Origin of the sequence: Pseudomonas sp. R19M (assembly GCF_050312585.1) — a bacterium.
Taxonomy (GTDB): domain Bacteria; phylum Pseudomonadota; class Gammaproteobacteria; order Pseudomonadales; family Pseudomonadaceae; genus Aquipseudomonas; species Aquipseudomonas palleroniana.
The window spans coordinates 1-56,324 of record NZ_JBNPJV010000088.1; the positions used below are offsets into that span (position 1 = coordinate 1).

53 protein-coding genes are annotated in these 56,324 nt (G+C 61.0%); 19 read left to right on the forward strand and 34 right to left on the reverse strand.

What is annotated here, in order from left to right; genetic code table 11:
* Window positions 1–73: 73 nt before the first annotated feature.
* The 4 genes from ACQRBT_RS19540 to ACQRBT_RS19555 are packed head-to-tail and all read right to left on the reverse strand — an operon-like array spanning window position 74 to window position 4,688.
* The gene (locus tag ACQRBT_RS19540; RefSeq protein WP_411984400.1) at window positions 74–1,321 is read right to left on the reverse strand and encodes an efflux RND transporter periplasmic adaptor subunit; all 1,248 of its coding nucleotides are present in this window, start codon (window positions 1,319–1,321) and stop codon (window positions 74–76) included.
* Window positions 1,311–2,792: a TolC family protein gene (locus ACQRBT_RS19545; RefSeq protein ID WP_412047240.1), complete on the reverse strand. Its 1,482-nt coding sequence runs from the start codon at window positions 2,790–2,792 to the stop codon at window positions 1,311–1,313. The genes ACQRBT_RS19540 and ACQRBT_RS19545 overlap by 11 nt, the downstream gene beginning before the upstream one ends.
* Window positions 2,785–3,984, reverse strand: coding sequence for an ABC transporter permease (locus ACQRBT_RS19550; RefSeq protein WP_205345111.1), 1,200 nt, complete (start codon window positions 3,982–3,984; stop codon window positions 2,785–2,787). Before ACQRBT_RS19550 ends, ACQRBT_RS19545 begins: the two co-directional genes overlap by 8 nt.
* The gene (locus tag ACQRBT_RS19555) at window positions 3,981–4,688 is read right to left on the reverse strand and encodes an ABC transporter ATP-binding protein (protein WP_412047239.1); all 708 of its coding nucleotides are present in this window, start codon (window positions 4,686–4,688) and stop codon (window positions 3,981–3,983) included. The genes ACQRBT_RS19550 and ACQRBT_RS19555 overlap by 4 nt, the downstream gene beginning before the upstream one ends.
* Window positions 4,689–5,045: 357 nt before the next feature.
* Between ACQRBT_RS19555 and ACQRBT_RS19560 the strand changes: the two genes are divergently transcribed.
* Together ACQRBT_RS19560 and ACQRBT_RS19565 are read left to right on the forward strand one after the other, a co-directional pair.
* Window positions 5,046–5,798, forward strand: coding sequence for a TetR/AcrR family transcriptional regulator (locus tag ACQRBT_RS19560; protein WP_104994154.1), 753 nt, complete (start codon window positions 5,046–5,048; stop codon window positions 5,796–5,798).
* A 241-nt stretch (window positions 5,799–6,039) separates the two neighbouring features.
* Window positions 6,040–9,903, forward strand: coding sequence for a hypothetical protein (locus ACQRBT_RS19565; protein ID WP_412047238.1), 3,864 nt, complete (start codon window positions 6,040–6,042; stop codon window positions 9,901–9,903).
* Between the two features lie 85 nt (window positions 9,904–9,988).
* Here the strand turns inward: ACQRBT_RS19565 and ACQRBT_RS19570 are convergent, their stop codons facing one another.
* Together ACQRBT_RS19570 and ACQRBT_RS19575 are read right to left on the reverse strand one after the other, a co-directional pair.
* Window positions 9,989–11,050, reverse strand: coding sequence for an FUSC family protein (locus ACQRBT_RS19570; protein WP_060755696.1), 1,062 nt, complete (start codon window positions 11,048–11,050; stop codon window positions 9,989–9,991).
* 151 nt (window positions 11,051–11,201) lie between these two features.
* Window positions 11,202–12,818, reverse strand: coding sequence for an NADP-dependent glyceraldehyde-3-phosphate dehydrogenase (locus ACQRBT_RS19575; protein ID WP_412047237.1), 1,617 nt, complete (start codon window positions 12,816–12,818; stop codon window positions 11,202–11,204).
* 149 nt (window positions 12,819–12,967) lie between these two features.
* Here ACQRBT_RS19575 and ACQRBT_RS19580 point away from each other — a divergent pair, with 149 nt between their 5' ends.
* The 12 genes from ACQRBT_RS19580 (at window position 12,968) to ACQRBT_RS19635 (ending at window position 21,028) form a co-directional block, all read left to right on the forward strand.
* Window positions 12,968–13,831, forward strand: a complete 864-nt coding sequence (locus ACQRBT_RS19580) for a Dyp-type peroxidase (RefSeq protein WP_412047236.1) — start codon at window positions 12,968–12,970, stop codon at window positions 13,829–13,831.
* A 239-nt stretch (window positions 13,832–14,070) separates the two neighbouring features.
* The gene (locus tag ACQRBT_RS19585) at window positions 14,071–14,343 is read left to right on the forward strand and encodes a BufA1 family periplasmic bufferin-type metallophore (protein WP_106803409.1); all 273 of its coding nucleotides are present in this window, start codon (window positions 14,071–14,073) and stop codon (window positions 14,341–14,343) included.
* Entirely contained in the window at window positions 14,340–14,771 is a 432-nt protein-coding gene (locus tag ACQRBT_RS19590; RefSeq protein WP_412047235.1) for a DoxX family protein, read from the forward strand. Before ACQRBT_RS19585 ends, ACQRBT_RS19590 begins: the two co-directional genes overlap by 4 nt.
* Window positions 14,772–14,800: 29 nt before the next feature.
* Window positions 14,801–15,571: an alpha/beta fold hydrolase gene (locus tag ACQRBT_RS19595; protein ID WP_412047234.1), complete on the forward strand. Its 771-nt coding sequence runs from the start codon at window positions 14,801–14,803 to the stop codon at window positions 15,569–15,571.
* A gap of 25 nt (window positions 15,572–15,596) precedes the next feature.
* A complete protein-coding gene (locus ACQRBT_RS19600; protein ID WP_060755690.1) occupies window positions 15,597–15,869 on the forward strand; it encodes a hypothetical protein in 273 nt (90 codons plus the stop codon).
* Between the two features lie 52 nt (window positions 15,870–15,921).
* Window positions 15,922–16,746 carry a DUF692 domain-containing protein gene (locus tag ACQRBT_RS19605; protein ID WP_412047233.1) on the forward strand — a complete coding sequence of 275 codons (825 nt, stop codon included), beginning with the start codon at window positions 15,922–15,924 and terminating at the stop codon, window positions 16,744–16,746.
* A complete protein-coding gene (locus ACQRBT_RS19610; protein WP_060755688.1) occupies window positions 16,743–17,492 on the forward strand; it encodes a DNA-binding domain-containing protein in 750 nt (249 codons plus the stop codon). Before ACQRBT_RS19605 ends, ACQRBT_RS19610 begins: the two co-directional genes overlap by 4 nt.
* Window positions 17,485–17,937, forward strand: a complete 453-nt coding sequence (locus ACQRBT_RS19615; protein ID WP_161549668.1) for an alpha/beta fold hydrolase — start codon at window positions 17,485–17,487, stop codon at window positions 17,935–17,937. Before ACQRBT_RS19610 ends, ACQRBT_RS19615 begins: the two co-directional genes overlap by 8 nt.
* Before the next feature lie 86 nt (window positions 17,938–18,023).
* Complete coding sequence (locus tag ACQRBT_RS19620) at window positions 18,024–19,391, forward strand: MFS transporter (RefSeq protein WP_161549667.1); 1,368 nt, start codon at window positions 18,024–18,026, stop codon at window positions 19,389–19,391.
* A gap of 67 nt (window positions 19,392–19,458) precedes the next feature.
* Complete coding sequence (locus tag ACQRBT_RS19625) at window positions 19,459–20,580, forward strand: MFS transporter (RefSeq protein WP_244385561.1); 1,122 nt, start codon at window positions 19,459–19,461, stop codon at window positions 20,578–20,580.
* Window positions 20,581–20,636: 56 nt separating this feature from the next.
* Window positions 20,637–20,813: a hypothetical protein gene (locus ACQRBT_RS19630; protein ID WP_162843525.1), complete on the forward strand. Its 177-nt coding sequence runs from the start codon at window positions 20,637–20,639 to the stop codon at window positions 20,811–20,813.
* 14 nt (window positions 20,814–20,827) lie between these two features.
* Window positions 20,828–21,028 (forward strand): DUF6021 family protein, encoded by a 201-nt coding sequence (locus ACQRBT_RS19635; protein WP_060755684.1) that lies wholly within the window; start codon window positions 20,828–20,830, stop codon window positions 21,026–21,028.
* A gap of 35 nt (window positions 21,029–21,063) precedes the next feature.
* Here the strand turns inward: ACQRBT_RS19635 and ACQRBT_RS19640 are convergent, their stop codons facing one another.
* The 5 genes from ACQRBT_RS19640 to glnH are packed head-to-tail and all read right to left on the reverse strand — an operon-like array spanning window position 21,064 to window position 25,193.
* Window positions 21,064–21,969, reverse strand: a complete 906-nt coding sequence (locus ACQRBT_RS19640) for a MurR/RpiR family transcriptional regulator (protein WP_060755683.1) — start codon at window positions 21,967–21,969, stop codon at window positions 21,064–21,066.
* 24 nt (window positions 21,970–21,993) lie between these two features.
* Window positions 21,994–23,034, reverse strand: coding sequence for a C45 family autoproteolytic acyltransferase/hydolase (locus tag ACQRBT_RS19645; RefSeq protein WP_412047232.1), 1,041 nt, complete (start codon window positions 23,032–23,034; stop codon window positions 21,994–21,996).
* Window positions 23,035–23,043: 9 nt separating this feature from the next.
* Complete coding sequence (gene glnQ / locus ACQRBT_RS19650; protein ID WP_060755681.1) at window positions 23,044–23,766, reverse strand: glutamine ABC transporter ATP-binding protein GlnQ; 723 nt, start codon at window positions 23,764–23,766, stop codon at window positions 23,044–23,046.
* Window positions 23,763–24,419, reverse strand: a complete 657-nt coding sequence (gene glnP, locus ACQRBT_RS19655; protein WP_060755680.1) for a glutamine ABC transporter permease GlnP — start codon at window positions 24,417–24,419, stop codon at window positions 23,763–23,765. The genes glnQ and glnP overlap by 4 nt, the downstream gene beginning before the upstream one ends.
* A gap of 30 nt (window positions 24,420–24,449) precedes the next feature.
* Window positions 24,450–25,193, reverse strand: a complete 744-nt coding sequence (glnH, locus tag ACQRBT_RS19660; RefSeq protein ID WP_060755679.1) for a glutamine ABC transporter substrate-binding protein GlnH — start codon at window positions 25,191–25,193, stop codon at window positions 24,450–24,452.
* A gap of 356 nt (window positions 25,194–25,549) precedes the next feature.
* Between glnH and ACQRBT_RS19665 the strand changes: the two genes are divergently transcribed.
* Both ACQRBT_RS19665 and ACQRBT_RS19670 read left to right on the forward strand, forming a co-directional pair.
* The gene (locus ACQRBT_RS19665; RefSeq protein WP_412047231.1) at window positions 25,550–26,878 is read left to right on the forward strand and encodes an aspartate aminotransferase family protein; all 1,329 of its coding nucleotides are present in this window, start codon (window positions 25,550–25,552) and stop codon (window positions 26,876–26,878) included.
* A gap of 12 nt (window positions 26,879–26,890) precedes the next feature.
* Window positions 26,891–27,454 carry a carboxymuconolactone decarboxylase family protein gene (locus ACQRBT_RS19670; protein ID WP_104994148.1) on the forward strand — a complete coding sequence of 188 codons (564 nt, stop codon included), beginning with the start codon at window positions 26,891–26,893 and terminating at the stop codon, window positions 27,452–27,454.
* A gap of 60 nt (window positions 27,455–27,514) precedes the next feature.
* On the opposite strand, the gene ACQRBT_RS19675 is transcribed toward ACQRBT_RS19670, so the two are convergent.
* Complete coding sequence (locus ACQRBT_RS19675) at window positions 27,515–27,751, reverse strand: DUF6555 family protein (RefSeq protein WP_060755676.1); 237 nt, start codon at window positions 27,749–27,751, stop codon at window positions 27,515–27,517.
* A gap of 120 nt (window positions 27,752–27,871) precedes the next feature.
* On the opposite strand from ACQRBT_RS19675, the gene ACQRBT_RS19680 reads away from it, so the two are divergent.
* From ACQRBT_RS19680 to ACQRBT_RS19690, 3 genes are all read left to right on the forward strand, one after another.
* Window positions 27,872–28,723: an arylamine N-acetyltransferase family protein gene (locus ACQRBT_RS19680; protein WP_412047230.1), complete on the forward strand. Its 852-nt coding sequence runs from the start codon at window positions 27,872–27,874 to the stop codon at window positions 28,721–28,723.
* A gap of 123 nt (window positions 28,724–28,846) precedes the next feature.
* Window positions 28,847–29,599, forward strand: coding sequence for an outer membrane beta-barrel protein (locus ACQRBT_RS19685; RefSeq protein ID WP_060755674.1), 753 nt, complete (start codon window positions 28,847–28,849; stop codon window positions 29,597–29,599).
* A gap of 27 nt (window positions 29,600–29,626) precedes the next feature.
* On the forward strand, window positions 29,627–29,830 hold the full coding sequence (locus ACQRBT_RS19690) for a hypothetical protein (RefSeq protein ID WP_145977760.1): 204 nt from the start codon (window positions 29,627–29,629) through the stop codon (window positions 29,828–29,830).
* A 155-nt stretch (window positions 29,831–29,985) separates the two neighbouring features.
* On the opposite strand, the gene nuoN is transcribed toward ACQRBT_RS19690, so the two are convergent.
* The 22 genes from nuoN to ACQRBT_RS19800 form a co-directional block, all read right to left on the reverse strand.
* A complete protein-coding gene (nuoN, locus tag ACQRBT_RS19695) occupies window positions 29,986–31,449 on the reverse strand; it encodes an NADH-quinone oxidoreductase subunit NuoN (protein WP_060755672.1) in 1,464 nt (487 codons plus the stop codon).
* 7 nt (window positions 31,450–31,456) lie between these two features.
* Entirely contained in the window at window positions 31,457–32,989 is a 1,533-nt protein-coding gene (gene nuoM, locus ACQRBT_RS19700) for an NADH-quinone oxidoreductase subunit M (RefSeq protein WP_016974046.1), read from the reverse strand.
* A 39-nt stretch (window positions 32,990–33,028) separates the two neighbouring features.
* Window positions 33,029–34,882, reverse strand: coding sequence for an NADH-quinone oxidoreductase subunit L (gene nuoL, locus ACQRBT_RS19705; protein WP_090370255.1), 1,854 nt, complete (start codon window positions 34,880–34,882; stop codon window positions 33,029–33,031).
* The gene (gene nuoK, locus ACQRBT_RS19710; protein ID WP_003174727.1) at window positions 34,879–35,187 is read right to left on the reverse strand and encodes an NADH-quinone oxidoreductase subunit NuoK; all 309 of its coding nucleotides are present in this window, start codon (window positions 35,185–35,187) and stop codon (window positions 34,879–34,881) included. The genes nuoL and nuoK overlap by 4 nt, the downstream gene beginning before the upstream one ends.
* Window positions 35,188–35,189: 2 nt before the next feature.
* The gene (gene nuoJ, locus ACQRBT_RS19715) at window positions 35,190–35,693 is read right to left on the reverse strand and encodes an NADH-quinone oxidoreductase subunit J (RefSeq protein ID WP_060755670.1); all 504 of its coding nucleotides are present in this window, start codon (window positions 35,691–35,693) and stop codon (window positions 35,190–35,192) included.
* Window positions 35,694–35,702: 9 nt separating this feature from the next.
* Window positions 35,703–36,251, reverse strand: coding sequence for an NADH-quinone oxidoreductase subunit NuoI (gene nuoI, locus ACQRBT_RS19720; RefSeq protein ID WP_003174725.1), 549 nt, complete (start codon window positions 36,249–36,251; stop codon window positions 35,703–35,705).
* An 11-nt stretch (window positions 36,252–36,262) separates the two neighbouring features.
* A complete protein-coding gene (gene nuoH / locus ACQRBT_RS19725; RefSeq protein WP_060755669.1) occupies window positions 36,263–37,270 on the reverse strand; it encodes an NADH-quinone oxidoreductase subunit NuoH in 1,008 nt (335 codons plus the stop codon).
* Window positions 37,267–39,981, reverse strand: coding sequence for an NADH-quinone oxidoreductase subunit NuoG (gene nuoG, locus ACQRBT_RS19730; RefSeq protein WP_412047229.1), 2,715 nt, complete (start codon window positions 39,979–39,981; stop codon window positions 37,267–37,269). The genes nuoH and nuoG overlap by 4 nt, the downstream gene beginning before the upstream one ends.
* A gap of 135 nt (window positions 39,982–40,116) precedes the next feature.
* Complete coding sequence (gene nuoF, locus ACQRBT_RS19735; RefSeq protein ID WP_060755667.1) at window positions 40,117–41,472, reverse strand: NADH-quinone oxidoreductase subunit NuoF; 1,356 nt, start codon at window positions 41,470–41,472, stop codon at window positions 40,117–40,119.
* On the reverse strand, window positions 41,469–41,966 hold the full coding sequence (gene nuoE, locus ACQRBT_RS19740) for an NADH-quinone oxidoreductase subunit NuoE (protein WP_003174721.1): 498 nt from the start codon (window positions 41,964–41,966) through the stop codon (window positions 41,469–41,471). Before nuoE ends, nuoF begins: the two co-directional genes overlap by 4 nt.
* Before the next feature lie 2 nt (window positions 41,967–41,968).
* A complete protein-coding gene (nuoC, locus tag ACQRBT_RS19745; RefSeq protein ID WP_060755666.1) occupies window positions 41,969–43,753 on the reverse strand; it encodes an NADH-quinone oxidoreductase subunit C/D in 1,785 nt (594 codons plus the stop codon).
* Window positions 43,754–43,825: 72 nt separating this feature from the next.
* The gene (locus ACQRBT_RS19750) at window positions 43,826–44,500 is read right to left on the reverse strand and encodes a NuoB/complex I 20 kDa subunit family protein (protein ID WP_060755665.1); all 675 of its coding nucleotides are present in this window, start codon (window positions 44,498–44,500) and stop codon (window positions 43,826–43,828) included.
* Between the two features lie 10 nt (window positions 44,501–44,510).
* Window positions 44,511–44,924, reverse strand: coding sequence for an NADH-quinone oxidoreductase subunit A (locus ACQRBT_RS19755; RefSeq protein ID WP_003219575.1), 414 nt, complete (start codon window positions 44,922–44,924; stop codon window positions 44,511–44,513).
* A gap of 653 nt (window positions 44,925–45,577) precedes the next feature.
* The gene (aceA, locus tag ACQRBT_RS19760; protein ID WP_060755664.1) at window positions 45,578–46,903 is read right to left on the reverse strand and encodes an isocitrate lyase; all 1,326 of its coding nucleotides are present in this window, start codon (window positions 46,901–46,903) and stop codon (window positions 45,578–45,580) included.
* Between the two features lie 495 nt (window positions 46,904–47,398).
* Window positions 47,399–48,136: a secretin N-terminal domain-containing protein gene (locus tag ACQRBT_RS19765; RefSeq protein WP_090370261.1), complete on the reverse strand. Its 738-nt coding sequence runs from the start codon at window positions 48,134–48,136 to the stop codon at window positions 47,399–47,401.
* Between the two features lie 230 nt (window positions 48,137–48,366).
* Window positions 48,367–48,789: a GNAT family N-acetyltransferase gene (locus ACQRBT_RS19770; RefSeq protein ID WP_060755662.1), complete on the reverse strand. Its 423-nt coding sequence runs from the start codon at window positions 48,787–48,789 to the stop codon at window positions 48,367–48,369.
* Window positions 48,782–49,948, reverse strand: coding sequence for a cupin domain-containing protein (locus ACQRBT_RS19775; protein ID WP_060755661.1), 1,167 nt, complete (start codon window positions 49,946–49,948; stop codon window positions 48,782–48,784). Before ACQRBT_RS19775 ends, ACQRBT_RS19770 begins: the two co-directional genes overlap by 8 nt.
* 84 nt (window positions 49,949–50,032) lie before the next feature.
* Entirely contained in the window at window positions 50,033–51,403 is a 1,371-nt protein-coding gene (purB, locus tag ACQRBT_RS19780) for an adenylosuccinate lyase (protein WP_010209589.1), read from the reverse strand.
* Between the two features lie 123 nt (window positions 51,404–51,526).
* Window positions 51,527–52,150 (reverse strand): high frequency lysogenization protein HflD, encoded by a 624-nt coding sequence (gene hflD, locus ACQRBT_RS19785; protein ID WP_046068637.1) that lies wholly within the window; start codon window positions 52,148–52,150, stop codon window positions 51,527–51,529.
* Window positions 52,147–53,271, reverse strand: coding sequence for a tRNA 2-thiouridine(34) synthase MnmA (gene mnmA, locus ACQRBT_RS19790; RefSeq protein ID WP_412047228.1), 1,125 nt, complete (start codon window positions 53,269–53,271; stop codon window positions 52,147–52,149). Before mnmA ends, hflD begins: the two co-directional genes overlap by 4 nt.
* Before the next feature lie 59 nt (window positions 53,272–53,330).
* Window positions 53,331–53,777 carry an NUDIX hydrolase gene (locus ACQRBT_RS19795; RefSeq protein ID WP_060755659.1) on the reverse strand — a complete coding sequence of 149 codons (447 nt, stop codon included), beginning with the start codon at window positions 53,775–53,777 and terminating at the stop codon, window positions 53,331–53,333.
* A gap of 127 nt (window positions 53,778–53,904) precedes the next feature.
* Window positions 53,905–56,130 (reverse strand): NADP-dependent isocitrate dehydrogenase, encoded by a 2,226-nt coding sequence (locus ACQRBT_RS19800; RefSeq protein WP_060755658.1) that lies wholly within the window; start codon window positions 56,128–56,130, stop codon window positions 53,905–53,907.
* Between the last annotated feature and the right edge of the window lie 194 nt (window positions 56,131–56,324).

The following is a 56,324-nucleotide window of genomic DNA, read 5'->3' on the forward strand; positions in this document are numbered from 1 at the left end:
GGTGGTTCAGATTCAACTCTGTGACTGACACACCGCTATCGGGAGCAAGCCCCCTCCCACAGTAGATCCTTATTTATTTTGAGATCTTCACGAATCCAGGCTTGAGTCCGAACACCTCCACACCTTGCGGTGTCGATTGCCCCGTCTTCACCGTCACCCGCTCCACCGGCTTATCCATCGCCGCTCGATACGCCACCGTCATGTCCGGCTCGATCGCCTGGCTTGGAATTACCATCGCCTGGTCATTGTTGTAAGTCACGATGGTCAACCGCGCGCTCATCCCCAAGCGCACACGCTGCAGTTGCTGCGGCGTCAGCTTGGGAATCGACAAGGTCACCGGAAACTGCGCGCTGCCCTGGTTATCACTGGCAATCGCCAACCCGCTGACCACGCTGACGGACCCCGTCAACCGCTCGCCATCGAAGCCGTCTCCCATCACTTCCACCGCCTGGCCCTGGTGCAGTTGGTTGATGTCCAGCTCGGAGACCTTGGCGACGATTTTCAGTCGCTCGATATTGGCCAGGCCGAACAGCACCTGGCCCTGGCTGACCTTGCTGCCCGCCTGCACCGGGGTATTGTTGGTGTTGCCGCCCTGGGGTGAACTGTTGTTGCCCGGCGCCGGCACCACGATGCCGGAGAACGGTGCCTTGACCTCCTGGCCGTCGAGCAACGTGTGCAGGGCCTCGTATTTCACCGTGGCGTTGGTCAACTCCATGTCCGCGATCTGGCGGTAGGCGCCTTTGCCCTGGTCCAGCGCTTGTTGCAATTCGCTGCGCGCGGCGACCAGGTCCAACTGCTGCTGTTGAGCCTGTTGCTTGAGGTCATCGAGCTCGTTGCGCGGGATGATGCCGCGCTTGAACAGGTTCTCGCTTTCCGTGAGTTTGCGCTGGGTGTTGCCGGCCGTCATTTCGGCGGTGCGCAGGCTGCGACGGGCACGGCTGACGGTGGGGCTGCTGTCCCAGTCCTGCATTTCCTGCACGGTGCGCCGCGCCTTGAGTTGGAGGGAGAGGGCATCGCGCAGTTGCACTTCGAGGGTGGCCGGGTCCATGCGCAGCAGCACCTGGCCGGCTTCGACGCGCTGGCCTTGCTCAACCAGGTTGGCCAGGACATTGCCGTCGAAGGGCGCCGTCAGGGTGACGGTAGTGTCAGGCTCGATCTTGCCCACCAGGCCGATCTGGTGCACCAGCGGGTCCGGCTTTACCGCCAGCCACTGCTCGGTGGGCGCGGGCGCGTCGGCGCCCGGGCTGCGCAGCGCCACCCCGGCACCGGCCAGGAGCAGCACCAGTACGGCGCCGATCAGGTACTTCTTGTTAGTAGTCATTGAGGGCGATTTCCCAACTTTCCAGCGTCATGCCCAGGGTCAAGTCGAGCTGGGTCTGGGCGTTCAAATAAGCGATCAGGGCGTTGAGCTGCGCATTTTCGGCGTTGCGCAGGTCGGTCTCGAAACTCAGCACCTGGAAGTTGGTGGAGCGCCCGGCGCTGAGTTTTTCCCGTTCGATCTCGATTTTGCGTCGTGACAGTTCCACGGCGCGCTGGGAGATTTCATATTGGCGCCAGCGGGTACCGAGGTCGCGCACCACATCGTTGACGCTGCGCTCCAGTTCCTGGCGGGCGTCGGCGATACGAATCTCCTGGTCTTCCACGTTCACCCGCGCCCGCACTTCGGCCTGGCGCGTGCTGATATCGCCGATGGGGATCTGCACCTGCACTCCGGCGTAGCTGTCCCAGGTACGCTGGTTGGTATTGCCGTTGTCACTATTATTGTAGGCGTCGCGTATCTGGTTGGCCCCGGCGACCAGGTCGACCTGCCAGCGCCCGGAGTCCTTGGCGATGACCAGGTTCAAGTCCGCCTGCTGGCTGCCCAGCAACGCGGCGAGGTATTCCGGTTGCTGGGTTTGCGCCAGGTTGAATGCCTGGCGCCGGTCGATGCTCATCGGTTTGGCTTCCAGGGCTTCACTGGCACGGATCTGTGTGGACAGGTCCAGGGCCAGTAGGCGCAGCAAGGCGAGGCGGCTGGTGTCCAGCTGGTTTTGCGCCTCTTCCACGCCCAGTTGTTGGGTGGCGATATCGGCTTCGGTCTGCACGATTTCGAATTCGGCCATGCGCCCGGCGCTGATCAACGCCTTGTTCACCTCCAGCAGCGTGCCGGAACGCTTGAGCGCGTCCTGCACGATGCTCAATTGCTCCTGGGCGCGCAGCAGGTCGCGGTAAGTGGCGATGATCTGGCTGATGGTCTGCGCCACGGTGGCCTTGAGGTTCAGGCGGTTGGCCTGTTCCGCCAGGCGCGACAGGCGCAACGGCGCGGTGGTGGCGTCCCAGCCGGCGCCGCGCATCAGCGGCTGGATGATCGACAGGTCCAGGCCGTCACGGCGGTAGCGGCCGGCGCGATCGGCGTTGTTCAGTTGTTGGGTCCAGTTCATGCTCAACCGGGTGCCGTACTCACCGAGCAAGGTTGCATTGGGGGCCAGGTTGGCGTTGCGTGCGTTGTCCGCCGAACCCCGGGTGGCGCGGTAATAGCTGTTGAGCGTGAGCTTGGGGTTGAAGGTGTCTTCGGCCACGCGCAAGTCGAACTTCTGCGCCACCCGTTGCAGGTAGGCGCTGCGGATCGCCGGGTTATTGCGCAGGCCCAGGTACACGGCGTCGCCCAAGGTGATGTCGGTGACCTGGGCCTTGAGTGACACACCGCGATCGTAACCGCTGCGGGTGGTGCTGGGCGCCGAGGGGTTGATCACCACGTCGGCGGCCATGACCGGCAGGCTCACCAGTGCCAGTAGCCATAGCCATTTACTCATCGCGCAAGGCCTCCACTGGCTGCAGCCGCGAGGCCGAGACCGCCGGGTAGATGCCAAAGAACAACCCCACCAGCAAGGTGCTGCCGACCCCCAGGGGCAGGGCGGCGACCGCCAGGGAAAATGCCCAGCCCGACAGCCAGGCGTAGAGCCAGGCGGCAGTCATGCCCAGCACTGCACCGCAGAGTGCGCCGACGGCCGTCAAGGTCACGGCCTCCAGCAGGAACAGGTTGCGGATATCCCGCTGCCGTGCGCCCAAGGCCATGCGGATGCCGATCTCGCGGCGGCGCTCCGACACATTCATCAGCATCACGTTCATCACGCCCACGCCGCCGCCCACCAGGGAGATGGCCCCCAACGCCAGCAACAGATAAGCAAAGGTGCGGCTTTGCCGGGTCATGCCATCGATCATTTGCTGGGGCACCTGGATGTCGACGTCGTGGTCGACCAGTTGGCGTTGCAAGGCGGTGGCGGCGTCGTGGGCAATGCGTTCCATATCCTGGCCGGCGGCGGCGCGGATGATCACGCTGCCGATCTGCGGGGTGGCATAGATGCGGCGCATGCCTTCGGCGGGGATGAACAGCGATTCATTGGCCTGAACCGGGATCAGCATGGCGCGAGGCTGGCTGTGCAAAATGCCGACGATCAGGAACAGGTAGTCGTTTATGCGTACGCGGTCGCCCAGTTTCAACGGGCTGCCGGGTTGGCTGAGGGCCTGGGCCAACGAGTCGCCGATCACGGCGTAGGTTTCATTGGTGTCGAAACTCGACAGGAAGCGCCCGTCGCGCACGGCCAGGCGCATGGCGTCCTGGATGTCGGGCGTAATGCCGACGAAGTTGGCGTTCACGGCGTGCCCCTGGAACACAAGCAGCCCGCTGAACAAGGTGAGCGCGCCGATATGGGCAATGCCTGGCACTGCCTGGCGCACCGCCTCAAGGTCGAGGCTGGCGCGCATGGCTGCGTTGCTGTTGCCTTTGGGCGGGAACTGGGCGACCAGGGTGTCGGTGCCCATGTCCTTGAAGATCATCGCCGCGTCGGTGGCGGCGTTATGGCCGATGTTGATCAATGCCACCACTGACGAGCTGCCGATGACGATGCCCAGCAAGGCCAGGATCGAGCGTTTGCCCAAGGTGCGCAGGCTGACGAAGGCTTCATGCAGCAGTTGGCTCACGCTCTGTTCGACCCGCAGGCTCATAGGCGCCCGGCCTCATGCACCGTACCGTTGCGCACCAGGATCTTGCGCTCCAGGCGTTCGGCGATGTGGGCGTCGTGGGTGACGATGATCAGCGTCACTTGTTGTTGGCGGTTGAGCGCCAGGAGCAGGTCCATGATCTCCTGGGCCGTGGTGCTGTCGAGGTTGCCGGTGGGTTCGTCCGCAAGAATCACTGAGGGTTTGCCGACCAGCGCCCGCGCAATCGCCACCCGTTGGCGCTGGCCGCCGGAGAGGTCGGCGGGGCGATGGTGAGCGCGTTCGGCCAGGCCGACTTGTTCGAGCATGTGCAGGGCGCGTTCCAGCGACTCATGACGTGATATGCCCCGGTAGCTCAGGGGCAGGGCGACGTTGTCGACGGCGCTGAGGCGCGGCAGCAGGTTGAAGCTCTGGAACACGAAACCGATTTGCTGGTTGCGCAGGGCGGCGAGCTCATCGGGCGTGGCGCTGAAAATATCGTGGCCGGCAAAGTGGTATTGGCCGCCGTTGGGCAAGTCGAGCAGGCCCAGGATATGGAGCAGGGTACTTTTGCCGGAACCGGACGCACCCAGGATGCCGCAGCTGTCACCGCTGGCGATGGACAGGCACACATTATTGAGAATGGACAGTTCCTGCCCGGCGAGCTGATAGCGTTTGCCGATGCCTTGCAGGGAAATCAAGCCTGGGTGCGCGGGGGTCTGTGTCATCATGACTACGCCTGCAGTCTCGACGGTGCCGCCATGCGCCCGTAAATCTTTGTAACAAGTTCGGGAGCTGTCTGGTACGCGTCACGGACTGGTTTTATTTCTTGTTTTTAAAATATTGTTTGAATAGTAACCGCCTTCCTGCGGCTCCGCCAGCCATGGATATAGAGCGGTTTAACGCTTTGAAATGACTTGTTGGTGGGCTGGTCCAGCCTTTTGAAAATACCTTGGACTCGCCCCGATAGCCCCATTTATACAGGCTTTTGATAGCATTACGCAGTGTCGCTGCTTGCATTCGATTGGCCGCCCCGGTATAAAAAATCAAATTATTTTTTAAAACAATATTTCCCCCGTGGAACTCTTATGGTCGCGAAGAAACTCAGCGCTCCAAACGTTACCAAGACTCGACTGCTGGATGCGACAGAGGCTCTCTTCATCAAATACGGTTATGACGCGGTCTTGTTGCGGCAGATTACCGAGCGTGCCCAGGTCAACCTGGCTGCCGTGAACTACCACTTCGGGGACAAGGATTCCCTGATGCAGACCCTGCTCAAGCAACGCCTGGAGCCGCTCAACGAGCAGCGCCTGGAATTGCTGGCGCGCTGTGAGGCTGAAGCCGACGGGCCACTGGACTGCGACACCTTGCTCGGCGTGCTGTTCGCGCCGGCCATGGGCCTGGAGCGCAGCGATCCGGCCAGCGGGGAAGGGCGCTCGTTCATTCGTTTCCTGGGCCGGGTCTACAGCGATACTTCGCCGTTTATCCAGGAATACCTCAAGGTACATTACCAGCCAGTGTTCCAGCGCTTCTTCGAAGCCTTCGCCCTGGCCTTGCCGGACCTGCCGCGCAACGAACTGGGGGTGCGCCTGCAATTTGCGCTCAAGGCGATTTCCGGGGTGATGGCCGGCACTGAACTGCGCCTGCTGATGAACTCCATGAGCCTGGGTCGCCCGGCCACGGATGCGGAAGTGATGGCTAAGTTGATCACGCTGGTGTCGGCGGCGATTCGGGTGCCGCAGCAGAGCCCGGAAGCGGAAACCGCGCTGGCCAAGGTGCTGGATACCCAGCGGGCCATCCGCGAACAAGCGGCAACCCCCGCCGCCAAGGCATCGGGCTAGGTCAAATCCAAGGCAAAAAAAGCCCGCTGGGGCGGCGGGCTTGATGTGCAACGTTTGTAACGGATGAGGCTTCACACTACGGCCGCAGATGTGAATAAAGCGTGAAAAATATGTAAGAAAAAGTGTGAAGTTTGTGCATGACTTACGACCACTTGTCGGGACTGTCATTTCTCACAGGTTACCGAGGGTCGTCCCAAGGTGTTTGATTTCTCCTGGCGATTCCCTGCCCAGGAGACTGACGATGGCGACCAAACCCACCCGCGTTAAAAAAACCGTTGTAACACAATCAACGGAAGAACCAGCCGGCACTAATACCATCAAGAAAGCGGCAGAAAAACCGCTTGCCCCGGCGAAAAAAAAGCGCGTCCCACCTACTCCGCCGAATCCCCCCAGCGTCGTTGAGGATCTGGAATCTCCCTATCCGATCCCTATGTCGGTCGTCCCTGTGTTGGGAGCGGCTTACGGTCTTGGCCGTCGCCATATCAAGGATGGCTTGACTTACGCCTTCGAGCGCTGGACTCAATGCCGTGCGGGGGACGAGTTTATAATTTGGATGAACGGCATTCGGATGGCCGAGGACAGAGTCTCCCCGGCCAATGAAAGCGATCCACGATTCTTTCTGGTCATTCCCAGGTCGAGCTTGTTACTGCATTTTGTCGACGACGTCTATGGAGAGGTGCGGCGGGTCGGCGCCGGTACGGTCAGTACTTCAGAGCGCCAACGAATCCTGATACTGGATACCCTGCCAGGTGGGGAAGGGAATTGTGATGGCACTTATCACACGGGCCTCACCTTTACGCTTTCCCACACGATTATTGACAGCGTCGTTGCCTCACGGGGTGTGGATGTCACTATTCGTGCGTGGGCCAATATGCGTGTCAATGATCTGGTGATGTTTTACTGGGGCCCCCACCGTTTTGAACTCCCACCCCTCCAGCCAAGCGAAGTCGGGCGTGACCTGAGCTTTCTCATCACCCCCGATTTTCTGCGCGCCGTCGGGGACGGCCGTCTTGTCGTGCAATTCTACTTGTATGACGAAGTGCTCGATGAGTCTGGACCGTGCCATCGCTGGAGCAAGCCGGTCCCGGTCGAGGTCGTCCTTAATACTACCCTTCTGGAGGAGCCGGAGATTATCGAGGCGGATCCTGATTTACTGATTGTGGACGCCGACTCATTGCATGGGGCGCCGGCTAACGGGTCTGTATTCATTCGCAGAAATCATCCGGCCTTCGCGGCCGGGGATCACCTTATCTGGACGGTGATGGGCAACACGCCAGAGGGGGAAGAGGTCAGCTACAGTTTTCGCCTGCCCGTGACGCTGGCCAGTTACAACGATATCTCAATTCCCAATGCAATTGTCCGGTCATTGATCCAGAGTACGCTGAGAATTTCCTACGTCAGGGAAAGAGAAATGTTGCCTTCACGGCCAACTGTCTATGCGGTCGCGGGCGTTCGCCACACGTTGCCCGAGCCTGACGTGCTTCAACGACATGGGCCATTTGTCGAACCGGATTTGCGTCTTATCACCGTAGCAATGCCTGACTATGACCCACCAGGCAATTCGGGCGACGATCTGCAAGTCAATATTCTGGGTGAACACCTGGATGGTAGCGTGGAGCGTGTGTTCAGTCACCGGGCGGCGGGTGTCCATCCCCGCTTCCGCGATTTTTTAAACGCGCAATATGCGCGATTTGAAGGTCTGCTCCGTACTCGCGTCTATTACCTGGTTACTGGCCCGGTCACTGTACGAGAATCCGAACGTCGATATATCCAGATCGGGCGGCCGGCGCGTACGCTGGTTGCGCCGAGTATCCAAGAGGCGGATGTCACGAACAATATTGATCCCGCCACAGTGGGCAGTGTCGCTACCTTTGAGGCTCGTGCGGAATTCAGGGCGGGAGATGAAGTCATCATCAAGTATGTGGGCTCGGTAACGGGAAGCTCCACGATTGAGTATGTGCTGGCGGTTGGTTCCAACCCTTTCCTGGCGGATGTCCCCAAAAAGCTGATTGACGATAACCTGGATGGCACACTCCGTGTCAGCTATGTGCGCCGGCGATTTGGTGTTGATGAGTTGTCCGAAGAAAAGGCCTACACCATAGGCCGGGCGTTGGGCGAGTTGTTTCCACCTGAAGTGGTGGAGGCTACAACAGGGCCGGATGAACTCGACCCCCGTTTGGTTGCGATTTCGGGGGCTACCGTTCGGTGTCGCTACGAGCACCCCAAGGACGGCGATCAGGTCGAGGTCTGCTGGCGTGGTCTGTCGGGTGCCGGGACGCACTTTGAAAGCAAGGACGCCAACCGGGGGGACACGTTTGTCGAGGTCATCGTTCCGCCCTCTGCAATTGGTTTCAATATCCACCCCCAGGGACGAGATATTGACGTGTCTTTCAAAGTTATCCGCAATGGCGTTCCCACCGACTCGCCGGTACTTACGTTGAACCTGCTCACGCTGAGTCATTTGCCTGGAGCGACAATCGACAGCATCGGTGAAAGTGCGATTCTCGAGATACCGAAGTTGGATGACCTTGACCAGACTCGAGTTGCTCCCTGGCCATATATTGAGATTAATCAGCGTATGTGGTTGCGTAATGAAGGCACCCTGGATACCGACGCTGCCTATTTGGAAGAAACTTATGTCGGCCGCGAGGTCTCGGTAGCGGATGTCAACAATGGGCCTGCTCCGTTTACACCCGTAAGCCGGCTGCGGCGTTTGAAAGAGTGGACGCCATTCACCATTGACTTCGGGGTAACCTTCAATCACACCAACAACCCTGCCGATATCGTGTGGTTTGAAACCCGCCACCATATGGTCCAGACGCAGCCTAACGTATTCCCCCATCCGGAAATCAAGTATTCGACGCCGCCCAGTGGGCCGGAAGTCGTTATCAGCCCGATCACCGTCGAGAACAAATGCCAGGTGCTGGTGACCTACCCCAATATGAACCAGGGTGGGACCGACATGATTACGCTGTACTGGATCGGTGATGATGGTGTTCCGGTTGAAGTTGGCACGCAGACAGGCCTGGACGGTGGCACGGTGACGTTCAACGTCAGTAATGAGTTGGTCGGCGTGAGTATCCACACCACGATCCAGTTGCAGTATGAAGTGATATTGGGTCGAGGCGGGGAAGGTTCGTCGGAAGTGCAGATGGTGCATGTTCAGGCAATTCCACAGGCCAGTTTGCCTACGGCTTTGATCAACAATGTGGCGAATGGGGGATCCATAAACCCGGCCAGTTTAACGGGCGATGCGATGCTGAGGATGATCAAGTGGCCTTACAGCGCCAAAGATCAAGTTGCCTGGCTGACCCTGGCGGCGCCAGGCGCGGTGACGCAGAATCTACTGGTGGAGCATCGGGTTTCCGAGAATGAAGCCATCAACGGTTTTGCCAATATCACGGTGCTGCGCAGTTGGCTGATGACTGTGCCGAACAATGGCACGGTGACGATCAACCCCCTCGTTAACTTTAATCGGCAGAATGATAAGGGAATGGCGGTCGTCTTCCCGCCGACTCAGTACAGGATTGCTCACACCACGGCCCTGGTCTTTGATTCCTCGGCTGTTTACTTCAATAGGAAGACCTACTTTTTGGACGGTTACCCTAACGTCTTGCCCATTTTCGGCCCCGGGAATTCGATTCAGCGCGTGGCAAGCGGGGGGACGAGGCCATATTTGTACTCAACCTCCAATGCTGGCGTCGTGCACGTTGACGCCAATACGGGCTATGCCACCATGCGCGGCAACGGCAGTGCGGTAATCAGTGTGCGAGACTCGTCGGTGCCTGCACAAGTCCGTAGTTACACCGTGTATGCAAGCCAGGCAGTACGTTGTGTCGGTTTGGGTCGCAGTACGCTTGGCAACATCCGATCCTCCGCGAATAACGCCGGGGCACGGTTGCCGAGCCTTGATGAAGCCCGTGAGTTGCATCAGGTCTTCGGCTATTTGTGGCCGATGGGCAATGGGCTCTATTGGACATCGACCTTCTCCCACAGTTTTTTCTTTACCAACTACTACTACGGCTTGAATATCAATACGGGAGAAATATTGGCAGGCAAGGACCATATCGCTGGAGACCACTTCAATGGTGTCGGGCTCAGGTAGCGGGATAGGGCGTTAAAGGCACAGAGGAGAGAGGTTCACGACAAGTCGGGAACCTCTCTTTTTTGCTTGGTGCTGCGCAAAGTTGTCAGATTTTCCAGCGCTTTGCGCATTGCCCTAAACGTAAACGCATCGTGTCTACATTCGCTGCCAACTGCATCGTCAACAACCGATACCCATCCAACTCAGTGTAAATCGGTGTACCCAGAGTAGGCTCCACGACCGCGCTATTCCCCTCCCGCTCCAACCGCTCCGTCACTCCGGATTTCAACGCCCGCGCCATCCCCACCAACTGCACGCGGATCTGCCGGTGTTCGGCCTTCAACATCATTTGCATCCGCGCCATCGCCTGTTCATCCCGTGGGTCCGGCCGCGTATTGCCCAAGATCTCCAACGTGCTGATGCACATGCGCAGATGCCGCTGGATCGCGTCCAGCTCGGTCATGGAGATCCGCACCTCCTTGGACACCGACGGCATCAGCGAGCGCAGTTGCACCATCGCGGCGTTCAAGCGATTGAGCAGTTTGAGGTGTTCATCATCGGTGACCGACTGGCCATTGATGATCCGGCTGTAAATAGCCGCGCAGTCGCGCAACGCACTGGCCAGGTTGTAGCGCCAGGAGTACACGGCATACAGCGGCAGGGCGAAGGAGAATGCCAGCGCCAATACAATCCCGATCAGGATATCCACGGTGCGCCACAAACCATCGGAGATCGGGTTGTCGCCGTGGCCGGCGACGATGAATACCGTGATCGCCGACAGCAGCGCGATATAACCGCCCTTGCCGATGGCGTGATAGGAAAAGAACCCGCACACCACCGACATCAGCAGGTAGGTCAGCAGCGGCTGGCCCAGCCAAGCCTGTTGCACCACCAAGGCCAGGCCGACACTCGCGCCGATCAAGGTGCCATAGGCCCGCTCCACGGCTTTTTTGCCGATATTGCCGTGGTGCTGCAACCCGCCGATCACGATCAGCATGGTCACCGACGCCCACTCACCGTGGGGCAGGTTGATGCCCGTAGTAAGCAGGATGGTTGCCAGCAGGCCGATGGACACGCGCACGGCGTGGATCAGCTTGGCATGGCGATAGCGCCGATACGGGTCGAGCAACGGGCGCAGCAGGCGCCGGGCGAACAGGGGCAGGTTCATCGGTACTAAAGTGGCCTCAAAAGTCAGGGCGTACGCGGTTCAAGTGTGGGAGGGGGCTTGCCCCCGATAGCAGTCTCTCAGTAACAGATAGGCTGACTGACCCACCGCTATCGGGAGCAAGCCCCCTCCCACATTTAAATCAGCATGCTTCTTAGAAGATGTAGTCGGTTGTCAGGAAGCTTGAGTCACGATTACGCAGGATGTCGCTGACCAGCGCCTTGTTGCTTTCCTGGAACTTGGTCGCCACCAGGGTACGGATCGAGAACACGCGTAACGCGTCATGCACCGACAGTGTGCCCTCGGCCGAGTTCTTGCGCCCGTTGAACGGGAAGGTGTCCGGCCCACGCTGGCATTGGGCATTGATGTTGATGCGCCCAACCTGGTTGGCGAAGGTGTCCACCAGCGTGCCGACGGCCTCGGGGTTGGTGCCGAAGAGGCTCAGTTGCTGGCCGAAATCCGAATCCAGCACATAGTCGATCACGGTTTCCAGGTCACGGTAAGGCACGATCGGCACCACGGGGCCGAACTGTTCCTCGTGGTACACGCGCATCTGCGGGTTCACCGGGTAGAGCACCGCGGGGTAGAAGAACGAGCCGCGACTGACACCGCCGTTGGGGTTCACCACGTGGGCGCCGTGCGCTGCGGCATCGGCCACCAGGCCGTTGAGGTAATCCACCTTGCCCACTTCGGGCAAGGGTGTCAGCGCAACCCCGTCTTCCCAGGGCATGCCGGGCTTGAGGGTGGCGAGTTTCTGGTTGAATTTCTCGATAAAGCGCTCGACCACATCCTCATGCACAAACAGGATTTTCAGCGCGGTGCAGCGCTGGCCGTTGAACGACAGCGAACCGGTGACGGCTTCGCTCACCGCATTATCCAAGTCGACCTCGGGCAACACGATACCGGGGTTTTTCGCATCCAGGCCCAGCGCTGCGCGCAGACGGTGGGGCTTGGGGTGCAGCTTTTTCAGGTCACTGGCGGCCTTGTTGGTGCCGATAAATGCAAAGATATCGATCTTGCCGCTGGCCATCAGCGCGCTGACGGTTTCGCGGCCGCTGCCGTAGATCACGTTGATCACCCCGGCAGGGAAGCTGTCGCGGAAGGCTTCCAGCAACGGGCGGATCAACAGCACGCCGAGCTTGGCCGGCTTGAACACCACGGTGTTGCCCATGATCAACGCCGGGATCAGCGTGGTGAAGGTTTCGTTCAGCGGGTAGTTATACGGCCCCATGCACAGCGCTACGCCCAGCGGTACGCGGCGGATCTGGCCGAGGGTGTCCTGCTCCAGTTCGAAGCGGCTGGAGCGGCGGTCGAGTTCCTTGAGCGCATTGATGGTGTCGGTGATGTAGTCGCAGGTGCGGTCGAACTCTTTCTGTGAGTCCTTGAGGTTCTTGCCGATCTCCCACATCAGCAGCTTGACCACCGCGTCGCGCTGTTCGCGCATACGGCGTAAAAAGGCTTCGACGTGCCTGATGCGATCAACCACGCGCATCGTCGGCCATTCGCCCTGGCCACGGTCGTAGGCGCGCACGGCGGCGTCGAGGGCGGTGAGGGCGGTGTCGGCGTCGAGCAGCGGGGTGCTGCCGATATGCACGCGTTCTTCGCCGAACTGCACCGGGCTCTGCACCTTGGCGAGCGGGCCGTTCCACACGTGCAACTGGCCGTCTACCAGGTAGTCACGCTGTTCAATGGGCGCGCCCAGGCGGAAGGCTTCGGGAATCTCGGTGACGGAGGCGGGAAACAGCTCGGCGAGCAGGTTGCTGGTGGTCATATCGCTACCCCTGGAAAAGTTACAAAACATGACTGGGACATGACTAGAGAGTCACCCAACACAGGGCTCTATGGCAAGGCTTGCGCGCTTTCTTGTACGCATGGCAGTGCGCCGCGGTTAAACTGCGCGACTTTCTGGAAGGAGTTCACATGAGTCAGTACCAGCCGGGCATTCTTGCCGCACCGGTGCCATTGCAGGCACGCCATCTGTTTTTTGCCGTGGACTCCCTGGGCGGCGTACCGGCCGCACTGGACGCACTGGTGCAATTGGCCGATTCGGCGGCGGTGGTCGGCTTGGGTGAACCGCTGGTCGCGGCATTGGGCGCGCATATCGACGGGCTGCGTGCATTCCCCGCCGTCAGCGGCCCGGGCGCGCACAACCCCTCGACTCAACAGGCGCTGTGGGTATGGTTGCATGGCGTGGATCGGGGGGAGTTGCTGTTACGCAGCCGCGCCTTCGAAAAAGCCCTGGCCCCGGCCTTTCGCCTGGTGCAGATGACCGAAGGGTTCCGCTACAAGACCGGCTTCGACCTCACCGACTATGAAGACGGCACCGAAAACCCCCACGATGACGCTGCGGTCGAAGCCGCACTGACCGACAGCGGCGCCAGCTTCGCCGCCCTCCAGCAATGGCAACATGACCTCGACGGCTTCGCCGCCTTGCCGGCCCTGGAGCGCGACCACATCATCGGTCGCCGGCATGGCGACAACGAAGAGCTGGACGATGCCCCCGCGTCCGCCCACACCAAGCGCACCGCGCAGGAAAATTTTACCCCGGAAGCCTTCGTGGTACGCCGCTCGATGCCATGGGCCGAGAACGGCCAGGCCGGGTTGATGTTCCTCGCGTTTGGCCACTCCTTCGACGCGTTCGAGGCGCAATTGCGGCGCATGAGCGGCCTGGAAGATGGAATTGTCGATGGGCTGTACCGCATCAGCACGCCGTTGACCGGCGGTTACTACTGGTGCCCGCCGATCCAGGACGGGCGTCTGGACCTGAGCGCGCTGGCACGCTGATCGACTGCGCGAACCGCTGCCTGAAAAGCGTCCTGACCCGAACGGTCAGGGCGCTTTTTTTTGTGGCTGTGTATCACGCTGTATCTGAGCACCCTCCTGATACACCGGCATGACGTTCTATCGCGTTCGCGACACAGAGCGGATACACGCCTGGCTTTAACTCTGTTCACCAGCTGGCGCAGGCGGTCATCGACCCCAAGGCGCCCTGGCCACACTCAGTCAAGCCAGGAGATTCACCCATGAAGCGTTCTTACGCAGCCCTTGCGGCAACCCTCGCCCTGTCCCTCAGTGCCTTCGCGGCCGTGGCCCATGCCGATGAGCCCAAGCCCCAGGAGAAATGCTTCGGCGTGTCCCTCGCGGGTGCCAACGATTGCGCCGCAGGCAAAGGCACCTCGTGTGCCGGCACCGCCACCGCCGACTACCAGGGCAACGCCTGGGTGCTGGTGGACAAGGGCACCTGCACCCAGATCAAGACCCCCAAAGGCTACGGCAGCCTCACGGAGCAACCATGAGCCGAGCGGCCCCAGCGTTGGTGATCCAGCGCCTGCTGCCCCAGGCCCTGCTGTTGCTGGTGGCCCGTCTGGGCATCGCGGCGGTGTTCTTCCTGTCGGGGCGTACCAAGGTCACTGGTGTGCTTGAACTCAAGCCGTCGACCTACACGCTGTTTCGCTCGGAATACGCCTTGCCGCTGATCCCGCCGGACTGGGCCGCGCACCTGGCGACCTACGCCGAACACCTGTTCCCGTTGCTGTTGGTGCTGGGCCTGCTGACCCGTCCGGCCGCTGCCGCACTGTTGGGCATGACCCTGGTGATCGAGGTGTTTGTGTACCCCGACGCCTGGCCGGTGCACCTGACCTGGGCGGGCCTGTTGCTGCCGCTGCTGGCGTATGGCGGTGGAGCCTGGTCGCTGGACCGCCTGCTGGCGGCTAAACGTGGCTGACTTTTCTACAACCTGAATGGAGCTTTCCCATGCGTATGCTTTCTTCTCTGGCCATTGCCATGGCCTTGACCGTTCCCCTGCTGGCCCAGGCGGCGCAGGCCCCACAGCCTCCACAGCCCGGCACCGGTAAGAACGTGGTGATCGTGCCCGGATCATTTGTCGACGGTTCCGGTTGGCGGGTGGTGCACGACATCCTGATTCACAAGGGCTACAAGGTCACGGTGGTGCATCAGGGCCACGAAAACCTCGCGGCCGATGTGGCCGAAGCCCGCGAAGTGCTGGAGCAACAGGTCGGCCCGGTGGTGCTGGTGGGCCACAGTTCCGGGGGTGGGGTGATCTCGATTGCCGGTGACCGCGACAAGGTCAAGGCGCTGGTCTACGTCTCGGCGTTGCAGCCGGAGGTGGGCGAGAACATGGCCCAGTTGATCGGCTCCATGCCGGCGCCCAGCGATGACATCCAGCAGAAGCGCGACGGTCATCTGTTCTTTGATCGCGCCAAATTCAACGCGGACTTTGCCGCCGACCTGAGCACCAACCGCACTGATTTCATGGCCGCCTCCCAAGTGCCGGCCACCACCGCACTGTTTGGCGGCACCGTGTGGGCCGCGGCCTGGCACAAGAAGCCGACCTACGCGGTGGTGTCCACCGAAGACCGCGCCCTGAGCCCCGACCTGCAGCGTTGGATGTACCAGCGCGCCGGTTCCAAGGTCACCGAAATCAAAGCCAGCCACGCGGTGTACATCTCCCAGCCCGAGGCTGTGGCGAAGGTCATCGAAGACGCTGCATCCGTTATCCAATAACCCACGACACCCTGGAGAAACACCCATGAACACTGCACTCAAATCCCGCTTGAGCCTGGCTGCCGCCGCCGCACTGATCGCCATGGCCTCGGCTTCATTCGCCACTGCCGCCAGCGCCGCCGACGCGCAGGAAAAGCCCGGCCGCTGCTACGGCGTCAACACCTGCAAGGGCACCAGCCTGTGCGCAACCGCCAAGAACGACTGCAAAGGCCTCAACAGCTGCAAAGGCGAAGGCGTGATCGTCAAGACGCCGTCTGAATGCCTCAAGGCCGGCGGCACCTTGACTGAACCGAAGTAATCCACTCGGCGAGCCCTGCGCGGGCTCGCCACTTTTTTTGCGGGGATCCGCCATGCCGACACCTAATCCTCACTTTTCCGGCTACGGCCTGGGGCTGCGCAAGGAGCATTACTGCGACTTTCTGGAAACCTCGGTCCCCGTGGACTTTGTCGAAGTGATCTCCGAAAACTTTATGGTCGCGGGCGGCCAGCCCCGGCATATTTTGCGCCAGGTCCGCGAGCGGCACCCGGTGGCGCTGCATGGGGTGTCGATGTCGATCGGCACCGCCGAAGGGCTCGACGCCCACTACCTGCGGCGCCTCAGGTCGCTGGTCGATGAGATCGAGCCGCTGTTTGTCTCCGATCATTTGAGCTGGTCACGCAGCGGTCACTTCAATGCCCACGATTTATTGCCGGTACCCTATACCGAAGAGGCGCTGGACCGGGTGTGCGCCAATATCGATCAGGCCCAGGAGGCGTTGGGTCGCACGCTGCTGTTCGAAAACCCGTCGAGTTACCTGGCCTTTGATGGCGCCGTCATGAGCGAGTGGGCATTTATCGACGCCATGACCAGGCGCACGGGCTGTGAGTTGCTGCTGGACATCAACAATGTGTTTGTCAGCGCCAGCAACCACGGCTTTGATGCCGACGCGTTCCTCGACGGCATCCCCGCCGAACGGGTACGCCAGGTGCACTTGGCCGGGCATAGCCAGGGCCGCGAATTGTTGATCGACAGCCATGACAGCCCGGTGTGTGACGGGGTGTGGGCGCTGTATGCCAAGGCCAGGGCCAAATTGGGCCCGGTGGCGACCATGATCGAACGTGACGATGAGATTCCGCCATTGGCCGAGTTACTGCGGGAGTTGGCGATGGCCCGCACGCTGGGAGCGCAGCCATGAACCTGGCCGAGTGGCAGCAAACCTTTCGGACCTGGCTGGTGAGCGCGTCGGATGAGTCCGCTCAACGGCTGGGCAATCACCACGCCGGGCTTGCGGTGTACCAGAACAACTACCGTGCCCAGTTGGTGGGGTGCCTGGAGCAGGCGTTCCCCAACCTGCGCCGTTGGCTCGGTGAGACGGCGTTCCTGGCGGCCAGCATGACTTACATCGACCAGCAGCCACCCCACGCCTGGACCCTGGATGCCTACCCCGAGGGCTTCTATCACAGCTTGAAAAGCACGTTTGCACACAATCCCGATGTGCACGAACTGGCCTGGATCGAGTCGGCCCTGAGCGAAGCCTTTGTGGCTGCCGATGCTCAACCCGTGCCGTTGGAGGCGCTGGCCGGGGTGGACTGGGACACGGCCCACCTGCGGTTGACTCCGTCGCTGCGTTGCCATGCCTTGACCACCAATGCCGAGGCGATCTGGTCAGCCCTGTGGCAAGAGGCCGCGGCCCCCGAAGCGGTCATGCTTGATGTCCCGGGTGGTGTGCTGGTGTGGCGGCGGCAGTTCACCTCGCGCCTGCGCCAGGTGGATGCGCTGGAACTGCACGCATTGTTGCAGGTGCAGGGCGACGGCAGTTTTGCCGGGTTATGTGAGTGCCTGGTCGAGCGCCTGGGGGAAGAGGCCGGTGTGATGCAGGCCGGTGAGTACCTGGCCGGGTGGCTGGGCAGTGAGTTGATTGTGGAGGTGGGCCATGTTTGATCGTCGTGATTTTCTGCTGCTGGCGGCAGTCACCTTGTCCGCGCCGGCGTTTGCCGTGCAACAGGTCAGCACCGATGAGCAGGATATTCGCTATGAACAGGCCGGGCCGGAGGAGGGCCGTGCGATCATCCTGCTGGCGGCCGACGCCAATGCCTTTGCCGCAGTCATACCCGCTCTGGCCGCCCAAGGGTTTCGGGTGATTGTGCCGTACTTGCGCGATGCGCACGACGCAGCGCTTGGCCAGGATGTGCTGGAACTGATGAATGCACTGCATATCCCCGAGGCGGTACTGGCGGGTGTGGAATTGGGCGCACGGGTGGCTTCGCATGCTGCGCTATTGAAGCCGAGTCGCTGTGTCGGGCTGGTCACCTTGAACACCGCGCCCCAGCCCGGTTTTGCCGAGGCGGTGGGGCTGATGGCGAAGACCGGACACTGGCGAACATGAAAATATTGACAGCCAGGTGATCGGCCACTGAAAAAAATCCCCGCTGCCCGTAACCTAGAGGCCTTTGTCTCCTGCGGGAAGTGTTCATGTCTTCTGTTGCCGATGGGTTGCCCTCCCATAAACGCTGGCCGGCGGTGATTGCCCTGTCTCTGGGGATCGGCATGGCAACCCTCGACACGGCCATCGTCAACACCGCGTTGCCGACGCTGGCCGAGGGTATCGGCACCGATTCGGCCTCGGTGATCTGGGTGGTCAACGCTTACCAGTTGGCGATCATCGCCACGGTGCTGCCCTTTGCATCATTGAGCGATGTGCTCGGGCACCGGCGGGTCTATCTGGGCGGCTTGTTGCTGTTCATTGTCTCGTCGCTATTGTGTGGGCTGGCCGGTTCGCTATTGACCCTGACCGCCGCACGCGTGGCGCAAGGGCTCGGTGCGGCGGCGCTGATGAGCGTGAATACCGCGTTGCTGCGGCATATCTACCCGTCAAAAATGCTTGGGCGCGGGCTGGGCTACAACTCGCTGGTGGTGGGGCTGGCGTTTACCCTTGGGCCGACCGCGGCGTCGGCGATTCTGTCGGTGGCGACCTGGCATTGGCTGTACCTGATCAACGTACCCTTGGGGCTGTTGGCACTGGGCCTGGGGTTGCGCGCGCTGCCGGTACTGCCGTTGACCGGGCATGCCTTCGACCGTCTTGCCGCGCTGTTGTGTGCCGGTCTGTTCGCCTTGCTGGTGTTGGGGCTGGGCACCGCCGTACACGGCGCCCAGGGCGCATTGACCCTGGGCCTGCTGGCCTTGGCGCTGGGTTGCGGTGCCTGGCTGCTGCGCCGCGAGGTCGGTCACCCGGCTCCGATGCTGGCGGTGGACCTGTTCAAGCGCCCGGTGTTTGCGCTGTCGTCCCTCACGGCCATCTGTGCGTTCAGTGCCCAGGGGCTGGCCTTTGTGTCGCTGCCGTTCCTGTTGCAGGCGGTGCTTGGGCATAGCCAGGTGGAAACCGGGTTTTTGATGACGCCGTGGCCGGCGGTCGTCGCGGTGATGGCGCTGGTGGCGGGGCGCCTCGCGGATCGAGTGTCGCTGGCGGTGTTGTGCGGCATCGGGCTGTTGATGCTCAGTGTGGGCATGGCGACGTTGGCCACGCTGGGCAGCGGCGCATCGGCCTTTGAGATTGGCTGGCGCATGGCCTTATGTGGTGCCGGATTCGGCTTCTTCCAGTCGCCCAACCTCAAGGCAATCATGACCAGCGCCCCCTTGGCCCGCAGCGGCGGCGCCAGCGGCATCGTGGCAATCTCGCGCTTATTGGGGCAGACGCTGGGGGCGTCGCTGGTGGCGTTCTGTTTCCATCTGTCTGTGGGCAGTGGTCCTGAGTACGCGCTATGGCTGGGTTGTGCGTTTGCCTTGGTCGGCGCCGTGGCCAGTGGCTTGCGTCTGTTGCCCTATGACAAAAAGGTCGGATAAATCGTTGTAAAACGCCGGTCGGGAAGGCTACCGTGGCGACCTGAATATTTCGGAATGTTTCAGCATTATGTCGGTCCAGGCTCAACGCACTGCTGATGTGTCCTCCCGCCGCGCCGCGCTGACCCTCGCGTTATGCCTGCCCAGCGATGTGCTGCTCTACCTGCTGCTGCCCATGGAGTCCCAGGCCTTTGGCATCACCCTGGCCCAGGCCGGCGTGCTGCTGGCGGCTAACCGGCTGGTGCGGATTTTCGGCTATCGCCATGTGCTGAACTTCTATGCACGCCATGGCGATCGGTTGACCTGCATGATCGCGGCGGGGGCGGCGACCGTCTGCGCCGTGGGCAACTCGATGCTCTCGGGTTTCGCTGCGTTGCTGGGGTTGCGGCTGATCTGGGGCCTGTGCTTTGCCGCGTTGAACCTCTCCACCCAGGTGCTGGCGACTTCGGAGCCTGGCGGCGCGGCACGCCGGGCCGGGCGCTCACGGGCGATGATTGCGCTCGGGCCAATGCTGGCCTTGCCCCTGGGCGGCTGGCTGACCTTATGGGCCGGGCCACGGCCGATCTTCCTGATTCTGGCCGGCAGCTGCTTGTTGGGGGTGTGGGCGGCGCACGGCCTGCCCAGGGTCGGCCATGACTTGCACAGTGCGGGGCGCCGTTTCAAATGGCCCGACAGCGTGGCGACCTGGTCGTTTATCGAAGGCGTGGCGCTGGACGGACTCTTTATCTTTGGCCTGTCGATCCAGGCGCAGAAGCTGCTGGGGGGCGATGCAGTGCTGATCGCCGGTGGCCTGATGGCCCTGCGGTATGCCTCGGAGATGCTCCTCAGCCCGCTCGGCGGTCGTGCGGCGCAACGCTTCGGGGCCACTTCGATGTTGCTGCTGTTTTCGTTCCTGAGCGCCTTGGCACTGGCGGCGTTCGGCAGTTACTGGGTGGTCATCGGCGCGGCGGCGGTGCTGGTGCTGCGCGCACTGCAACTGCCATTGGTGACCACCCTGGTCGCGGAGCGCAACCCGGGCTCGATGCGCGTGTCGGCACTGGCCTCCAACGCGGTGTGGCGGGATATCGGCGCGGGCCTGGGGCCGTTGCTGGCGGGCCTGTTGCTGCCGGTAGCTGCGGCGCCCTGGGTGTTCGGCCTGGCCGGCGCGGCGATTGCGCTGAGCGCGGTGTTCTGCTGGCGGGCAAAAAGTTGAACGATGGCGCACGGCGGTTTCTCTAACCCTGTGTAGACCCTTTGAGGTGAACCATCATGCCCGAATACAAACAGCCACCGCCCGGCACCCCGAACCCTGACCGCACACCCGGTGAAGAGGAGCGCGACAACGATGCGTTGCGTCCCAACGACCCGGCGGAGCGTCAGGACAACGATGTGGAACGGGTCGAGCACGACCTCGACAACCTCCACGACAAAGCCCGCCCGCTCTGAGCAAGGAGATTGCCGTGAATGACACGCCCAAAGGCCCGCGTTCGAGCGAGCACGCCAGCGGCAAGGATGAGTTGGGGTTTGACCCGGATTCGCCGGACGTGGCGGACCCTCAGGTGGACCCTATCGGTCCGGCTATCGCCCCGTTGGATAAGGACAAGAAAGACCAGGATGAAAACAAGCCGCCCTATGACCCGTTGGGCGACCTGAAGCCTTGAACAGGAAGCCTTGAACAGGTAGTTGAGCGCGGTCCTCACAGCGAGGCGTTAAGTTCATCGATCAGTGTCTCGCGGTACTTCAACGCCGATATCGACCGATCGCCGAGCTTGCTCGCCACCGCGCTCAACAAGCCCTGGGCGAGCAACATGAAGGCGCACATGCTGTTACTGAAAAACAGGCTGTGATTGGGCACATAGAAGCTGTGCAGCGCCACTTTGGCCAGTGGCGAGCTGGAGGAGTCGGTCAGCGCAATGACTTTGATCCCATGGCGCGCTGCAATCTCGGCGGTGGCCAGCACACTGGGGGTGTAGGGGAAGCAGCTGGCAACCACCAACACGTCCCCCATGTCCAGTTGTGCCAGCGCATCCGCCACGCCTTGGCGGCTGGAGTCGAGGGCCGACACATCCGGGCGCAGCATGCCCAGGCCATACGACATGAACAGCGCCAGTGAATTGAACTGCCGCATGCCATGAATCCGCACTCGGCGGGCCTCGGCCAGCAGTTCTACGGTCTGTACGAACACCTCGGGATCGACCTGTTCGATCATGCTGGCGATGTTGGCGCTTTCCTGGCGGCCCAGGCGGGTCAGTTGGTTGAGGATGTCCTTGTCTTCATGATTGACCACCAGCCGTGAGGCCTGGTCGCTGTAGAAGTGCTTGCCCTCGGTAATTTCCCGCCGAAACACATCCTGCAATTTGCTGAAGCCACCGTAGCCCAGGCGTTGCGCCAGCCTCGAAAGTGTCGAGGCATTGACGTCCAGTTGCTCCGCCAGCTCACTGATCGAAGACACCGCCGTGCGTTGCGGGGACTCGATCAGCGCCATCAACACCCGCCTGGAACTGCTGCCCAGCGCGATATCGACATCGCGCCGTTCGATAGCCGCGAGCAATTGCTTGAGGCCGTCCAGCGTGTCGGGAAGGGCTGTCAGGGCATTATTCATCACAGGATCCATGTCAATGAGTGGCTACGCACCCAGGTGAACCACGCCTTCGGCAGCGGCTTGGTCGGTGTCAGGCTGCGTATAAATGCGCCACTCTACAGTGTTGGCGCTGATCCGAAAAACGCCGGTTGCCAAGGTGTTCTCATCGTCCGGATCATCCGCCGCACTGCGGTATACCGGCAAATGCCCACCGGAGGTGTCACGCAGCAGCGTCAGCGCAACCTCCGCGTGCAATGCGCCAGGCCATTGCAGCAGGTGCATATTGATACAGCGTTGCCTGGCGCCGGAGCTGTCGGTGATGCGCTGTGCCACCTGACTCAATGCTGGCGCAACCAGATGGTTGGAATGCCCGACCGGCGCCTGGATTTCACGCACGTGGCTCGCGCCGGCGCACGCCTCCACGCTGACCACCCGCAGGCTCCCCGCCTGGCCGAACGTGTGGTGAAACGCGCCGGCGCGGTCGGTGCGTGTCACGATCGAGATCGCCTCATCAAGGGTACTCGCGTCCAGCGTCGCGCGCCCCAGGATCTGGCGTGGGATGCCGGAGGGGATATGCAAGGGCCGGATATTGTTGACGGTCGCCACCAGCCCGCGCTCATTCACCGCCAGTGTGTGCCCGGGCAGTGAGCCGGGGTAAACAAAGCTGGTGAACGCCAGGCCGGCATCCGGCGTGGCATGCAGCAGTGCGCAATGGCCTCTGAGTTGCGGGAAGCCGTCTTCGTTATGGGCGATCAGCGTACCGCCTTGGGTGGGGCCGAATACGGTCGTGCAGCCATCCACGCTGTGGGGGTGCACGTAGTCGCCTCGGCAATTCCACATGAACACCTCATCCACCGGCAACTGCAAGCCGTCGGCCAGCCCTTCGAGTTCCTGCCAGTAACGCGGGAACTCGTCTTGCACCCGCTGGCGCATCTGCCAGGCCGCCGGGGTGTGTGCCTGCGCCGCCAGGTATTGCCAGAGGGCAAGGGGACGCAAGCGCGTAGCCACCGCGTCGCGGCCGAAAACCCCCAGCCCGCGGCCGATCGAATATGCACTTCCATCAAGATGAATAGAGGGCAGTGTCATTGCATCTCCTCACGATACATGTTGCAGAAACTCGCGCAGGCGCGGGCTTGGCGGGTTGGCGATGAGCTCGGCGGGCGGGCCGTCCTCAGCGATGCGGCCCTTGTCGATGAAGATCAGGCGCGTGGCAACCTTGCGTGCGAAATCCACTTCGTGGGTGACGATCACCATGGTCATGCCTTCATCGGCCAGCGATTTCATCACGGTCAGCACTTCGTGGCGCAATTCCGGATCCAGCGCGGATGTCGGTTCGTCAAACAGCATGAGCTTGGGCTTGACCGCCAATGCCCGTGCGATGGCGACGCGTTGCTGCTGGCCGCCGGACAGCTCGGAGGGGAAGTGATTGGCACGTTCGGCCAAACCGACTTTTGCCAGCAGTTCGGCGGCCAGTTGCTCGGCCTCCGTGCGGCTGGCGCCGCGTACCCGTACCGGACCGAAGGCGACGTTCTGCAGCGCCGTCATCTGGGGGAACAGGTGAAACTGCTGGAACACCATGCCGGCTTCCTGGCGGATCAGACGCTCATCGACCTTGGGGTCGTTGACCTCCAGGCCATCGACGATCAGTTGGCCGTCGGTGATCTCTTCGAGTTTGTTGATGCAGCGCAGCAGGGTGGATTTACCCGAGCCCGACGGGCCGATGATGACGACCACTTCACCGCTGGCGATCTTGAGGTTGATGTCGTGCAGCACCTGAGTGCTGCCGAAGTGCTTGGACACACCTTTGAACTCGATCATAGGATTTTCAGCCTCGATTCCATACGTCGCAGTACATAGCTCAGCACCAACGTAATGATCAGATAGATAACGGCGACCGCAGACCAGATTTCCATCGCGCGGAAATTGCCGGCGATCACTTCCTGGCCCTGGCGGGTCAATTCGGCGACACCGATCACGATGAACAGCGACGTGTCCTTGATGCTGACGATCCATTGGTTGCCCAGCGCCGGGATCATCCGGCGGAACGCCAGCGGGGCGATCACATAGCGCAGCGTATCGCGCCTGGACAGGCCCAGCGCCAACCCGGCTTCGCGGAAACCTCGGTTGATCGACAACACCGCGCCGCGGGTGATCTCGGCAATGTAGGCGCCGGAGTTGAACATGATGGTCACGACGGCAGCCGAGAATGGATCGATGCGCACCGGAATCATCATCGGTAGCGCAAAGTAGATGAACATGACCTGCACCATGATCGGTGTGCCACGGATCAGTTCGATGAAAACAAGCGCAACACGGCTGCTGATAAAACCACCGTAGGCACGGGCAAAACCCGCACCTACGCCGATGACGGCACCACCGATCAGACCCAGGATCGAAATCCACAAGGTCAGCTTGGCGCCGTCGAGCAGGACCGGCAGCGCATCCCAAATGGCGCTCCATTGGAAATGCATGCTGAATTCTCTATTGAGGAAGGACGGGGGTTATTGCGGATCGGTGCCGAACCACTTGCGATAGATCTGCGCGTAGGTGCCGTTCTCGCGAATCTTCTTCAGTGCCGCGTTGACCGGCTCGCGCAATTCGCTGCCTTTGGGGAAACCGATGCCGTACTGCTGCGCGAGCATCTGTTGGCCGACGGCCTTCACCTGGCCTTCGCCTGCCGTCTTGATGTAGTACAGGACGTTAGGCGTGTCGTGCATGGCGGCATCGACACGGCCGGTGCGCAGCTCCAGGTAGGCGTTATCGATATTGGGGAACTGGCGCAGTTCGCTGGCTTTCAGGTTGGCCTTGGCGTAGTCCGCTGCCGAGGTGCCGCTTTTTACCGCCAGGGTCTTGCCGGCGATATCCGCTTCACCTTTGATGGTGTTGTTGTCGCTTTTGACCATCAACAGGAAACCGCTGTTGTAGTAACCATCGGAGAAGTCGATGGCTTGCTTACGCTCTTCCTTGATCGTGATCCCGGCGAGCGCTACGTCGACATTATGGGTTTGCAGGGCAGGGATGATGCCGTTGAAGTCCATGGGCTTGAGCTGGTAGCTGACGCCCATTTCTTTGGCAATGGCGGCCCACAGGTCGATGTCGAAGCCCACGTATTCGTTGCCTTGCTTGAACTCGAACGGTACGAACGCGGTGTCGGTCGCGACCAGCAGTTCCTTGCTCGCAGCGAAGCTGCTTGAGGTGGTGACCAGTGCCAGTGCCGCCAGTGAGACCTTCAGAAAGTGCTTCATGGGTATTTTCTCTTCAGGGGGAAACAAGCCCGAGGCTAGCCTGGGGCGATGGGGATAGCGGCAGTCAATTTTTTGAGTGATCCACAGGAATTCACTCCACTTTTTTGTTATAGGCCCGGCTAGCCACCCGAAAGAGGAGGCGCACGACACATTTGCTTTTTAGCAAAATATACATGCATTTATTTTGCGTGCAACTATATTTTGCATGGCTGGCGCGCCACGAAAAAAGGTTTTAAGCCATAAAAGTCTGGGTTTTACGGGTTTATTTGAGCGGTGAGGCACTGAATGGTTATGCAAAAAATAATTGCATTTAAAAAATCTGCATCTATTATTTGCAAAAAACCGGAGCGGCATCCATGAGCCACGTCTTTCATCGCAGCCTTACACAAAGCTACCCCATTGCAGTCAAGGGCGAAGGGCCTTACCTGATCGACGCCAATCAACGTCGTTACCTGGACGCCAGTGGTGGCGCTGCGGTGTCGTGCCTGGGCCACAGCGACCCGGACGTGATCGAGGCGGTGCGTCGGCAGGTGGGGCAGTTGGCTTACGCCCACACCTCCTTCTTTACCACGCAGGTGATGGAGGAACTGGCTGATTTCCTGGTGGCACGAGCCCCGGCGGGCATCGATTCGGTGTACTTCGTTTCAGGCGGTTCGGAGGCGATAGAAGCGGCGCTGAAACTCGCTCGCCAATACTTCATCGAGATCGGCCAGCCCCAGCGCAAGCACCTGATCGCACGGCGCCAGAGCTATCACGGCAATACCCTGGGTGCGCTGGCGACCGGTGGTAATGAATGGCGGCGCAGGCAGTTTGAACCGCTGCTGATTGACGTCAGTCATGTCAGCCCATGCTATGCCTATCGCCAGCAACAGGACGGTGAATCCGCCGAAGCGCTGGGCGTGCGCCTGGCTGGCGAACTGGAAGCGGAAATCCTGCGTCTGGGGGCTGAAAACGTCATGGCGTTTGTCGCCGAGCCTGTGGTCGGCGCGACGCTGGGCGCGGTGACTGCGGTGCCGGGCTATTTCAAACGTATCCGAGACGTGTGCGACCGCCATGGCGTCTTGTTGATTCTGGATGAAGTCATGTGCGGCATGGGCCGTACCGGCAGTTTGTTTGCTGCAGAGCAGGAAGGCATCACGGCGGATCTGATCACCATCGCCAAAGGGCTGGGCGCCGGTTACCAGCCCATCGGCGCAACGCTGGTGAGCCGGAAAATCCGCGATGCGATCGCCTCGGGCTCTGGGTTCTTTCAGCACGGCCATACCTATATCGGCCACGCCACCGCCTGCGCCGCCGCGCTGGCGGTACAGAAAGCCATCGAGTCGCGTGGGTTGCTCGCCCAAGTCAACCGCTTGGGGGAGGGCCTGCGTGAGCGTTTGCTGGATCGTTTCGCCGAGCATCCGCACATTGGTGATATCCGCGGCCGTGGGCTGTTCCAGGGCATCGAACTGGTCGCCGACCGCAACAGCAAGGCGCCTTTCGACCCGGCTCTCAAGCTGCACGCCAAACTCAAGCAGGCGGCCATGGCTGAAGGCTTGATGTGCTACCCCATGGGCGGAACCATCGACGGGCAGCGGGGCGATCATATCCTTCTGGCACCGCCGTTCATTCTTGAGGATCATCACCTTGATGAGATCGCCGAAAAACTGCTGGTTGCGGTGACGACCACGTTGAAGAACCGCTGAGGGGAGCGCGCAATGGCTATTCAATCGCGTCTAAGCGAGTTGACCGAAGCGTCGATGAGCGATGCCCAGCGCGCTGTGCTCAAGGAGATCCTGGCAGGGCCGCGTGGCAATCTGGATGGGCCTTTCCTGGCCTGGATCCACAGCCCGCAACTGGCGAACCATGCACAGCGGCTGGGGGCCTTTTGTCGTTATGGCACGCAACTGGAACTGCGCCTTACCGAGTTGGCGATCCTGTTTACGGCAGCCTGGTGGCAGTCCCAGGCCGAGTGGCAGATTCATGAGCCCATTGCGCGCTCAGCCGGTGTCACTGATGCCGTCATCGAAGCGTTACAGCAGCAGGCAGCGCCGCCCTTTACCCGTGAGGACGAGGCGTTGGTCTATCGCCTCGGCAAGACGCTTTATGAAACCCGGCGTATCGATGACGCGCTCTATGCACAGGCGATAGCGGCTTTCGGAGAGCCGGCCGTGGTCGAGCTTGTCGGTGTTTTTGGCTACTACGCGCTGGTGGCGATGACGCTGAATGTGTTCGCGGTACGCCGTGATACAGATGCACCACTGCCATTTGTCGAGCGCTGAACAGTCTGTTCTGTGTCTGGTCTATAAAAAAGCCCCACCTTTATGGGGGGGCTTGTTCTTTCACTTGGGGGCTGTCCACGTTACCTCGGTAATCCCGAATTTTTCCGCCTTGGGCCGGGTGGTTTTCTTCACCTGTTCATGCCCCACGCGCCCCACGCGACTGACGTGCGCAACGTCGGCATCAACCGCTGCCCAGTGCCATGCCTCAGCGTTGTTCATCACTTCGGCACGCACTACAAACGACTTCGGTTGACCGTGCAGTTGATAGTGAATGGTGTAAATCTTCGCGGTACTCATGTTGCCTCCCTGTCTTGTTATAGATGGATAGGTTGGCGCCGAGAAAGGTTCATTCAAAATGACAAGCCGTTGGCTGGCGCGGCATAGTGACGCCTTCGCCACGCGCTCAAGGATCGCGCCATGTCCCACCCCACTGACAGCCGCCTGACTCACAGCCAGCTTTATCTGCAACGCCTGGGCTACGCTTCGCCCCCACCGCCGACCCTTGAAACCCTGCAAGCGCTGCAATTGCGCCACGTGTGCACCTTTGCCTTCGAGAGCTTGTCGACCTTGTTGCACAGGCCGGTACCCATCGACTTGCCCTGTGTCGAGCAAAAAATCCTGTTGGATGGGCGCGGCGGGTATTGCTATGAGCTGAACCAGATGTTCCTGGCGCTGTTGCAGGAACTCGGCTTCGACGCACGGGGCATCACCGGCCGCGTGGTGCTGGGTGGTCCGGCGGATGCGCACACGGCGCGCACCCACCGCTTGAGCCTGGTGACCCTGGAGGGCGTGCGCTATATCACGGATGTCGGCTTTGGCGGCATGGTGCCCAGCAGCCCGTTGCAACTGGACACCGAAGCGCAGCAGGCCACGGCCCATGAACCTTATCGGCTGACCTTCGACGGGCAGTGCAGTTACACCCTGTGGGTGCTGGTCGCCGGGGAGTGGCGCGGTTTGTATGTGTTCGACCTGCAAGTGCAGGCCGCCATCGACTACGAAATCGGCAACTGGTACGTCTCTACACACCCTGACTCGGTGTTCCTCGGCCAGTTGAAAGCGGCACGGTTGGCGCCGGGTAAGCGTTATACCCTGGCCAATGCCCACTATGCGGTGCATAGCCTGGATGGGCCCAGCGAAAAGCGCGTGATCGACAGTGCGGATGAACTGCTGGCACTGCTGCAAGAGACCTTTGGTATTCACCTGCCAACCGATCCCAAGCTTCGCGAAGCGCTTAGTGGCTTAATAATGGCTAACACTGCAGAGCATTGAGTTAGAGCCATCGCTGAACCGTTTTACCTCCAAAACGATGCAAATTAATTCGAACCTTTGCCAACGGCTGAGGTTCGAAGCGGTTCCTGAATAATTTGCTCACTCACAAGGAGATGTAAAACGATGTCCAAGCTATTCGGAAAAATCTTCAAGGGTTCCTCCCTGCTGGCGCTGGTCGCTGCACCTGCCGTGGTGTTCGCGGCACCGCCTACCGGCCCTATTTCCACCTTCGGTATCCTGGGTAGCTATAACGATTTCAAATTCGAAGGCGGCAGCGCAAGCGACAAGAGCCACATGCCTGAAGCCGGGCTGTTCTACAACTTCGGCAACAAGCTGACTGCCGAATCCGGTTTCATCTATCAAGCCGGTATCGAAGCCAAGTACGGCGAAAAAAGCGACGACAAGCTCAAGGAAGGCCAGGCTGACCTGGACCTCGGCTGGCGCGCCGCGCTGGATGCGCGCAACTTCGTCGACGTGATTGTGGGCGGTGGCTACACCTGGACCCGCTATGAGCCCGACACCAACGGCTATGACGTCAAGCTCACCAATAAATCGCCATTCGCCAAGCTTGCCCTGGGCTACAACCACCAGTTCGATGACATGACCCTGCGCGTTGAAGCCGGTGCCCGTCAGACCATCGACGGCCGCGCCAAACTCAAAGTGGATGGCGTGGGCAGTGACACTGTGGACCTCAAGGATCGCACCAACCCCTACGCCGAAGTCAGCCTGCTGATGAACCAAAATGGCAATCTGCCGGTGATGGCGGGCTTGTACTACACCCGTACCGAATACAAGCTCGACGAAGACTCCTTTACCGCCGACAACACCAAGCTCAAGCGTGATGAGTACGGCTTCAAGGTGGGTATCGCGTTTTAAGGCTGCGATTGAGCCAGACACGTCGACGTGAATGAAAAACGCCCCGAAGTGATTCGGGGCGTTTTTTTTGCGCCGTTTATCTGTGTGGAGCGTTTTGTGGTGATGGGGGAGGGTGGAGACGTTAAAGGTATGGGTTCAACCCAGCGCTGCGAGCTGGCATTTCTGGCGAGCGCGTTTGTCGTGGCGAGGGAGCTTGCTCCCGTTGGGCTGCGTAGCGGCCCTGAAACCTGACACTGAGATTTCTCTGGGGTAACGCGGTGTCTGTGCTGGGGTCGCTTCGCGCCCCAACGGGAGCAAGCTCCCTCGCCACAGGAAATGTAATCAATGGCAAGAATGCAAAACGGCGCCCGAAGGCGCCGTTCTGTTGACTGCATGTGCCTAAGCGATCAAACGCCCAACACCGCGTGCTGCACCAGGGTGAGCAACGGTTGTGGGTACACGCCCAGGAAGAACGCGAGCAGGGCGATGGCCAGCAGCATTACGCCACCGGCTTTCTGTTCCCAGTGCAGCTCGGCATCCACACGACGCAGGTTTGGCTCGATCAGGTACAGGGTGACCATCACGCGCAGGTAGTAGAACACGCCAATGGCGCTACCCAGCACCAGGGATGCCACCAGCCACCATTCGTGCGCCTCGACACCGGTCGCCACGATGTAGAACTTGCCGATGAAACCGGCCGTCAGCGGGATACCCGCCAGGGACAGCATCATCACGGTCAGTACGGCGGTCAGGTACGGACGGCGCCAGAACAGGCCGCGGTATTCGTACAGGGCATCAGCGTCACGGCCTTTGAACGGCGAGGACATCAGGGTGATCACGCCGAACGCGCCGAGGCTGGTGATCACGTAGGTGACCAGATACACACCCATGGCTTCCACGGCCAGGCCTTTGCTCGCCACCAGGGCGATCAGCAGGTAGCCGAAGTGCGCGATGGACGAGTAACCCAGCAGGCGCTTGAGGTTGTTCTGGGTCAGGGCAAGCAGGTTACCGAACAGGATCGACGCGATGGCGATCACGGTCAGCACGGTGCTCAGCACGCCGGTGTTGGCGGCAGGCGAGATCTGGAACAGACGCACCATCACCGCGAATACGGCCACCTTCGACGCCGTGGCCAGGAACGCAGCCACCGGCGCCGGGGCGCCTTCGTACACGTCCGGGGTCCACAGGTGGAAGGGCACCAACGACAGCTTGAACGCCAGGCCGATCAGCATCATCGCCAGGCCCAGTTGGGCAATCGGCGCAGGCATGCTGGTGGTGGCCAGGGCGTGGCCGATCCCGGTGAAGCTCAGGTTGCCGGCTTCGGCGTAGAGCAGGGCCATACCGAACAACAGGAACGCGGAACCGGCGGCCGACAGCACCATGTACTTGATGCCGGCTTCCAGGGAGCGCTTGTTGAAGAAGGCGTAGGCCACCAGGCCGTAGGTCGGGATCGACAGCAGTTCCAGGCCGATGAACAAGCCGGCCAGGTGCTGTGCGCTGACCAGCACGATACCACCGGCAGCAGCCAGCAGGATCAGCAGGTACAGCTCTTCCTTGTTGCCCGGGTAGCCGGTGCCGCCTTCGCCCATGTAGGCATGGGCGAGGGTGACGCACGCCAGGGTGGCTACGAGGATCAACGCGATGTACAGCAGCGCGAAGTCATCGACCATCATCAGCGGGGTCACCGCCAGTGGCGCGACCTTGAGGGCCGGAATGATCGACAGCAAGGCCAGGTTCAGGCCGGCACAGGACAGCAGGAACGTTTGCGAGTGATTGCGGCGCCAGGCGATCGCCAGCATCACCACCACGATGGTGAGGCTGGTGATCAGCAGCGGCGCAAGCGCGATAAAGTGTTGGATCGTGAATTCCATAGCGCTCTTACCGGGCCGAAGCGAGTTGAGAGAAGGCGGTGCCGAACCACTGCTGCACGCCATGCATCGTTGCGGCAGAAGTGTCCAGGAACGGTTGCGGGTACACGCCGATGTAGATCAGCAGTACCGCAAGGCCGAGCACCATGATCAGTTCGCGAGCATCCATCCCTTGCAGGACAGTGTCGGACTTGGCCGGGCCGAAGTAGGCGCGGTGGATCATGATCAGCGAGTAGACCGAGCCGAATACCAGGCCGGATGTAGCGATGGCGCTGATCCACGGTGTCTGTACGAACGAGCCCATCAGGATCAGGAATTCGCCGATGAAGTTACCGGTGCCCGGCAGGCCCAGGGACGCCGCGGCAAAGAACAGGCTGATCGCCGGCAGGTAGGCGATGCGCGACCACACGCCACCCATCTCACGCATGTCGCGGGTGTGCAGGCGTTCGTACAACTGGCCACTCAGGATAAAGAGGGCAGCGGCCGAGACACCGTGGGCCAGCATCTGGATCACTGCGCCTTGCAACGCCAGCTGGCTGCCGGAGTAGATGCCGATCAGTACGAAACCCATGTGCGAAACGGACGAGAACGCGATCAGACGCTTGATGTCGGTTTGCGCGAAGGCCAGGAACGCGCCGTAGAAGATCCCGATCAGACCCAGGGTCATGGCGATCGGCGCGAACTCGGCCGAGGCATTCGGGAACAGCGGCAGGGCGAAACGCAGCAGACCATACGCCGCGGTCTTCAACAGGATACCGGCCAGGTCGACCGAACCTGCTGTTGGCGCCTGGGCGTGAGCGTCAGGCAGCCAGGAGTGGAACGGCACCACCGGCAGCTTCACCGCGAATGCGATGAAGAAGCCCAGCATCAGGATGTACTCGGTGGTCAGGGACATCTTGGTTTTCAACAGGTCGGCGTAGTTGAAGGTAATCACGCCGGTGTTGTTGAAGTTGACCAGTACCAGGCCCAGGATCGCCACCAACATGATCAGGCCGGAAGCCTGGGTGAAGATGAAGAACTTGGTCGCCGCGTAGATCCGGGTTTTCTTGCCGTCCGAAGAACTGTGACCCCAGAGCGCGATGAGGAAGTACATCGGCACCAGCATCATTTCCCAGAAGAAGAAGAACATGAACAGGTCGAGGGCGAGGAACACGCCGACGACGCCGCCCAGGATCCACATCAGGTTCAGGTGGAAGAAGCCCACGTGACGCTGGATTTCTTTCCAGGAGCAGAGTACCGAGAGGATACCCAGCAGGCCGGTCAGCAGGATCATCAACAGCGACAGGCCGTCGAGGGCCAGGTGCACGTTGATGCCGAAGCGCTGGATCCACACGTGCTTGAATTCAAGCGCGAAGGTTGGATCGACACCCGGTGCCGGAGCGAATGAATAGTCACCATGGGCCCACAGCCAGAGACCGAGTGCGAGTTCCAGGGACATGGTCAGCAACGCAATCCAGCGGGGGAGGGTGGCGCCGAAGCGTTCACCCATCCAGCAGAGCAGGCCGCCGATAAAGGGGATCAGGATTAGCCAGGGCAGAATCATGACGGGCTCGTTTCCTTTCGCAAGTTCGCAAAGTTCATATCAGACCGCTACCACTACGATGGCGCCGATCACTAGCACGGCACCGGCCGCCATGGAAGCTGCATACCAGCGCAGTTGGCCAGTCTCGCTGCGGCTCAGGGCGGTGTGACCGGCCTTGGCGGCGCGCGGGATCAAACCGATGGTCTGGTCGAGCGGGTCTTTACGCAGTACATGGCTGATGGCCAGGTATGGCTTGACGAACAGTTTGTCGTAGATCCAATCGAAGCCCCAGGCAGCGAACCACCAGGCCGAAAGGAAGCGGCCAATGCCACTGTTGGCAACGGCGGTCACGAAGCGACGCTTGCCGAGGAACAGCAGGGCCGCCAGCAGGATACCGGCAATGGCGATGGCGCCCGAGACGATTTCCAGGCTGTGCTGGGCTTCGCCGCCGGCATGGCCGACGCTTTGTGGCAATACGCCGTGCAGTGGCGGCGTGATCATGGCACCGACGAAGGTCGACAGCACGATCAGTACCGACAATGGCAGCCAGTGCGAGATGCCGTGGCCTGCGTGTGCTTCGGTCTTGGCTTCACCGTGGAAGGTGATGAAGATCAGGCGGAAGGTGTACAGCGAGGTCATGAACGCACCCACCAGGCCTGCGTACAGCAGGTTCTGGTTACCGCTGGCAAAGGCTTCCCAGAGGATCTCGTCTTTCGAGTAGAAACCGGCGGTCACCAACGGCAGGGCAGCCAGGGCGGCACCACCGACGATGAAGCTGGCGTAGGCCAACGGCAGTTTTTTCCACAGGCCACCCATCTTGAAGATGTTCTGCTCGTGGTGGCAGGCAACGATCACCGCACCGGAAGCGAGGAACAGCAGGGCCTTGAAGAAGGCGTGGGTCATCAGGTGGAAGATCGCCGCGTCCCAGGCACCGACGCCCAGGGCCAGGAACATGTAGCCGATCTGGCTCATGGTCGAGTAGGCGAGGATGCGCTTGATGTCGGTCTGTACCAGCGCAGCGAAGCCGGCCAGTACCAGGGTCACGCCGCCGACCAGGCCGACCAGGTGCAGGATTTCCGGCGCCAGGGTGAACAGGCCATGGGTACGCGCAATCAGGTAGACACCAGCGGTTACCATGGTTGCGGCGTGGATCAGTGCCGAAACCGGGGTAGGACCGGCCATCGCATCCGCCAGCCAGGTTTGCAGCGGCAGTTGCGCGGATTTACCCACGGCACCGCCCAGCAGCATCAGGGTCGCCAGGGTGATCCAGAAGTCGCCGACCTGGAATTTCTGCGGTGCCAGTACCAGCAGTTCCTGGATGTTCAGCGTGCCCACCTGTTGGAACAGGATGAACAGGCCGATTGCCATGAACACGTCGCCGATACGGGTGACGATAAAGGCCTTGAGTGCCGCGTTACCGTTGTTGCGGTTGCTGTAGTAGAAACCGATCAGCAGGTACGAGCACAGGCCCACGCCTTCCCAGCCGAAGTACAGGAACAACAGGTTATCGCCCAGTACCAGGAACAGCATGCTGGCGATAAACAGGTTGGTGTACGAGAAGAAGCGCGAGTAACCGGCTTCACCGCGCATGTACCAGGACGCGAACAGGTGGATCAGGAAACCCACGCCCACCACCACGCCGAGCATGGTGATCGACAGGCCGTCGATGTAGAGGGCGAAGTTGGGCTTGAAGCCCTCCACCGACATCCACTGCCACAGCACCAGGGTGTAGTGGCCGCCTTCCGGCGGGGCCACGTTGAATTGCCAGATGACGTAGGCGGCAACGATCGCCGACAGGCCAATCGAGCCCACGCCCACCAGGGCCGAGAGGTTTTCCGACCAGCGTCCACGGGAGAACGACAGCAGCAGGAAACCGATCAGGGGAAATACGAAAGTCAGAAAGATCATGTTCATCCGCGCATCTCACTGGCAGCGTCGATATCAAGCGTGTGGAAGCGACGATACAGTTGCAGCAGGATCGCCAGGCCGATACTGGCCTCGGCGGCTGCCAGGCTGATCACCAGGATGAACATGACTTGTCCATCCGGCTGGCCCCAACGTGCACCCGCGACGATGAAGGCCAGTGCTGCGGCGTTCATCATGATTTCCAGGCTCATCAACACGAACAGAATGTTACGGCGGACCATCAGGCCGACCAGGCCAAGGCAGAACAGGATGCCGGCAACCGCCAGACCATGCTCCAAGGGGATAGCAGGCATCGTCATTGCTCCTTGGCTTCGTTGCGGCCCAAGTGGAAGGCGGTGACGGCTGCGGCGAGCAGCAGCATCGACGCCAGTTCGACCACCAGCAGGTACGGGCCGAACAGGCTGACGCCCACGGCTTTCGCATCCACGGTGGTGTGGCCGATGGCCTGGCCGCTCTGGTGAGCGAACAGCACATACAGCAGTTCACCCAGCAGCAGGGCGGCGAGGACAACCGGGCCGAGCCAGATGCCGGGTTTGAGCCAGACGCGCTCCTGGGCGACCGAAGCCGGCCCCAGGTTGAGCATCATCACCACAAACACGAACAGCACCATGATGGCGCCAGCGTAGGCGATCACTTCCAGGACACCGGCGAACGGTGCGCCGAGGCTGAAGAAGGTCATGGCCACGGCGATCAGCGAAATGATCAGGTAGAGCAGGGCGTGCACGGGGTTGGTGTTGGTGATCACGCGAAGCGTGGACACAACCGCGATACCCGATGCGAAATAGAAAGCGAATTCCATCTTTCTTCCTTAAGGCAGCAAGCTCTTCACGTTGATCGGCTCGGCTTCGTTTTGTGCGGCGCCTTTTGGCTTACCGGCAACGGCCATACCTGCAACACGATAGAAGTTGTAATCAGGGTTTTTACCGGGACCAGAGATCAAAAGATCTTCTTTCTCGTACACCAGGTCCTGACGTTTGAACTCGGCCATCTCGAAATCCGGTGTCAGCTGGATCGCGGTGGTCGGGCAAGCTTCCTCGCAGAGGCCGCAGAAAATGCAGCGCGAGAAGTTGATGCGGAAGAAGTCCGGGTACCAGCGACCGTCTTCGGTTTCAGCTTTCTGCAGGGAGATGCAACCCACCGGGCACGCCACGGCGCACAGGTTGCAGGCTACGCAACGCTCTTCGCCATCGGGGTCGCGGGTCAGCACGATACGGCCGCGATAGCGCGGCGGCAGGTACACCGCTTCTTCCGGGTATTGCAGGGTGTCGCGTTTGCGGAAGCCGTGACCGAACACCATCACCAGGCTTCGCAACTGGGTACCGGTACCCTTAACGATGTCGCCAATATATTTGAACATGGGTCAAATCCTCACTGAACCGCGCCGGCTGGCGTGTTCAACAACACAACGGCAGCCGTCACCAGCAAATTGATCAGGGTCAGCGGCAGGCAGAAGCGCCAGCTGAAATCCATCACCTGGTCATAGCGTGGGCGCGGAATGGAAGCGCGCAGCAGGATGAACAACATGATGAAGAACGCGGTCTTCAGGAAGAACCAGAAGAACGCCAACTGCGGCAGGATGCCGAACGGACCGTGCCAGCCGCCGAAGAACAGCGTGACCAGCAGGGCCGAGATCAAGATGATGCCGATGTACTCGCCAACGAAGAACATGCCCCATTTCATGCCGGCGTATTCAATGTGGTAACCGTCGGCCAGTTCCTGCTCCGCTTCAGGCTGGTCGAAGGGGTGACGGTGAGTCACGGCGACGCCGGCGATGAAGAAGGTGCAGAAGCCGAAGAACTGCGGAATGATGAACCACAGGTTCTGTGCCTGGTACTCGACGATGTCGCGCATGTTGAACGAGCCGACCTGCACCACGATGCCCATCAGCGCCAGGCCCATGAACACTTCGTAGGACACGGTCTGGGCCGAAGCCCGCAAGCTGCCCAGCAGGGCGAACTTGTTGTTGCTCGACCAACCGGCGAACAGCACCGCATAGACCGACAGGCCGGCCATGGCGAAGAAGAACAGCAAGCCGATGTTCAGGTCCGCCACGCCCCAGGTCGGGGTGATCGGGATGATCGCGAAGGCGATCAGCAAGGCGCTCATGGCCACGACCGGTGCCAGGGTGAAGATCACCTTGTCGGCAAACGGTGGGGTCCAGTCTTCCTTGAAGAACATTTTCAGCATGTCGGCGGCGATCTGGAACATGCCGAACGGGCCAACGCGGTTCGGACCGTAACGGTCCTGCCACCAGCCCAGCAGGCGACGTTCGACGAAGCTGAGCAGGGCGCCCGCGACGACCACGGCCAACAGGATCACGACAGCCTTGAGGACCGCAATGATCACGTCGATCACTTCAGGGGTGAACCAGGTCATTGCACTGCCTCCTGCAGACCGTCAACGGTTTTGCCAAAGATCGCCGGCGGAATACCGGCAAGGCCTTTAGGCAGTGCAACCAGGCCGGCACCCAACTCATCGTTGATGCGCAGCGGCAGACGCAGGGTCTGGCCGGCCACGTTCAGGCTGAGCAGGGCACCGTCGTTGACGCCCAGGCGATCGGCTTCGGACTTGGCGACCGACACGTAGGCGGCCGGGATACGTTCCTGAACCGGCGCGGCTTTGGAAGAGGTCTCTTCGCTGCCGAACAGGTGGAAGAACGGTACGACCTGCCAGGTGCCCTGGGTCGGGTTGAACGGACGCGGTACGGCAGCGAACCAGTTCAGCGAATCACCGGTGCTTTCGATCAGGCGGGTGCCCGGGTCGCCAGCGCGGATATGACCACCGACTTCATCCTGGAACTTGTTCCAGGCCTGCGGCGAGTTCCAGCCTGGAGACCAGGCAAACGGCACTTGCTGACGCGGCTCGGCCGAACCCGAGTAACCTTCCATGGAGAAGTTGAACGCGGTATCCGGGTCTTGCGGGGTACGTGGTTCGTGCACGCTGATGTTGGCGCGCATGGCGGTACGACCGGAGTAACGCAGCGGTTCGCGGGCCAGTTTCAAGCCCTTGATGCGGAACGCGGCGGATGGCGCGGCATCGACGATACGCGCCAGTTGCGGTGCGCTTGCGGCGGTAGCGGCGGTGACGTGGTCAAGCTGGGTCCAGTCGATCGGCTGGTTCAGCAGGGTCGCGCGCAGGGCATGCAGCCAGCGCCAGCCTTCGTGAACCAGGATGCTGGCGTCCATGTACTTCGGATCGAACACCTGGAAGAAGCGCTGGGCACGGCCTTCCTGGCTGACCAGGGTGCCGTCGCCTTCAGCGAAGGTGGCAGCCGGCAGCACCAGGTCGGCGCGTTCGCTGGTAGCGGTCTTCTGGTGGTCGGCAACGATCAACACCTTGGCGGCGTTCAGCGCAGCGTCAACCTTGGCCGCATCGGTGCGGGTGTACAGGTCGTTCTCGAGCACCACGATGGCGTCGGCGTTGCCGTCGATGACTGCCTGCAGGGCAGCGTCCACGGACTCGCCACCGAGCATGGCCAGGCCAAGGCTGTTGGCTTCCGGCACGACCAGGCTGATGGAACCGTTCTTGTCACGCAGCTTCAACGCCTTGGCGATGTTGGCAGCGGCTTCGATCAGCGCCTTGGAACCCAGCGAGGTGCCGGCAATGATCAATGGGCGCTTGGCCGCCAGCAGGGCGTCGGCGATACGCTGGGCCAGTGCAGCGGCCTCAGTGTCCAGGCCTTCGACGGCAGGCGCGCTGGCGTCCAGGGCGTGGGCCACGGCGAAACCGAGGCGGGCCAGGTCGTCCGGTGCGGCATGGACGCATTCTTCGGCGATGTCGTCGAGTTTGGTTTCAGCCAGGCTTGCGATAAACAGCGGGTTCAGCGCGTGCTGGCCGATGTTCTTCACCGCGGCGTCGAGCCAAGGCTGCACGCGCATGGCGTCGGCCATGGCTTCGGCCTTGCCTTTGACCGACTGGCGCAGGGACAGGGCGATACGCGCAGCGGTCTGGGTCAGGTCTTCACCGAGCACGAAGATCGCGTCGTGGTCTTCGATGTCGCGCATGTTCGGTACCGGCAGCGGGCTGTCGTTCAGCACCTGCAGGACCAGGCGGATGCGCTCCAGCTCAGCGGCTTCGATACCGGAGTAGAAGTGCTCGGCGCCGACCAGTTCGCGCAACGCGAAGTTGCTCTCCAGGCTGGCGCGGGGCGAACCGATCCCGACGATGTTGCGACCGCGCAGCAGGTCGGCGGCTTTATCCAGCGCTTCGTCCAGGCTCAGCTTGGCGCCACCGGCCAACAGTGGCTGGCGCGGACGGTCTTCGCGGTTGACGTAGCCGTAGCCGAAACGGCCACGGTCGCACAGGAAGTACTGGTTGACCGAACCGTTGAAGCGGTTTTCGATACGACGCAGTTCACCGTAGCGCTCGCCCGGGGAGATGTTGCAACCGCTGGAGCAGCCATGGCAGATGCTCGGGGCGAACTGCATGTCCCACTTACGGTTGTAACGCTCGGAGTGGGTCTTGTCGGTGAACACACCGGTCGGGCAGACCTCGGTGAGGTTGCCGGAGAACTCGCTTTCGAGCACGCCGTCTTCAACGCGACCGAAGTACACGTTGTCGTGGGCGCCGAATACGCCCAGGTCGGTGCCGCCGGCGTAGTCCTTATAGAAGCGCACGCAACGGTAGCAGGCGATGCAGCGGTTCATTTCGTGGGAAATGAACGGGCCGAGGTCCTGGTTCTGGTGGGTACGCTTGGTGAAGCGATAACGGCGCTCGTTGTGGCCGGTCATCACCGTCATGTCTTGCAGGTGGCAGTGACCGCCTTCCTCACAGACCGGGCAGTCGTGGGGGTGGTTGGTCATCAGCCATTCGACGACGCTGGCGCGGAACGCCTTGGATTCTTCATCGTCGATGGAGATCCAGGTGTTGTCGGTGGCTGGGGTCATGCACGACATGACGATACGACCACGGGTGTCGTTCTCGTCGGTGTACTGCTTGACCGCACACTGGCGACAGGCACCGACGCTACCAAGTGCGGGGTGCCAGCAGAAATACGGGATATCGAGACCGAGTGACAGACAGGCCTGTAACAGGTTGTCCGCCCCATCGACTTCGAGCGCTTTGCCGTCTACGTGGATAGTGGCCATGGTTCAAAGTTCTTCGTTGGCCCGTTGTCAGCGGGCGTGGCTAATGGAATCTTGTTATTCATGTGCATCTACACAGCCATCAAGGCGTCAGCACATGAGAAAGCGAAGGGCACGGACCCCTCGCTTCTTTAAGCGTTACGCGCCGACTACGATCGGCTTCGCCAGAGGCGGGACGGCGGCGCTGACAGGCGCGATGCCGGCTTCGAACTCCGAGCGGAAGTATTTGATTGCGCTGCCCAATGGCTCCACGGCGCCCGGTGCGTGAGCACAGAAGGTCTTGCCTGGGCCGAGGAAACCGACCAGACCCAGCAGGGTCTCGATGTCACCCTCGCGGCCTTCGCCTTTTTCCAGGGCCATCAGCAGCTTCACGCTCCACGGCAGGCCGTCGCGGCATGGGGTGCAGAAGCCACAGGATTCACGGGCAAAGAACTGCTCCATGTTGCGCAGCAGCGAGACCATGTTCACGGTGTTGTCCACCGCCATCGCCAGGCCAGTACCCATACGGGTGCCCACCTTGCCGATGCCGCCGGCATACATTTGTGCGTCGAGGTGCTCGGGCAGCAGGAAACCGGTGCCGGCGCCGCCTGGCTGCCAGGCTTTCAAGGTGTAGCCGTCGCGCATGCCGCCGGCGTAGTCCTCGAACAGCTCGCGGGCGGTGACGCCGAAGGGCAGTTCCCACAGGCCCGGGTTCTTGACCTTGCCGGAGAAGCCCATGAGCTTGGTGCCCATGTCTTCGCTGCCTTCGCGGGCCAGGGATTTGTACCAGTCCACGCCGTCGGCGATGATCGCCGGCACGTTGCACAGGGTCTCGACGTTGTTCACGCACGTCGGCTTGCCCCACACGCCCACGGCGGCAGGGAAGGGTGGCTTGGAGCGCGGGTTGGCGCGGCGGCCTTCGAGGGAGTTGATCAGTGCGGTTTCTTCACCGCAGATATAACGCCCGGCGCCGGTGTGCACGAACAGTTCGAAATCAAAGCCTGAACCGAGGATGTTCTTGCCCAGCAGGCCGGCGGCCTTGGCTTCTTCCACGGCACGGTTGAGGTGCTTGGCGGCGGTGGTGTACTCGCCACGCAGGAAGATGTAGCCACGGTAGGTTTTCAGCGCGCGGGCGCTGATCAGCATGCCTTCGATCAGCAGATGGGGCAGTTGCTCCATCAGCATGCGGTCTTTCCAGGTGTTGGGCTCCATTTCATCCGCGTTGCACAGCAGGTAGCGGATGTTGATGGATTCGTCCTTGGGCATCAGGCCCCACTTCACGCCTGTGGGGAAGCCTGCACCACCGCGACCTTTAAGGCCGGCGTCCTTCACGGTCTGGACGATATCGTCCTGAGCCATGTCGGCGAAGGCCTTGCGCGCAGCGGCGTAGCCATTCTTGGCCTGGTACTCGTCGAACCATACCGGCTCGGCATCGTCACGCAGGCGCCAGGTCAGCGGGTGGGTCTCGGGCGAACGCTTGATCAGGTTGGCCGGGCCGAAAGATGTAAGGGTCATGGGTAGCCCTCAAGCAATTGGGTCACGCCAGCGGGCTGCACGTCACCGAATGTGTCGTCGTCGATCATCAACGCCGGCGCCTTGTCGCAGTTGCCCAGGCAGCACACCGGCAGCAGCGTGAAGCGGCCATCCGGGGTGGTCTGGCCGAGGCCGATGCCCAGCTTGTTCTGGATCTCGCTGACCACGGACTCGTGGCCACCGATGTAGCAGACCATGCTGTCGCACACGCGAATGATGTGGCGGCCCACGGGCTGGCGGAAGATCTGGCTGTAGAACGTGGCCACGCCTTCAACGTCGCTGGCAGGGATGCCGAGGATCTCGCCGATGGCGTAGAGCGCGCCGTCCGGCACCCAGCCACGTTCCTTCTGGACGATCTTCAAGGCTTCGATCGACGCCGCGCGCGGGTCTTCATAGTGATGCAGCTCGTGCTCGATGGCCGAGCGCTCGGTTTCACTCAAGGTGAAACGGTCTGTCTGGATAAGCGTGCTGTTCATGCTTAGCGGTCCACGTCGGCCATAACGAAATCGATACTACCCAGGTACGCAATCAAGTCCGCGACCATCTCGCCTTTGATCACCGAAGGGATCTGCTGCAAGTGGGCGAAGCTCGGGGTACGGATCCGGGTGCGGTAGCTCATGGTGCCGCCATCGCTCGTCAGGTAATAACTGTTGATACCCTTGGTCGCTTCGATCATCTGGAAGGATTCGTTGGCCGGCATGACCGGGCCCCACGAAACCTGCAGGAAGTGCGTGATCAGGGTTTCGATGTGCTGCAGCGTGCGCTCTTTCGGCGGCGGCGTGGTCAGCGGATGGTCCGCCTTGTACGGGCCTGCCGGCATGTTGCGCATGCACTGCTCGATGATCTTCAGGCTCTGGCGCATTTCTTCGACGCGTACGATGCAACGGTCGTAGGCATCGCCATTGGCCCCCAGCGGTACTTCGAATTCGAAGTTCTCGTAGCCGGAGTACGGGCGCGCTTTACGCAGGTCGAAATCGCAGCCGGTGGAACGCAGGCCGGCACCGGTGACGCCCCATTCCAGGGCCTCTTTGGTGTTGTACTGGGCGACGCCGATGGTGCGGCCCTTGAGAATGCTGTTGTCCAGCGCAGCCTTTTGGTACTCGTCCAGACGCTTGGGCATCCACTCGACGAATTCCTTGACCAGGCGCTCCCAGCCGTTCGGCAGGTCGTGGGCAACACCGCCGATGCGATACCAGGCCGGGTGCAGGCGGAAACCGGTGACGGCTTCGATGACCTTGTAGGCGCGCTGGCGGTCGGTAAAGGTGAAGAACACCGGGGTCATGGCACCGACGTCCTGGATATAAGTACCCAGGAACAGCAGGTGGCTGGTGATCCGGAAGAACTCGGCCATCATGATGCGGATGGTGTCGACGCGGTCCGGCACCTTGATGCCGGCCAGCTTCTCGACCGACAGCACGTACGGCAGGTTGTTCATCACGCCGCCGAGGTAGTCGATACGGTCGGTGTACGGGATGAAACTGTGCCACGACTGGCGTTCAGCCATCTTCTCGGCACCGCGGTGGTGGTAGCCGATGTCCGGCACGCAGTCGACGATTTCTTCGCCGTCCAGTTGCAGGATGATACGGAAGGCACCGTGCGCCGAAGGGTGGTTCGGGCCCAGGTTGAGGAACATGTAGTCCTCGTTGGTGCCGGAACGCTTCATGCCCCAGTCTTCCGGACGGAAGCGGGCAGCCTCTTCTTCAAGCTGTTGCTTGGCCAGGTTGAGGCTGAACGGGTCGAATTCGGTCGCGCGGGCAGGGAAGTCCTTGCGCAGCGGGTGACCTTCCCAGGTTGGCGGCATCATGATGCGCGACAGGTGCGGGTGGCCCGGGAAGTCGATGCCGAACATGTCCCAGACTTCACGCTCGTACCAGCTGGCGTTCGGCCAGATACCGGTTACGGTCGGGATGCTCAGGTCAGTTTCAGACAGCGCGACCTTGATCATCACATCGCTGTTACGTTCCAGCGACATCAGGTGGTAGAACACGGTGAAATCGGCGCCGCTCGGCAGCCCTTGGCGCTTGGTGCGCAGACGCTCGTCCACGCCATGCAGGTCATAGAGCATGACGTACGGCTTGGGCAGGTTGCGCAGGAAGGTCAGGACTTCGACGAGCTTGGCACGCGCCACCCACAGCACCGGCATGCCGGTGCGCGTGGCCTGGGCGGTGAAGGCGTCAGGGCCGAAACGGTTGTTGAGTTCGACGACCACATCCTGGTCGTCTGCCTTGTAAGGCGGGATATACAGAGCACTGCCTGTAGTCATGGTTTTTTATCGCTTTCGGTCAACGTAAAGAATGAAGCCAGGTTTTCGTTCTATAAAAGAAGCGGTGCTGGATCAGACTTCGTCAGGGCTGCGCAGGTTGGTGACTGCGATTCGCTGTTCGCGGCGCTGTTCCTTTTGAGACGGCATCTCGGCGCGATAGACGCCTTGTTCACCGACGACCCAGGACAGTGGGCGACGCTCCTTGCCGATCGATTCCTGCAACAGCATCAAGCCTTGCAGGAACGCTTCAGGGCGAGGCGGGCAGCCAGGCACGTAGACGTCCACGGGCAGGAACTTGTCCACCCCCTGGACAACGGAGTAGATGTCGTACATGCCACCGGAGTTGGCGCACGAACCCATGGAGATAACCCATTTCGGTTCGAGCATTTGCTCGTAGAGACGCTGGATGATCGGCGCCATCTTGATGAAGCAGGTGCCGGCGATAACCATGAAGTCCGCCTGGCGCGGCGATGCCCGGATAACTTCGGCGCCGAAGCGCGCGATGTCGTGGGGCGCCGTGAAGGCGGTGGTCATTTCCACGTAGCAGCACGAAAGACCGAAGTTGTACGGCCACAGGGAGTTCTTACGCCCCCAGTTGACCGCGCCACTCAGCACGTCTTCCAGCTTGCCCATGTAGATGTTTTTGTGGACTTGGTCTTCTAACGGGTCGGAAACGGTTTCCCGTTCGCCGATGGGGTACTGCTCGTTAGGAGCATCCGGGTCGATCCTGGTGAGATTGTATTGCATCGCCAAAGCCTCATTGTTTCAGCTTCGCTTGCCGCTTACGACGAGCTTCCGGAGCCCAGTCAAGGGCGCCCACTCGGAATAGGTAGACAAGGCCTGCCAACAGAATTGCTATGAAAACGAGGGCTTCGACGAATCCGGTCCAGCCGCTTTCGCGGACGGACACAGACCAGGCAAAGAGAAAGAGGGCTTCGATATCGAAGATCACGAACAGCATCGCGACCAGATAGAATTTGGCTGAGAGCCGCAAGCGGGCGCCACCTGTAGGCAGCATGCCGGACTCGAACGGTTCATTCTTGCTGCGGCCCCAGGCTTTTGACCCGAGGAGGCTGGAAACACCGAGCATGAAGGCGCAAAGGCCGACAACACCGAGGAGGAAAATGGCAAAGCCCCAGTTGTGGGCCATGAGTCCTGTCGCTTCGGTCATGCTGGAAATCCTTAACAGAGAGCAAAGGTCTCTGAGCTCGAAAAAGTAACGATGCAGTGACGATATGTCGCACTGCAATCAATCGCGGTGATTTTATGGCTAAACACCGGGCAAGTAAAATTCCGATAGCGAAATTATTCGATGGAATAAGCACATAGTGCACCTTTGTGGGGCTGTAGCCCTTGCGGGGCGGGGATTAGCCGGCTTTTCACCAATTATGTTTTGTTTTAGCTGTAAAGAAGTTCTCATGCTCTAAATGATAATGAATATTGTTTGTGTGGGTTTTAAGCGGGTGTTTGTGGTGAGGCGGGGAAGTTGCCGTTACTTGTTTGAGTGCCGCTTAGTTGCCTGAACGGATCGTTATAACCGACCAGGCTTGCGCAGATACCGCCCTGGATCAATGTTTTGCGCAAAATCTGCACAAAACCTGCATTCCCTGTGGGAGGGGGCTTGCTCCCGATTGCGGGGTGTCAGTCGACACTTCTGAGGCTGATCCAGCGCCATCGGGAGCAAGCCCCCTCCCACAATGTGATCTTCATGGTGTCGGGAGGGGGTGGCAGGCAAAAAAACGCCCCGAACCAGTCGGGGCGTGATTGTTTTGCGGCATTGCGGTTAGGTCTTCCATGCGGCCGCAATGGCCGTTTGCTCGGTGCTTAGTGGAACTGCTCTTCTTCGGTCGAACCGGTCAGTGCGGTCACGGACGAGGTGCCGCCCTGGATCACGGTAGTCATGTCGTCGAAGTAGCCGGTGCCCACTTCCTGCTGGTGCGCCACGAAGGTGTAGCCTTTGGCGGCGTCAGCGAACTCCTGCTCCTGCAGCTTCACGTAGGCGGTCATGTCGTTGCGGGCGTAGTCGTGCGCCAGGTTGAACATGCTGTGCCACATGTTGTGAATGCCGGCCAGGGTGATGAACTGGTGCTTGTAGCCCATGGCTGACAGTTCGCGCTGGAACTTGGCGATGGTCGCGTCGTCCAGGTTCTTCTTCCAGTTGAAAGAAGGCGAGCAGTTGTAGGACAGCAGTTGGTCCGGGTATTCCTTCTTGATCGCTTCGGCGAAACGACGGGCTTCTTCCAGGTCAGGCTTGGCGGTTTCGCACCAGATCAGGTCGGCATACGGCGCATAGGCCAGGCCGCGGGCAATGGCCTGGTCGAGGCCGGCGCGTACTTTGTAGAAGCCTTCCTGGGTGCGCTCGCCAGTGACGAACGGCTTGTCGTACGGGTCGCAGTCCGAGGTCAGCAAATCGGCGGCGTTGGCATCGGTGCGCGCCAGGATGATGGTTGGCGTGCCGGCGACGTCAGCGGCCAGGCGCGCAGCGGTCAGCTTCTGCACAGCTTCCTGGGTCGGTACCAACACCTTGCCACCCATGTGGCCGCATTTCTTCACCGAAGCCAGCTGGTCTTCGAAGTGCACGCCGGCAGCGCCGGCCTCGATCATGCTCTTCATCAGCTCGTAGGCGTTCAGTACGCCGCCGAAACCGGCTTCAGCGTCGGCCACGATCGGTGCGAAGTAGTCGATGTAGCCTTCGTCGCCCGGGTTCTTGCCGGCTTTCCACTGGATCTGGTCGGCACGACGGAACGAGTTGTTGATGCGCTTGACCACGGTCGGCACCGAGTCCACCGGGTACAGCGATTGGTCGGGGTACATGGATTCAGCGGAGTTGTTATCCGCTGCCACTTGCCAGCCGGACAGGTAGATCGCCTGGATACCGGCTTTTACCTGTTGGACTGCCTGGCCGCCAGTGAGGGCGCCCATGCAGTTGACGAAATCTTTGTCGGGACGGAAGGAAGGCTTGGCACCTTGGGTGACCAGCTTCCACAGCTTCTCGGCGCCGAGTTTTGCAAAGGTGTGCTCAGGTTGAACCGAGCCACGCAGGCGGACGACGTCAGCAGCGGAATAAGCGCGGGTTACGCCTTTCCAGCGTGGGTTTTCAGCCCAGTCTTTTTCAAGGGCTGCAATTTGCTGTTCGCGTGTCAGTGCCATGGGGAAAAACCTCGTCGCATAGGTCTAGGTGGAAAATTCCATTTGCCAGCCACGTAGTAAGTGCGTGGTTTTGGCTGCTCGCTGACCAGAAGCTCAGGTGGTCAAGCCGGGCTTGGCGGGGAAGGCGACGGGATGAACGATTGGTTCAAGGGTGGAATTGAGCAGGTAGGGGCAAACTGCGAACGGTCTTCGGGCGTCGTGGGCCTTGGTACGATCCATCAGTGTGTAGCCGGATTACCTGGTTGGCTTCCGTCCCTCGGGACAACTTCGTTCCAGTCGCAACCTCGTCAAACACACCTTGTGGGCGGTACAGACACGAATCGGCTCGGGTGGGTAGCTTGGAGCGGCGATCCGAAGGCCCTTGCCAGGGCCCCTGATTAGCGGGAGCGAGGCCATCATGCCCAGGCTTTTTTCGATCGTCAAATGTTTTGTAGTGCTTTTTTTCAAGCACTACATCTTTGGTCTAATACGACTCATCAGTCAGTTTCCGGTGCTTCAGTTCAGGGTGTCGACCTTGACCCGTAAAGTCAGGTCATCGCGGCCTTGGGTAGAGTAGCTGCGGGTTGTGGAGGATTTGTCGGCCTGGGTCTCGCGATTGATGCCGGCCAGGGGGATCCACTCGCCCAGGCGCCCGCTGACGGTTGTGTCGGTGCTCTGGACGTTCACTACATCGGGACGTTCCTGGCTCATGCGGTCACGGTTGGTACTGATGCTCAGGTGTACGGTCTCGCCGGTGACGCTGGCGGTGACGTAAAAGCCCTGGGTGACGTTGCGATACTGGGTCTGGTTTTGCAGGCGGCCGTAGCTGTCTTGCTGGGTGGTGGTCAGCGGAACGCTCTGACCGACCTGGATCAGTGCGGGCACGCCCTCGCTCGCCTGGATCTGCTGGACACCGCCGTCGCGGCTGGCAGTGCCGTAGCTGATGATGCGAGTCTGGCTGTCGCCAGTGTTTTGCTGATTGTTTTCGTTGGTGTCGACGGTGATCAGAAGGCGTTTGGCGGGCGTGTCCAATTGCGCGAGCAGTGCGCGCAGGTCCTGGATCTTGCCGGGGTCGGCCTTGACGATAAGCTGGTTACCGTAGGCGCTGACGCTGCCGTCCTTGCCGATGAAATTCTGCGCCACGGGCAGGAGGTCGGCGCTGGTGCGATTGCTCAGGTTGACGACTTCGGTGTCGGCCACGGCCGGGGCGCTGGCGGCCAGGAGGAGTGCGATGAGCAGGGTGCGTAGGGACATGTCCGTTATCTCTGCGAGTCAATTAGGCGTGATAGTGCCAGTTTGTCGGCCCGGCAGGCCGCAAATTGAATCGTAGACGGCAAAATGCCCTGGCAGGGCAGGGTATTGCTGGTGTCGCTGAAATAGCCATCGGGAGCAAGCCCCCTCCCACATTTTGACCGCGTTCCAAAGAATGACTCGGTCAAGTGTGGGAGGGGGCTTGCTCCCGATGGCAGCGACTCGGTCCTGAATCAGCCCTCACGCACCATATCAACATGCGGAATCCCGACTTCCAGGAATTCTTCGCTGACGATCTTGAAGCCCAGCCGCTCATAGAACGGCGCGGCATAGACCTGTGCGCTGAGGAACTGCTTGCGCTGGCCGCGTTGCTCGGCCGCACCGATCACGGCTTCCATCAGCTTGTCGCCGACTTTAAGCCCGCGCCAGTCCTTGAGCACCGATACGCGCCCGATTTCGCCGCTGGGCAGCAGGCGGGCGGTACCGATCGGAAAGTCGCCCTCGAATGCCAGGAAATGCACCGCGCCGGCGTCGTCGGCGTCCCATTCAAGCTCAGGTGGAACCGATTGTTCGGCGATAAATACCGCTTCACGAATGCGCCGAATCTCAGCGATATCCTTTTGCCAGTCCGCGACACTTACGTGAATCTTATTCATCGGCAAACCCCAGGCTTCCTTGCTTGACCAGTTCGCACAGCAGGTCGCGACCGTCTTCGTCGGCGAGCCATTCGCCGAGGTTTTCGCTGTGCAGTGCGTCAGCCGAGCACACCAGCTTCAGCAGTTCGCGCAGTTTACCCGGCAGGTAACGGCTCTGGCCGCTGGCAAACAGCAGCACATCGTCGTCGACTTCGGACCAGGCCAGGCGCGCACTCGGGTTGCGTACCAAAATCGCACCGTCTTGAAGGGCGTTGATAAAGTCATCTTCACCCAAGTCCTCACCGGCGACCAGTTCCGGGTAGCGTGGCTCGGTCATGAACTGGCCGAACCAGGTCAGCAGCATGCGCTCGTCGCTCATGTGCTCGGCCAGCAGGCTCTTGAGGCGGTCCAGTGCGTCGCCCTGGATCTGGTGCGGGTCGCTGACCGGTTGGGCGTCGGCGTCGGTGTAGCGCTCTTCGTCAGTCAGGTATTGGCTGAGGAAGTCGGTGAAGTGGGTCAGCACTTCGGCGGCGCTCGGGGCGCGGAAGCCTACGGAATAGGTCATGCAGTCATCTTCGGCAATGCCGAAATGCGCCAGGCGGGGTGGCAGGTAGAGCATGTCGCCCGGCTCCAGTACCCATTCGGCGCTCTCTTCGAATTCGGCGAGGATGCGCAGGTCGGCGTGTTGCAACAGCGCGCTTTCGGAGCTGCACATCTGGCCGATCTTCCAGTTGCGCTTGCCTTGGGCTTGCAGCAGGAACACGTCGTAGTTATCGAAATGCGGGCCTACGCTGCCTCCCGGTGCGGCAAAGCTGATCATCACATCGTCGATGCGCCAGCTTGGCAGGAAACGGAATTGTTCCAGCAGCTCGGCCACTTCCGGCACGAACTGGTCAACGGCCTGCACCAGCAGGGTCCATTCGCGTTCAGGCAAGGTGCTGAAAGCATCTTCGGCGAACGGGCCGCGACGCAGTTCCCACGGGCGTTCGCCGTGTTCGATTACCAGGCGCGACTCGACTTCTTCTTCCAGGGCCAGGCCGGCCAGTTCGTCGGCGTCGATCGGGCTTTCGAAATCAGGGATGGCCTGGCGGATCAGCAGCGGTTTTTTCTGCCAGTAGTCGCGCAGGAATTCCCGTGCCGTGATGCCGCCCAGAAGTTGAAGAGGGATATCAGGATTCATGTGTAACCTATTGAAAAAAAGCACTTTTCAGACTGGAATAAAAACGCCCGGCGCGGCCGGGCGTCTCAAAGGGTCTTGCTATGATCAGATGCGCTTGGCTTGCTCTACAGCGTTGCCGATGTAGTTGGCCGGAGTGAGCAGCTTCAGCTCGGCCTTGGCGGCGGCAGGCATGTCCAGGCCGTCGATGAAAGTTTGCAGCGCTTCGGGGCTGATGCCCTTGCCGCGCGTCAACTCCTTGAGCTTCTCGTAAGGGTTTTCGATGTTGTAGCGGCGCATCACGGTCTGGATCGGCTCGGCCAGGACTTCCCAGCAAGCGTCCAGGTCGGCGGCAATTTTCTGCTCGTTGAGCTCCAGCTTGCTGATGCCCTTGAGGCTGGCTTCGTACGCGATCACGCTGTGCGCGAAACCCACGCCGAGGTTGCGCAGCACGGTGGAGTCGGTCAGGTCGCGCTGCCAGCGGGAGATAGGCAACTTGCTGGCCAGGTGCTGGAACAGGGCGTTGGCGATGCCGAGGTTGCCTTCGGAGTTTTCGAAGTCGATCGGGTTGACCTTGTGCGGCATGGTCGACGAACCGATTTCACCGGCAATGGTGCGCTGCTTGAAGTAGCCCAGGGAGATGTAGCCCCAGATATCGCGATCGAAGTCGATCAGGATGGTGTTGAAGCGTGCAATGGCGTCGAACAGCTCGGCGATGTAGTCGTGCGGTTCGATCTGCGTGGTGTAAGGGTTGAAACCCAGGCCCAGCTCGTCTTCGATGAAGGCGCGGGCATTGGCTTCCCAGTCGATCTCAGGGTAGGCCGACAGGTGGGCGTTGTAGTTGCCTACGGCGCCGTTGATCTTGCCCAGCAACGGTACGGCCGCCACTTGAGCGATCTGGCGCTCCAGGCGGTACACCACGTTGGCCAGTTCTTTGCCCAGGGTGGTCGGCGAAGCCGGTTGGCCGTGGGTACGCGACAGCATCGGCACGTCGGCAAAGCGGATGGCCAGTTCGCGGATGGCGTTGGCGGTCTGGCGCATCAGCGGCAGCATTACGTCATCACGGCCTTCGCGCAGCATCAGGGCGTGGGACAGGTTGTTGATGTCCTCGCTGGTGCAGGCAAAGTGGATGAATTCGCTGACCTGGGCCAGTTCCGGCAGCTTGGCCGCTTGCTCTTTGAGCAAGTACTCGATGGCTTTTACGTCGTGGTTGGTGGTGCGCTCGATCTCTTTGACACGCTCGGCGTGCTCCAGGGAGAAGTTTTCCGCCAGGGTGTTCAATACAGCGTTGGCTTCGGCGGAAAACGCCGGCACTTCGCTGATGGCGGGGTGAGCGGCCAGGCGCTGGAGCCAGCGCACTTCAACCAGAACACGAGCACGGATCAAACCGTATTCGCTGAAAATCGGGCGCAGGGCCTGGGTTTTGCCGGCGTAGCGGCCGTCAACAGGGGAAACCGCAGTGAGCGAAGAGAGCTGCATGGGGTGTTCTCGGACAGTCGGGCAACGAAATGGGGCGCGTATCATACATGAAAAAATCCGCCGGTCCGTCGCCAACTGACCGGCGTATTACGCGTAATGCTTCAAAACTGGGGTTGCTGCGACTTATTCGTTGCGCATCAACGGGTAAAGCTCTTTGAGCAATTTGCGCCGGCTGATCACCAATTGCCAACGATGACCGCCCAATTGGCGCCACAGCCGCGCCGAACGAATACCGGCCAGGAGCAGGGCGCGGATCTTCGAGGCGTTGTTCGGTTGCTGCAGGTTGCGCATGTCGCCGTGCACCTGGATGCGCTGGCGCAATGTGCTCAAGGTGTCCTGGTACAGCGCGCCACAGGCCGCGATCACGTTTTCGTGGGCCGGGCCGAAGTGTTCCACCTGGGACTGGATCTGCGGCAAGCGTTTGCCGATGGTTTCCAGCATGTCGTCGCGCTTGGCCAACTGGCGCTCCAGGCCCAGCATCGACAGGGCGTAGCGCAGCGGTTCGCGTTGCAGGGTGCTGGGGTCGCGTTCCAGGGCGCCGATCAGTGCGCGATAACCTTCACGCAGCGCCAGGTCATCGCCGCCGTAGACCTCCAGGGTATCCTTGGGGTCGCGGATCAGCAGGCTGCCAAGCATGCAGGTCAGCCCGGCCTCGGTGACCTGGCCTGTCTTGGCGATCTTGTCCACCAGTACCGCGGCGAGAAAAACCCCGCCCAGTGCCGTCAATTGCTCCTGGGTCGGGCTCATGCCGGGCTGCTCCAGGCTTCGGCGACTTCAATCACACCACCGCCCAGGCAGATTTCACCGTCATAGAAGACGACGGACTGGCCGGGAGTGACTGCGCGCTGCGGGTCATCGAAGATGGCGCGATAGCCGTTGGCGGTTTTTTCCAGGGTGCAGGGCTGGTCGCTCTGGCGATAGCGCACCTTGGCCGTCAGGCGGCGCGGGGTGCTCAGGTCGATCGGGTTGACCCAGTAGATCTCGGAGGCCAGCAAGGCGCCGGAGAACAGCAGCGGGTGCTCATTGCCCTGGCCAACGATCAGTTCGTTGTGTTCCAGGTCCTTGACCAGCACGTACCACGGCTCTTCCCCGGCGTCTTTCAAGCCGCCAATGCCCAGGCCCTGGCGCTGGCCGATGGTGTGGTACATCAGGCCGTGGTGGCGGCCGATCACTTCACCGTCGGTGGTCTTGATCTCGCCCGGTTGCGCCGGCAGGTATTGCTTGAGGAAGTCGCTGAAGCGGCGCTCGCCAATAAAGCAGATGCCGGTGGAGTCCTTCTTCTTGGCAGTGGCCAGGCCGTGATTCTCGGCGATCTTGCGCACTTCTGGTTTTTCCAGCTCGCCCACCGGGAACAGGGTCTTGGCGATCTGTTCGCCGCCGACGGCGTGCAGGAAGTAGCTCTGGTCCTTGTTCGGGTCCAGGCCCTTGAGCAGTTCGGTGCGGCCATCGATATCGCGGCGGCGCACGTAGTGGCCAGTGGCGATTAGGTCGGCGCCGAGCATCATGGCGTAGTCGAGGAACGCCTTGAACTTGATTTCACGGTTGCACAGGATGTCCGGGTTCGGCGTGCGGCCGGCCTTGTATTCGGCCAGGAAGTGCTCGAACACGTTGTCCCAGTACTCGGCGGCGAAGTTGGCGGTGTGCAGCTTGATGCCGATCTTGTCGCACACGGCCTGGGCGTCCGCCAGGTCGTCCATGGCGGTGCAATATTCCGTGCCATCGTCTTCTTCCCAGTTCTTCATGAACAGGCCTTCCACCTCATAACCCTGCTCCATGAGCAGAACGGCGGAAACGGAAGAGTCCACGCCGCCGGACATGCCGACGATGACGCGCTTCTTTGGTGTGTCAGAAGGGGCTGGATCACGCATAGGGTTTCAACGGGTGTCTTGAAAAAGGACGCGATTCTAACAGGCTAGCGCGCGCAAGGCTAAAGGGAAGGGCGGATCAATTCGAGACTGTGGCGCTGTCCGGCCAGATAATCATCGATGCAGCGGATGATCAACTCGCTGCGCCAGTCGTCGCGCAAGGCCATCAGCTCGTCGCGGGTCAGCCAGCGGGCGCGGATGATGCCATCGTCGAGTGAATAGTCCGGGTGATGTTTGAGTGCCTTGGCGATGAAGCAGACCCGTTGATAGGTCACGCCATTGCTGGGGGCGGTATACAGGTAGATCCCGACAATACCGGTGGCTTCGACGTCCCAGCCGGTTTCTTCGAGGGTTTCGCGGACGGCGGCCTCGGTCAGGCTCTCATGCGGGTCGAGGTGGCCGGCGGGCTGGTTGAGTACGGCGCGGCCGCCTTTGAGCTCTTCGACCATGAGGAAGCGGCCGTTGTCTTCGACGATGGTGGCGACGGTGATGTGGGGTTGCCAGGTCATGGGAGGCCTCTCGATTCAGAGTGGGAGGGGGCAAGCCCCCTCCCACACAGAGATTGTGTTTCTTCAGTTAAACGCTGGAAACAGAAACCCCGGCACGGGGCCGGGGCTTCTTTGCATCCTTACAACCTTACTTCAACTTGGCAATCGCCGCGTTGAGGGTGTTGCTTGGGCGCATGGCTTTGCTGGTCAGTTCCGGGTTCGGCGCGTAGTAGCCGCCGATATCCACTGGCTTGCCCTGTACTGCGTTGAGCTCGGCAACGATGGTTGCTTCGTTCTCGGCCAGGGTTTTTGCCAGTTCGCCGAACTGCGCTTGCAGTGCAGCGTCTTCGGTCTGGGCGGCCAGGGCTTGTGCCCAGTACAGCGCCAGGTAGAAGTGGCTGCCACGGTTGTCGATGTTGCCGACTTTGCGTGATGGCGACTTGTTGTTGTCGAGGAACTGGCCCGTGGCCTGGTCCAGGGTCTTGGACAATACCAGGGCTTTCGGGTTGTTGTAGGTCACACCCAAATGCTCAAGCGAGGCGGCCAGGGCCAGGAATTCGCCCAGGGAGTCCCAGCGCAGGAAGTTTTCTTCCAGCAGTTGCTGCACGTGTTTTGGTGCCGAGCCGCCGGCGCCGGTTTCGAACAGGCCACCGCCATTCATCAACGGCACGATCGACAGCATCTTGGCGCTGGTGCCCAGTTCCATGATCGGGAACAGGTCGGTCAGGTAGTCGCGCAGTACGTTGCCGGTCACCGAGATGGTGTCCAGGCCCTTGCGGGTACGCTCCAGGGTGAACTTCATCGCGTCGACCGGCGACATGATGCGGATGTCCAGGCCTTCGGTGTTGTGGTCTTTCAGGTAAGCCTGAACTTTCTCGACCACGACGCCGTCGTGTGCACGCTTGGGGTCCAGCCAGAAGATTGCCGGGGTATTGCTGGCACGGGCGCGGTTGACGGCGAGCTTGACCCAATCCTGGATCGGCGCGTCTTTGGTCTGGCACATGCGGAAGATATCGCCGGCCTCGACTTTCTGTTCCATCAGCAGGTTGCCCTTGCTGTCGGTGACGCGAACCACGCCGTCAGCCTTGATCTGGAAGGTCTTGTCGTGGGAGCCGTACTCTTCGGCTTTATTCGCCATCAGGCCAACGTTCGGCACGCTGCCCATGGTGGTCGGGTCGAAGGCGCCATTGGCCTTGCAGTCTTCGATGACGGCCTGGTAGATAGTGGCGTAGCAGCGATCCGGGATCACTGCCTTGGTGTCGTGCAGTTGACCGTCGGTGCCCCACATCTTGCCGGAGTCGCGGATCATGGCCGGCATCGAGGCGTCGACGATCACGTCGCTTGGTACGTGCAGGTTGGTGATGCCTTTGTCGGAGTTGACCATCGCCAGGGAAGGGCGAGCGGCGTAGACCGCCTGAATGTCCGCTTCGATCTGGGCTTGCTGGTCGGCCGGCAGGGTCTTGATGCGGGCGTACAGGTCGCCGATGCCGTTGTTCAGGTTGAAGCCGATCTGCTCGAGCACGGTGGCGTGCTTGGCCAGGGCGTCTTTATAGAACTCGGCAACGATCTGGCCGAACATGATCGGGTCGGAGACCTTCATCATGGTGGCTTTGAGGTGAACCGACAGCAGCACGCCTTGTTTCTTGGCGTCTTCGATCTCGGCGGCGATGAACGAGCGCAGGGCGCTTTTGCTCATCACGGCGGTGTCGATGATCTCGCCGGCTTGCACATTGGTCTTTTCTTTCAGGACGGTGGTGGTGCCGTCTTGAGCAACCAGCGCGATTTTGACGGCGTCAGCGGCCTCGATCTGTACGGCTTTTTCGCTGCCGTAGAAGTCGCCGTTGCTCATGTGCGCAACGTGGGACTTGGAGTCGGCAGCCCAGGCGCCCATTTTGTGCGGGTGCTTGCGTGCGTAGTTCTTGACCGACAGGGGTGCGCGGCGATCGGAGTTGCCTTCGCGCAGGACCGGGTTCACGGCGCTGCCCTTGACCTTGTCGTAACGTGCGCGGGTTTCTTTTTCCGCGTCGGTGGTTACGGTTTCCGGGTAGTCCGGCAGAGCATAGCCCTGGGCCTGCAGTTCCTTGATCGCGGCTTGCAGCTGCGGGGTCGAGGCGCTGATGTTAGGCAGCTTGATGATGTTGGCTTCAGGCGTAACGGCCAGGGCGCCCAGCTCGGCGAGGTGGTCCGGGACGGCCTTGGTGCCCAGTTGCTCGGGGAAGCTTGCCAGGATGCGCGCGGCCAGGGAGATGTCGCGGGTTTCCACGGCAATATCAGCGGAAGCGGTGAAGGCCTCTACGATAGGCAGCAGTGAATAGGTGGCGAGGGCAGGGGCTTCGTCGGTGAAGGTGTAGATGATCTTCGAGCGGGTGGGCATATTCGGATTAACTCTCTTCTTTGCTGAAAGCGTGCGCAGAAACTCGAGATGCGCCGGGTGGAGCGCGTTCGTTCAAAGCCATCCATGAGCGAAATGTCGAGGTTTCTTCGCGGTGATGTTGGGTTGCATCAGTCGAGCGTCAAGCGGGTGGACTATTGTAATAGTCCTGCTTTGCGAGCCGAGGGCACCTGTTC

Bases quoted from the DNA above. Each gene is read 5' to 3' on its own strand.
- nuoG (WP_412047229.1), bottom strand. From the start codon at position 39,981: ATGGCCACTATCCACGTAGACGGCAAAGCGCTCGAAGTCGATGGGGCG.
- ACQRBT_RS19675 (WP_060755676.1), bottom strand. From the start codon at position 27,751: ATGAGTACCGCGAAGATTTACACCATTCACTATCAACTGCACGGTCAA.
- nuoJ (WP_060755670.1), bottom strand. From the start codon at position 35,693: ATGGAATTCGCTTTCTATTTCGCATCGGGTATCGCGGTTGTGTCCACG.
- ACQRBT_RS19600 (WP_060755690.1), top strand. From the start codon at position 15,597: ATGAACACTGCACTCAAATCCCGCTTGAGCCTGGCTGCCGCCGCCGCA.
- ACQRBT_RS19615 (WP_161549668.1), top strand. From the start codon at position 17,485: ATGTTTGATCGTCGTGATTTTCTGCTGCTGGCGGCAGTCACCTTGTCC.
- ACQRBT_RS19570 (WP_060755696.1), bottom strand. From the start codon at position 11,050: ATGAACCTGCCCCTGTTCGCCCGGCGCCTGCTGCGCCCGTTGCTCGAC.
- ACQRBT_RS19580 (WP_412047236.1), top strand. From the start codon at position 12,968: ATGAGTCAGTACCAGCCGGGCATTCTTGCCGCACCGGTGCCATTGCAG.
- ACQRBT_RS19560 (WP_104994154.1), top strand. From the start codon at position 5,046: ATGGTCGCGAAGAAACTCAGCGCTCCAAACGTTACCAAGACTCGACTG.
- ACQRBT_RS19595 (WP_412047234.1), top strand. From the start codon at position 14,801: ATGCGTATGCTTTCTTCTCTGGCCATTGCCATGGCCTTGACCGTTCCC.
- ACQRBT_RS19550 (WP_205345111.1), bottom strand. From the start codon at position 3,984: ATGAGCCTGCGGGTCGAACAGAGCGTGAGCCAACTGCTGCATGAAGCC.
- ACQRBT_RS19665 (WP_412047231.1), top strand. From the start codon at position 25,550: ATGAGCCACGTCTTTCATCGCAGCCTTACACAAAGCTACCCCATTGCA.
- nuoC (WP_060755666.1), bottom strand. From the start codon at position 43,753: ATGACTACAGGCAGTGCTCTGTATATCCCGCCTTACAAGGCAGACGAC.
- nuoE (WP_003174721.1), bottom strand. From the start codon at position 41,966: ATGAACAGCACGCTTATCCAGACAGACCGTTTCACCTTGAGTGAAACC.
- nuoI (WP_003174725.1), bottom strand. From the start codon at position 36,251: ATGTTCAAATATATTGGCGACATCGTTAAGGGTACCGGTACCCAGTTG.
- ACQRBT_RS19685 (WP_060755674.1), top strand. From the start codon at position 28,847: ATGTCCAAGCTATTCGGAAAAATCTTCAAGGGTTCCTCCCTGCTGGCG.
- purB (WP_010209589.1), bottom strand. From the start codon at position 51,403: ATGCAGCTCTCTTCGCTCACTGCGGTTTCCCCTGTTGACGGCCGCTAC.
- hflD (WP_046068637.1), bottom strand. From the start codon at position 52,150: ATGAGCCCGACCCAGGAGCAATTGACGGCACTGGGCGGGGTTTTTCTC.
- ACQRBT_RS19620 (WP_161549667.1), top strand. From the start codon at position 18,024: ATGTCTTCTGTTGCCGATGGGTTGCCCTCCCATAAACGCTGGCCGGCG.
- glnQ (WP_060755681.1), bottom strand. From the start codon at position 23,766: ATGATCGAGTTCAAAGGTGTGTCCAAGCACTTCGGCAGCACTCAGGTG.
- ACQRBT_RS19585 (WP_106803409.1), top strand. From the start codon at position 14,071: ATGAAGCGTTCTTACGCAGCCCTTGCGGCAACCCTCGCCCTGTCCCTC.
- nuoK (WP_003174727.1), bottom strand. From the start codon at position 35,187: ATGCCTGCTATCCCCTTGGAGCATGGTCTGGCGGTTGCCGGCATCCTG.
- ACQRBT_RS19610 (WP_060755688.1), top strand. From the start codon at position 16,743: ATGAACCTGGCCGAGTGGCAGCAAACCTTTCGGACCTGGCTGGTGAGC.
- ACQRBT_RS19795 (WP_060755659.1), bottom strand. From the start codon at position 53,777: ATGACCTGGCAACCCCACATCACCGTCGCCACCATCGTCGAAGACAAC.
- ACQRBT_RS19750 (WP_060755665.1), bottom strand. From the start codon at position 44,500: ATGCAATACAATCTCACCAGGATCGACCCGGATGCTCCTAACGAGCAG.
- ACQRBT_RS19555 (WP_412047239.1), bottom strand. From the start codon at position 4,688: ATGATGACACAGACCCCCGCGCACCCAGGCTTGATTTCCCTGCAAGGC.
- ACQRBT_RS19670 (WP_104994148.1), top strand. From the start codon at position 26,891: ATGGCTATTCAATCGCGTCTAAGCGAGTTGACCGAAGCGTCGATGAGC.
- nuoH (WP_060755669.1), bottom strand. From the start codon at position 37,270: ATGACCTGGTTCACCCCTGAAGTGATCGACGTGATCATTGCGGTCCTC.
- nuoL (WP_090370255.1), bottom strand. From the start codon at position 34,882: ATGAACATGATCTTTCTGACTTTCGTATTTCCCCTGATCGGTTTCCTG.
- glnH (WP_060755679.1), bottom strand. From the start codon at position 25,193: ATGAAGCACTTTCTGAAGGTCTCACTGGCGGCACTGGCACTGGTCACC.
- mnmA (WP_412047228.1), bottom strand. From the start codon at position 53,271: ATGCGTGATCCAGCCCCTTCTGACACACCAAAGAAGCGCGTCATCGTC.
- ACQRBT_RS19765 (WP_090370261.1), bottom strand. From the start codon at position 48,136: ATGTCCCTACGCACCCTGCTCATCGCACTCCTCCTGGCCGCCAGCGCC.
- ACQRBT_RS19755 (WP_003219575.1), bottom strand. From the start codon at position 44,924: ATGACCGAAGCGACAGGACTCATGGCCCACAACTGGGGCTTTGCCATT.
- nuoF (WP_060755667.1), bottom strand. From the start codon at position 41,472: ATGACCCTTACATCTTTCGGCCCGGCCAACCTGATCAAGCGTTCGCCC.
- aceA (WP_060755664.1), bottom strand. From the start codon at position 46,903: ATGGCACTGACACGCGAACAGCAAATTGCAGCCCTTGAAAAAGACTGG.
- ACQRBT_RS19545 (WP_412047240.1), bottom strand. From the start codon at position 2,792: ATGAGTAAATGGCTATGGCTACTGGCACTGGTGAGCCTGCCGGTCATG.
- nuoM (WP_016974046.1), bottom strand. From the start codon at position 32,989: ATGATTCTGCCCTGGCTAATCCTGATCCCCTTTATCGGCGGCCTGCTC.
- ACQRBT_RS19640 (WP_060755683.1), bottom strand. From the start codon at position 21,969: ATGAATAATGCCCTGACAGCCCTTCCCGACACGCTGGACGGCCTCAAG.
- nuoN (WP_060755672.1), bottom strand. From the start codon at position 31,449: ATGGAATTCACGATCCAACACTTTATCGCGCTTGCGCCGCTGCTGATC.
- ACQRBT_RS19575 (WP_412047237.1), bottom strand. From the start codon at position 12,818: ATGACCACCAGCAACCTGCTCGCCGAGCTGTTTCCCGCCTCCGTCACC.
- ACQRBT_RS19540 (WP_411984400.1), bottom strand. From the start codon at position 1,321: ATGACTACTAACAAGAAGTACCTGATCGGCGCCGTACTGGTGCTGCTC.
- ACQRBT_RS19775 (WP_060755661.1), bottom strand. From the start codon at position 49,948: ATGAATCCTGATATCCCTCTTCAACTTCTGGGCGGCATCACGGCACGG.
- ACQRBT_RS19770 (WP_060755662.1), bottom strand. From the start codon at position 48,789: ATGAATAAGATTCACGTAAGTGTCGCGGACTGGCAAAAGGATATCGCT.
- ACQRBT_RS19605 (WP_412047233.1), top strand. From the start codon at position 15,922: ATGCCGACACCTAATCCTCACTTTTCCGGCTACGGCCTGGGGCTGCGC.
- ACQRBT_RS19645 (WP_412047232.1), bottom strand. From the start codon at position 23,034: ATGACACTGCCCTCTATTCATCTTGATGGAAGTGCATATTCGATCGGC.
- ACQRBT_RS19800 (WP_060755658.1), bottom strand. From the start codon at position 56,130: ATGCCCACCCGCTCGAAGATCATCTACACCTTCACCGACGAAGCCCCT.
- ACQRBT_RS19630 (WP_162843525.1), top strand. From the start codon at position 20,637: ATGCCCGAATACAAACAGCCACCGCCCGGCACCCCGAACCCTGACCGC.
- glnP (WP_060755680.1), bottom strand. From the start codon at position 24,419: ATGCATTTCCAATGGAGCGCCATTTGGGATGCGCTGCCGGTCCTGCTC.
- ACQRBT_RS19565 (WP_412047238.1), top strand. From the start codon at position 6,040: ATGGCGACCAAACCCACCCGCGTTAAAAAAACCGTTGTAACACAATCA.
- ACQRBT_RS19590 (WP_412047235.1), top strand. From the start codon at position 14,340: ATGAGCCGAGCGGCCCCAGCGTTGGTGATCCAGCGCCTGCTGCCCCAG.
- ACQRBT_RS19680 (WP_412047230.1), top strand. From the start codon at position 27,872: ATGTCCCACCCCACTGACAGCCGCCTGACTCACAGCCAGCTTTATCTG.
- ACQRBT_RS19625 (WP_244385561.1), top strand. From the start codon at position 19,459: ATGTCGGTCCAGGCTCAACGCACTGCTGATGTGTCCTCCCGCCGCGCC.